This is a genomic window from Arthrobacter sp. 05L421 (assembly GCF_056397785.1).
The window spans coordinates 1-55,224 of record NZ_JBFTOC010000011.1; the positions used below are offsets into that span (position 1 = coordinate 1).

Below are 55,224 nucleotides of genomic sequence, written 5' to 3' on the forward strand. Positions count from 1 at the left end.
TGGAACCTCCAGACGTTCAAATGTGGCTCTACCAGTCCACACCCCGCACCAGATTGCGGAACAGACCGTGGACCGGCAACCCACGAACCTCTTTGAACCCGGGGTTCCAGTCCTACGTCAGGCGATCACCACACTTCATATCGTCTAGCAGAGGGGAACACGCTGTTAGTGCGGGCCGGTAGGTCTCGCGTGGGAGATCGGGGCGCGCTGACATCTGGCCGCCCGCCGACATACAGGAAACCGGCTGGGAATCCGCGGCGGGGCGCCCACTAAACTGGGACGCATGACTGCCACCCGTGACTTCGCAGCCGACGCTGCCGCTGCCCGTGCCCGACTGCTGGAACTGATCAAGGAACTGGCCGTCGTCCGCGGCAAGGTCATCCTCTCCAGCGGCGCGGAAGCCGACTACTACATCGACCTGCGCCGCATCACCCTGCACCACGAGGCGTCCACACTGGTGGGACAGGTCATGCTCTCCCTGATGGAAGACGCCGGAATCGATTTCGAGTGCGCCGGCGGGCTCACCATGGGGGCAGACCCGGTGGGCACCGCCGTCATGCATGCCGCCGTCGACGCCGGCCGCCCGGTGGACGCGTTCGTGGTCCGCAAGGCGCAGAAGTCCTACGGCATGGGCCGCCAGGTGGAAGGCCCCTCGGTGGAGGGCCGCAAGGTCCTGGTCCTGGAGGACACCTCCACCACCGGCGGTTCCGCGCTGACCGCCGTCGAAGGCGTCCGCAAGGCCGGCGGCAACGTGGTGGCCGTCGCCGTGATCGTGGACCGCGACACGGGTGCCAAGGAAAAGATTGAAGCCGAAGCCGGTGTCCCGTACCTCTTCGCCTTCGGCAAGGACGAACTGGGCCTCAGCTGAGGCGTTCCCCCTCTGACCTGCGCGGGTGGACGGGGTAGGGGCCGTGACCTATCATTTGCTGGATACCCATCCGTTCCATTATCTGGAGAACACGCGCCATGCTCCCGTCCGAAAAGTTGCTGAACAGCGGTGTGGATCGTGGTCCGAAAGGCCAGGACACCGGGATCTCGGTGGGCACGGTTGACCAGATTCAGAACCTGATCCTGGACAGCGCGGACTTTGAAGCGTTCCTGAACGAACTCGCGCGTTTTTCCGCGCACCAGGTGGCGGGCTCCGGCGACGACGCGCTGTGCGGAATTACGCTGCTGCGGGACCGCAAGGCCGCCACGATCGGCTGGAGCAGTGACTCCGCCCGCGAAGTGGACGAGATCCAGTACTCCCTGTCCCAGGGCCCCTGCCTGACCGCCGCCAAGGAGGAACGGGAGGTCTACGTCCCGGACCTCTTCGACGAGGACCGCTGGGGCCCCGACTACGCCGCCGCCGTCGCCTCGCACGGCCTGCGCTCGGTGCTGTCGGTGCCTTTCCATCTCCAGGGCGACGCCCAGGCGGCGCTGAACCTCTACTCCGATGTCCCGCGCAAGTTCGACGGCGACGTCGCCGTCCGGGCCCGTGGCTACACCCGCGAGATCTCCCAGGCGCTGCGGCTGGCAGTCCGGTTCTCGCTGCACACGGACAGCGCCACCAACCTGCGCGCCACGCTGGAATCCCGGACCACCATCGACATGGCGATCGGGATCGTCATGGCGCAGAACCGCTGTGACCAGGAAACCGCGGTCCGGATCCTCTCCGATGCCTCCAGCAACGGCAACGTCAAGCTGCGCGATATCGCCGCCTCGCTGGTGCAGTCTGTGGGCGGAACGGCTACCCGGACGCACTACGAAGAGCCGGATCGGCGTCAGGCAGGCTGAACTGGCGGCCGCCTATGACTTGTGTGCAACCACAAGCGCGGATACGCTGAATGCGGTTGAGCCGTCGGCCATAGAGACCTTCTTTGGAGTACCTATGGACCAAACGCTGCAAGCCCATGTCAAACTCGACGTCGTTTCCGACGTCGTCCGGATTAGTGTCCGGGGGAGCCTCACGCAAGCCTCCCGCCCCTCCCTGATGCACGTTATCCAGCGGGTTCGCCGCATGGGGATCACCTCGCACATCCGGGTCGACCTCGGCCTGGCCTCCTTCGTGGAGTCATCGGCGCTGGCCGGGCTGCGCAACGACCTCAACGCGATCGACGGCGGAAGCGCCGGCTCGGAGACGGCCGGCATGCCCGCCCCCGGCGGCGTCTCACTGGACTTGACCCCGCACAGCGACGATTGCGCCGCACTGCCCACGCTGGACGTGTCCGGGGAATTCCTGGCCTCCATCGATCCCTCTGGCACCCGTCGGCTGACCCGCTTCTCCGACGACGAACTCCTCGCCGCGAGCGACTCCGTGTTCGGCCTGCTCGACGACCCCGCTGGCACGGCCCGTTCGGAACTGCTGGCGACCTACGACGCGATCAGCATGGAGATCACCCGCCGCGAGGTAGGCCGCGAGCCCGAGCCTGTGTAGTCGGCCAGCGGCGCCGCCGGCGCTCCCGGCTGCCCTTCCGTCTTCCGGATTAGTCCGGTTTCTCATCCCCGGCGGACCGTGGATACGGTAGTGATGTGCCGGCCGAGGTGGAACCGAACCATCCGCGAGGCCCCGGTACTGCCGAGGCCCGCATGCTCCGCCGCGCCGTCGAGCTTAGACGGGTTTCCCGGCGCACTTTCCTGATCGGCGCCGGGTCCGCTTCTGTGCTGGCGGCGGACATGCTGTTCACGCGGCGCGTGCAGGACGATCGGCGTGTCACCCGGATCCTCGAAGTGCCCGATGACTTCGCCGAACGGTATTACCCCCACGCCAGCTGGATCCTGTTCCCCGGCTACAAGACGGGCTGGGAAGAAGCCCTGTGGATCCTGAACGCCCTGCGCGGCTCCCTCAACAAGAGGGGCCGGCTCGCCGCCGTCGGGTATTCCAACGAGGGGCTGGACATCGACGAGGTGGTCATTGCGGTGATCGAGCACGTCCGCGCCCACAATCTCACCACCCTCTACTTCTACGGCCACAGTTTCGGCGGCATGGTGGCAACCCAGGTGGCCGCCCGGCTGCGCGAGCTGCACGGCGTCGAAGTGGCGTTCATCCTCCTCGACTCCAGTCCCGCGAGCCGGCACGACGTCCTGGACCAGAGCTGGTTTGAGGGCGTGGTGCTGTTGTACGAAAGCGGTTTCCGCTTCCCCACAGTGCTGCGCGGCGGCTACGAGCTCGGCGAGAGGATGCTGCACAAGAATGAACGCAGTTGGGGGCAAGTGGTGGACCAGACCCTGGAACAGCTCTCCCCGATCGCGCCGTCTAGCGTGCTGATCCAGTCCGAATCCGCCTACATCTACCACTTTGAGCCCAGCCGATTCGTCGGGAAGCTCGGCGGAACAAAGATGGCGTTCATCGGCAACCCCGCGGACAAGACCGTGGACTACGAGACCGCCCGGGATACCTGGTCACTAACCTATAAGGCGAATATGGCCTCGGATGACCTGCGCACTGACGGGGCGAGGCCGGAGCACGCGAGCCCGGGCTGGAGCCCGTTCGTCTACCGGCCCATCATCGACAAGCTCCAGGACGACCTCTTCCCGCTGCCGGGCGGCGGCGGGAAGATGACCGCGTTCTGAGGTCCTCCTCAGATCTGGTTCTTGAGGTCTGCCACGGAGTTCAGGATCTGGTTCGGCCGGAACGGGTACGCAGCGATGTCGTCCCGGTGGGTGATGCCGCTGAGCACCAGCACCGTGTGCAGGCCCGCTTCCATGCCGGCGATGATGTCGGTGTCCATGCGGTCGCCGATCATGGCCGTGGTTTCCGAGTGCGCGTCGATCTGGTTCATCGCCGAACGGAACATCATGGGGTTGGGCTTGCCCACAATGTACGGTTCCCGGCCTGTGGCCTTGGTGATGAGGGCCGCGATGGCGCCGGTGGCGGGCATGGGCCCGTCCTTCGAGGGCCCGGTGGCGTCCGGGTTGGTGGCGATGAAACGCGCGCCGGCCAGGATCAGGCGGATGGCCATGGTGATGGCTTCAAACGAGTAGGTGCGGGTCTCGCCGAGCACCACGAAGTCGGGGTTCTGGTCGGTGAGGATGAAGCCTGCCTCGTGGAGCGCCGTCGTGAGTCCTGCTTCGCCGATCGTGTAGGCGCGGTTCCCCGATTCCGAGCCGCGGACCTGGTCCTTGAGGAACTGGGCAGTGGCCAGGGCCGAGGTCCAGATGTTCTCCTCCGGGATTTCCAGTCCGGAGGAACTCAGCCTGGCCGCGAGGTCCCGGGGGGTGAAGATCGAGTTGTTGGTGAGCACGAGGAACCGCTTGGAAGTATCCACCCAGCGCTGGATCAGTTCCGATGCGCCCGGGATGGGCTGGTTCTCGTGGACCAGCACGCCGTCCATGTCCGTGAGCCAGCACTCGATTTCCTGGCCGCTGCGGTACACGGATGCCGATGAACGTACTTCGTCTGACTCGGTCGCCTGCTTCTCGCGCTGGTCTGCCATGGTGTCCTCCGCCGTAAGTGTGCCGCTACCTGCCACCCAGTCTAGTGTTGAAGGCGTGACTGAACCCGAAATCCCCGGCACTGCCGGCGTAGAGCCAGTGCCAGAGACTTCAGCGGCGGCAGGGGCAGAGGCAGAGGCCGCGCCCAAGGCGGAGGTCGGCGTCGGGCCCTGGGAAGGCGACCTTCCACAGGGCGAGCACTGGGACCCGGACCTCCTGGCGGACGGCGACCGGCGCAACGTGGTGGACAAATACCGCTACTGGAGGCACGAGGCGATCGTGGCAGACCTGGACTCCAAGCGCCACAACTTCCACATCGCGATCGAGAACTGGCAGCACGACCTCAACATCGGCACCGTGGTCCGGACCGCCAACGCGTTCCTCGCCAAAGAAGTCCACATCATCGGGCGACGCCGGTGGAACCGCCGCGGGGCCATGGTCACGGACCGCTACCAGCACGTCCGCCACCACCCCACCGTTGGGGACTTCGTGGCCTGGGCGCAGGCGGAGGGGCTGGCGATCATCGGGATCGACATCTTCCCGGACTCCGTCCCGCTGGAAACCTACGAACTGCCCAAGGACTGCGTCCTGGTCTTCGGCCAGGAGGGCCCGGGCCTGACTCCTGAGGTCCACGACGCGGCGCTGGACACCTTGTCGATCGAGCAGTTCGGCTCGACCCGCTCCATCAACGCAGCCTCCGCCGCCGCGATCGCGATGCACGCCTGGATCCGCCGCCACGTGTTCGGCCAGCTCCCGGGATAGGGGCTTCTTCGCTCAAACGCTGCGCGAGAAGGCACTTCACGGCAGTGTTTGCGCCTCACATTGCCGTGAAATGCCTTCTCAACGGCGTCTGCGGGCGTCACCTGTGGAAAACGCTCCCGGCGCACGGCGGAAACGGTCACAATGGGCCATGCGCCGGGCACCACTTCCCCTCCATCTGACCACCGGCTCCTTCTCGCTGCGCGCCGCCGACAACGCCGGTGTCACCCGCACCCGCACCGAAGCTCAGGATCTCGTCACGGTGTCGCGCGGGATCCGGGTGCCCGTGGACTCGGCGTCCTCAGGCGCGGCTGCCCTCCGGGCCTACACCGAGCTGGATGACGAGTCCATCCTCAGCCTCGTATCCGCGGCGCGGCTTTGGGCGGCACCTCTGCCGGGCTGTCTGGAGGAGGATTGGCGCATCCACCTTGCCCGGCGGCGGGGCCTCAGCAGGCCCCGCCGGGTCAACGTTGTAGGGCACGTGTTGACGCTCTTCCCCGACGAGGTGATGGAGCTCGACGGCGTCCGACTCACCTCGCCGGCCCGCACGTGGTTGGACCTGTCCTCAGTGCTGGGAGTGGATGATCTGGCTGTGGTCGGAGACTTCCTGGTCTGCGGGCACGGCCCGGAGTTTCCCGTCCCCCGTGACGCCTTGTGCAGCGTTGCGGAGCTGCGGACCATGGTGGCGCGGCATCCTGGCAACAGGGGCGTGAGAAAAGCCCGCGCCGCCGTCGAACTCATTCGTGTTGGCGCTGACTCGCCGCCCGAAACGCGGCTGCGTCTGGCGCTCATCCGCGGCGGCCTGCCCGAGCCGGCCCTGAACGAGGTGGTCTGGGGTGCAGCGGGCGCCCCGGTGCTCTGGCCGGATGCCGCCTACCCCGAGTGGCGTATCGCGCTCCAGTACGAGGGCGCACACCACAATGGGCAAGACCAGTACCTGCGCGACATCCGGCGGGCGGACACTGCAGCGATCTCCGGATGGCTTGAGGTGCGGGTGTCCCGGCTGGACCTTGCGGGCGAGCATCCCACGGCGGTCAGCAAGGTCCGGGCCGCGCTGGAGAGCCGCGGCTGGCGCGCGAGATGACACTTCGCGGCAATGTTTTCGCCCAACACTGCCGCGATCTGCCTTCTGGGCGGGCGCAAGCGGATTCACGTGAGGGATAGGGCGGAGCCGCCGGGGCGCGAGTATTACACGGGCGCAGTGACCGGAGACACGGCCCCGGCGCAGGAATGACTAGGATGGTTCGTAGCCGACGAGGTTCCCTCCAGGATCACCAGCCCGTAGACGAAATTCACTTTAGGAGTCAGCATGCCCATTGCAACCCCAGAGATCTACTCCGAGATGATCGACCGCGCAAAGACGGGTGGCTTCGCCTTCCCCGCGGTCAACGTCACGTCCTCCCAGACCCTGAACGCCGCCATGCGCGGCTTCGCCGAGGCTGAGTCCGACGGCATCGTCCAGGTCTCCACCGGCGGCGCGGCTTACTGGTCCGGCGCCTCCACCAAGGACATGGTTGCCGGCTCCCTGGGCTTCGCGGCATTCGCCCGCGAGGTGGCCAAGAACTACGGCGTCAACATCGCCCTGCACACGGACCACTGCCCCAAGGACAAGCTGGACGGCTTCGTGCTCCCGCTGCTCGCTGCTTCCGAGGCCGAGGTCAAGGCCGGCCGCAACCCCTTCTTCAACTCGCACATGTGGGACGGCTCCGCCGAGACCCTGCAGGAAAACCTGCGGATCGCCCGGGAACTGCTCGAGCGCACCGCGGCCGCCAAGATGATCCTCGAAGTTGAGATCGGTACCGTAGGCGGCGAGGAAGACGGCGTCGAGAACGCCATCAATGACAAGCTCTACACCACGGTCGAGGACGCGCTGGCCACGATCGACGCGCTCGGTTCCGGCGAAAACGGCCGCTACATCACGGCGCTGACCTTCGGCAACGTGCACGGCGTGTACAAGCCGGGCGGCGTCAAGCTCCGCCCGGAGATCCTCAAGGATATCCAGGAGCAGGTGGGCGCCAAGATCGGCAAGGCCAACCCGTTCGACCTCGTGTTCCACGGCGGCTCCGGCTCCTCGGACAAGGAAATCGCGGACGCCGTCTCCTACGGCGTCATCAAGATGAACATCGACACCGACACCCAGTACGCCTACACCCGCCCGGTGGTGGACCACATGTTCCGCAACTACGACGGCGTGCTGAAGGTCGACGGCGAGGTCGGCAGCAAGAAGCTCTACGATCCCCGCGTCTGGGGCGCCTCCGCCGAGGCCGGCCTGGCCGCCCGTGTGGTCGAGGCCGCCCAGCAGCTCGGCTCCACCGGCAAGACCTTCTAGCCATGTCCGACGAGTTCCGCAAGAACCTGATGGGTCCCGAGCCCACGCTCCTGCCTGCCGAGACTGAGATCTACCAGCACCTCGCGCTTGGCCAGGAAGCCTTGGACCTCGTGGCGAAGCACCCCACGTCCTCGCTCCTGTGGGCCATCCTGGCCGAGGAGGCCTGGAACGAAGGCCGCACCATCGATTCCTACGCGTACTCGCGGGTGGGCTACCACCGCGGCCTGGATTCGCTGCGCCGCAACGGCTGGCGGGGCGTCGGGCCGATCCCGTGGGAGCACGAACCCAACCGCGGCTTCCTGCGCTCGCTCTACTCGCTGGGCCGTGCGTCCGCGGCGATCGGCGAGGCCGAGGAGCCGGAGCGGATCGAAAAGTTCCTCAAGGATTCCGATCCCGTCGCGAGGGCCGCGATCGAGTCCGAGGGCTGACCCAGGCAGCACACGACCAGGCAGCACACCCCAACGCGGGGTCACTTACAGCCCATTCCACCCCCGTGGACGGGCCGTAAGTGACCCCGCGTTGGGGTTTAACGTGCGTTGGGGTTAGCGAGCGACGGCGGGCTCCCACCTTGGGGTGGGAGCCCGCCGTCGTCAAGTGTTCAGGGCCGGGACTAGCTGGCTTTGGCCAGTCCCGTCCGGGCCATGGCATCCGCGTACGCGGTGTGCATCTCGGCCAGGTACTCTTCCTGCCGGGCCGGGGTGCCGGCGAATGCCCGGCCGCTGAGCGAGCGGACCTTGTAGGTCTTCAGGCCGCGGCGCCAGATCATGGGCACCTCGGTCTTGAGCAGCAGGTTGGCGAGGCGGTTGGCCTCGGTGCCGTGCGCCACGATCACGGACGCACGCGGGACCAGGGCGAGGAACTTCAGCAGCGGTTTGAGTCCGGCCGAGATCTGGTCCGGGGTGAACTTGCCGTTGGGCTCGTCGCCCACGTGCCACGGGTGGACGTTCCACGGCATGACGAATTCAGGACGCAGGCCCAGCTTCCACTGGATGCCCAGCATGCGGGTGGCCGCCTCGTCATCGCCGGCGGTGATGAAGCCTGACGCATCCGCCGTGCCGATGTTGGAGTACAGGCTGATGATGCGGCACTCATCGACGTCGTGCATGGGGTCCACGTAGGGGACAGCGGTGCCAGCCTTGGTTGCCTGGAGGGCATCAAGGAGCTCGTTGACGGGGGCGACGCTAGGTTCGTACCGGCGGCTCAGAAGCTCTTCGCGGAAATTTTCGGTGGCCAGGGCTGTCATATGGTGCTGGGTCTCCTGCGGGATTGGCAAAGCAGCCACGCCGGTTGCGGGCACGCCAAATATTGGGCATGCGGAGCAATGGTGTGGTGTGAAAATGTGGTGTGGACCGATTCCTGGTCGATCCCTATCAGTCTATCAAGCCCCGCGAAATGCAGTGCCGGCCCCGCCTTTGCCGCCCGGTGCTGCTACCAGAGCCGCTTGGTGGCGCGGCGTGCCCCTTCGCCGAGGGCCTCCAGCTTGGCGTACGCAATTTGCGGATGCACCCGGCCGCCCAGCCCGCAATCCGTGGACGCAATGACATTCTGGCGCCCCACGAGGTCTGCGAAGCGCACGATCCGGTCGGCCACGAGGTCAGGGTGCTCCACGACGTTGGTGGCGTGCGAGACGACCCCGGGGATGATGACTTTCCCCTCGGGCAGCTTGGTGTCCTCCCAGACCCGCCATTCGTGCTCGTGCCGGACATTGGCCGCCTCGAACGAGTAGCCGCCGGCATTGATCTGCAGGACTGAGTCGACGATGTCCGCGAAGGGGATGTCCGTGGTGTGCGGGCCGTGCCAGGAACCCCAACAGACATGCAGCCGGATCTGCTCCTGCGGAAGATCACGCAGCGCCCAGTTCGTTGCCTCGACCCGGAGCTGGATGAACTTCAGGTAGTCGGCCAGGCTCGGCTCGGGGTTGATCTGGTCCCAGCTCTCCGCCAGGGAGGGGTCGTCGAGCTGGACCGTCAGGCCGGCGTCGATGATCGCTTTGTATTCCTCGCGCATCGCGTCGGCGCAGGCATAGAGGAGTTCCTCATCGCTCCGGTAGTACTCATTGGCCACGCGGGCGCATGACCCGGGGGAGAGGGAGGCGACAAATCCTTCGGTGAGGCCGGCCGCGGCCAGGCCGGTCTTCAAATTGGCGATGTCCGAGGCCACGAGATCCTGGCCCGTGTAGGTCAGCGGCCCGGCGATCTTCGGCTGCGTGACGGCCTTGCGGTGGGCCAAAATCCCGGAGGTGGGGTCGTTGTACGCTTCGTCGAACGTCAGCCGGTCCCGCCGGTCGGGGAAGGAGGTCAGGACGATGTGACCCGGGGAAGAACGGTGCACCTTCGCGTCGGCCCAGCGGTCGACGTCGGTCGGCTCCAGTCCGCCGAGCCGGGAGAAGGAGTAATTCCACCAGGCACCGTAGTCCACGGAGCTGGACATCGTGTGCCCGTACTCGCCGTCATTGGGGATGTCGATACCCAGCTCCTTCTGGCGCTGGATGACGTCCACGACAGAAGTTTCGAGCAGGTCGAGGAACTCGGGCGTGATGCCGTCGGTTTCCTTGGCCTCGTTCGCGGCGATCAGCTCGATTGTGCGCGGCAAAGAGCCGGCGTGGGTCACGCGGATGTGGTCGGTGTTCTGCGACATGGCGCGGTTTCCTTTCCATCGGTCCTGGCGGTAGCAGCCTGGCCGGCCATGGCGGCCGCGGTAAGCCGCTCGGGATGCTCACTCCCACTCAATTCCACTCCGGGTGGTCCCGCAAGTGGTGCCCGCTATGTGTCGAGCCTGGCCTGGTGGATGATGCAGCTATGACGAACGCCATGAAGAAGAAAGAATCGTCCGCTGCCGCCGTCGACGCCTTCGAGGGCGTGGCCGCAGACCTCGCCGGCGCGGGCGTCGCGCTGGGCCAGACCTTTGGCTCCCGGGCCCTAATGGTCAACCGCAAGGCGATGGCCTGCCTCAACGTGGATGCGATGGCCTTCAAGCTGGGCCGGAATTCGCCCCACCTCGTCCGCGCCCTGGAACTCCCCGGCGCGCAGCTCTTTGACCCGTCCGGGATGGGGCGCCCCTTCAAGGACTGGGTGGAAGTGCCTGCGGCCGCCGCGGACGCGTGGCCCTCACTCGCGGAAGCCGCCCTGGCGTTCACCACGAGCTAGCTGCCACGTCCAAACAAGGACCCAAAGCGATGCCGGTGACCGTTTTCGGCTAAACTTGGGTGGTAAGAGCCCCGGAACTCTGGCGTTGGGCAAGTGCACAGCGGTAGATTCGGGGCATTCTCATGAACGGCGCTGAGCTGCCGTGACCACCTGGTCATAAAATGTAGTTCGGCCCGAACGAATGGGGGAGGATCCCATGCCAGCAATCGTGATCGTCGGAGCCCAATGGGGCGACGAAGGCAAAGGTAAGGCCACTGACCTGCTTGGTGGCCGCGTCGACTACGTCGTCAAGCCCAATGGCGGCAACAACGCCGGGCACACCGTCGTCGTAGGCGGTGAGAAGTATGAGCTCAAGCTCCTTCCGGCCGGCATCCTGAGCCCGAACGCGATTCCGATCATCGGCAACGGCTGCGTGGTGAACCTGGAAGCCCTGTTCCAGGAGATCGACGGACTGGAGGCCCGCGGCGCGGACACCTCCAAGCTGCGTGTCTCCGCCAATGCGCACCTCGTGGCGCCCTACCACCAGGTGCTGGACAAGGTCACCGAGCGTTTCCTCGGCAGCCGCGCCATCGGCACCACCGGCCGCGGCATCGGCCCGGCCTACATGGACAAGGTGGCCCGCCTCGGCATCCGCGTCCAGGACGTCTTTGACGCCTCCATCCTGCGCCAGAAGGTCGAAGGCTCGCTGCGCCAGAAGAACGAACTCCTGGTCAAGGTCTACAACCGCCGCGACATCGAGGTGGACGAGATCGTGGAGTACTTCCTGTCCTTCGCCGAGCGCCTGCGCCCGCTGGTCATCGACAGCACCTATGTCCTGAACACTGCACTGGACGAAGGCAAGGTGGTCCTCATGGAGGGCGGCCAGGCCACGTTCCTGGACGTTGACCACGGCACGTACCCCTTCGTGACGTCCTCGAACCCGACCGCGGGCGGTGCCTCCGTGGGCTCGGGCATCGGCCCCACCCGGATCTCGCGGTCCATCGGCATCATCAAGGCCTACACCACCCGCGTGGGCGCAGGACCGTTCCCCACCGAACTGTTCGATGAGATGGGCATGTACCTGCAAAAAACCGGCGGCGAGTTCGGCGTCAACACCGGCCGTCCCCGCCGCTGCGGCTGGTACGACGCCGTGTTGGCCCGCCACGCCTCCCGCGTCAACGGTTTCACGGACTACTTCGTCACCAAGCTGGACGTCCTGACGGGCATCGAGCAGATCCCGGTCTGCGTGGCCTACGACGTCGACGGCGTGCGGCACGACGAAATGCCCATGACCCAGACCGAGTTCCACCACGCCAAGCCGATTTTCGAGTACTTCGAGGGCTGGACCGAGGACATCACGGGCGCCCGCACCCTGGAGGACCTGCCGGAAAACGCCCGGAACTACGTGCTGGCCCTGGAGAAGCTCTCCGGCACGCGGTTCTCCGCGATCGGCGTCGGCCCGGACCGCGACCAGACGATCGTGGTCAACGACCTCATCAACGACTGACGCCACTGACTCACTGACGCTTCACAAACTGGCGCTTCACAAACTGGCGCACGACGGCGGCGGGCCACCCTGGAATGGGCGGCTCGCCGCCGTCGCCGTTTAAGCTCCGGTAGCGCCTGCCCCCGCGTCGCCCGGCCACCTGCTGCGTGCTGAGGGTTGACGCCTACCGGTGTCCGACCATGCAATGTATTGCATCTTTGTTGTTCACCCAGCCGTTTCCCACCGCGAGCGAAGGACCGACGATGGCCATCAACGATTTTGAGCGCTACCCCCTGATGTTTGGACCGAGTCCCATCCACCCGCTGCCTCGGCTCAGCGCGCATCTGGGCGGGGCGCAGATCTGGGCGAAACGGGAGGACGTCAACAGCGGCCTCGCCTTTGGCGGGAACAAGACGCGCAAGCTCGAATACTTCGTTCCGGATGCCTTGGCGCAGGGCGCCGACACCCTCGTCTCGATTGGCGGATACCAGTCCAACCACACCCGCCAGGTCGCGGCGGTGGCCGCGAAACTCGGCCTCAAGGCCCGCCTGGTTCAGGAAAACTGGGTCGACTGGCCGGATCCCCTGTCCGACCGCGTGGGCAACATCCTGCTCTCGCGCATCATGGGCGCCGACGTCCGGCTGGAGACCGCGGGCTTTGATATCGGCATCCGCAGCAGTTGGGAGAACGCGATCGAAGAGGTCAAGGCGGCCGGCGGCAAGCCGTACGCGATCCCGGCCGGCGCGTCCGATCACAGGCTGGGCGGGCTGGGCTTCGCCAACTGGGCCTACGAGGTGGAAGAGCAGGAACGGGAACTCGGCATCTTCTTCGAAACGATCATCGTCTGCACCGTCACGGGCTCCACCCACGCCGGGATGATCGCGGGTTTCGCCGGCCAGGACAAGCCACGCCGCGTGATCGGCATCGATGCTTCGGCCACCCTGACGAAAACCCGCAACCAGGTTGAACGCATCGCCCGGAACACCGCCGAGCTGATCGGCCTGGGCAGGGAACTGCGTGACGACGAAATCAACGTCATGGAGGGTTGGGCCGGGGACCGCTACGGAATTCCCGTCGACTCCACCCTGGAAGCCATCCGCTTGGGCGCCTCGCTCGAGGCCATGATCACCGACCCCGTCTACGAAGGCAAGTCCCTGGCCGGGCTGATCGACCTCGTGAAAAGCCGGGAGATTCCGGCCGGGAGCAACGTTCTCTACGCCCACCTGGGCGGACAGCTCGCCCTCAACGCCTACAGCGGGCTCTTCCGGTCCTAGAGGCTGTTGCGCTATCACCTTGGGTCGCTCTGAGCTCTGAGAACCACCCTAAGTGACAGCGCAACGGGTCGGATGGCAATGGGTGGGATGGCTGCGGGTTCCCTGGGGGCCCCCCGTCGTTAAGTCCCGGCACCGCCGGCCCCAAAAAAGAAATCAAGAAAATTCCGATTGGTGCGTAACCTTTCCGGCCCGCCCAGCGATTACCCCTTTGTAAGCGCCGCCGGAGTTCGGACCCCCCACCAGACCCCGGCTGGCCTTCCACCGTAAGTGCCGACCGGCGCCTTCCCCCCATTTGGTCTCCGGTCGGCCCTTTACCGCAAGCGCCGGCCGGCGCCTGCCCCCATGGGCGCCGGCCAGCCTTTTCTGGACGAGAGTGGGCTGTCGACTGCCCCCAACGAGGCCTCAGCCCGCCTTCCACCAAAAAAACAAAGGATGTATGTCTGTAATGAAGAGTGTTAGCAAGACCACCAAGATTGCTGTCGGCGCCGCCATCCTGGCAGTCGGAGGTTTCTCCGGCATCGGACTGGCCAACGCGGCCCAGATGTCCGGCACCGAGCAGGCTGAAGTGAACCACGCTACGCCCGCCACGCCAGCTGTCCCGGCCGTTCCGGCCACACCTACGCTCCCGGCAAAGCCCGCCGCGCCGGCTGTCCCCGCAGTTCCGGCGACCCCGTCGACTGATGGCTCGCCCAAAGGCCACACTAACGCCGACGCCGACGTTGACGGCACCGAGGCTGCCGGCGAAGGCTCCGTCGACGGTTCCGTTGACTCAAAGGCCGGCCCCACCGTCAAGGGCGACGCCCGCGTCAAGGGTGCTGCCGGCGAGGCACGCGCCAACGCCAACGTCAAGTCCGCAGTTCCGGCCACCCCGGCCGTCCCCGGCGCCAAGGGCGTCCCGGCAACCCCGGCTGTGCCGGCAACCCCGGCCCAGCCGTCCGTCGAACTGCCCCAGCACGACAAGTAATTTCCGGCTGTTTAGCCTCGACCCGGCACGGGTCTGACAGCAAGGAATGTGCCCTGACTCTGAAGGGCTCCGGGGTGCGGCCGCTAGACTTGCCGGGGCCGCACCCCAGCAGTAACGGAAGGACAGCCTCTTGGCACAGCAGCTAAGCGACGACGAATTGTCAGCCGCTTTAGCTGGTGACCCATCAGGTTTCAGCGCCGTGTACACGGTGATTTCCCCGGCCGTGCTGGGATACTTCCGGGCCCGGGGCGTGGACGACGCCGAGGCCCTGACCCAAGACGTGTTCGTGGACGTCCTGCCGAAACTGGTCGGCGTCAGCGGCGGCCACACGGGTCTGCGGACATTCATTTTCTCCGTCGCCCACGCCCGGCTGGTCGACTACAGGCGGCGGGCGGAACGCATGCCCCACCTGGCCGAATACGACCCCCTGAACGACGCGCGCTACTCGGCATCAGCCGAGGACGAGGTGCTCGGATCCCTGGGCGGTATCTCGGACACTCTCGCGATGCTCAATGAGGAGCAACGGGAAGTTCTGGTCCTGCGGATCGTCGCGGACCTTTCCATCGAACAGGTGGCCGGCATCATGGACAAGACGCCGGGTGCCATCAAGCAGCTTCAGCGCCGCGGGCTCAGTGCCCTGCGCGAACTCGTAACCGAAAAGGACCACGCAGCATCATGACCGGCACCCGCGACCCCCAGCAGGATGGCAGCATCCAGGCGATGCTGAGCGACTCCGGCCTCGAAGCCGCAACCGAGCTCCGGAGCGCGCTCGAACTGCTCCGTGCCGTGGCCCCGGACGCGGCTCCCGCGCCCCGCGCCGACCTCGCGGCACTGCTCGCCGCTGGATCAACTCGTTCCAATGCCCCTGTCCTAGCCACGACGATGGCGCTGCCCACGGTCGCGACGACGGCGCTGCCCGTGGTCGCGTCCGCGGAGGCTGCCGCCGATGAATCGCTGCCGGCCGGGGTCACCAGCCTCGCCGAGCGCCGCGGCCGGAAGCGTCGGCTGGCAATCGTCGGTGGCGCCGTCGTGGCTGCCATGACCCTTGGTGCCGGCGCTGTGGCGGCATCCAGCGAGGACTTCCGGCACAGCGTCAGCCAGAACGTCAGCGTCATTTTCCAGCCCGCGGGGCCCGGTACGCCGGACCCTGAGCATGTCCGGCCGTCGCCGTCCTCGGCCCCGGCCTTCCCTGCGCCTGCCGCGACGTCCCCTGCCGGCACCCCGGAGCCGGCACCATCCAGGGCCCCGCGGTCGGCACCCACTCGTGCGGCAAAGGACGGCGACGAGGACCCGGACAAGCAGTCCGGACGCAGGCCGCGCACCACGCCGCCGGCTTTCGGGCGGGGCGGTATCCTGCCGTCGCCAGGCCAACGGCCAGGGCTGCCCGCGCCCGGCCTCCCCGGCAACGGCAACGGTAACGGCAACGGCGATGACAACGAGGACATGCCCCGCGGTCCCGGCTGGACCATGCCAACCCTGCCCGGCGTCGTTCCGACCAAGGCCCCCTTCCACCCATAACCGCCCTTTTTAACCCTGTTGCGCTATCACTTAGGGCTGTTCTGAGCGCTCAGAACAGCCCTAATTGATAGCGCAACTGGTGGGGTGTTAGGCCAGGACCTGCCGTTTGGAGGAGATGACGCCGGTGTCGAAGCCGGCCAGGTGCAGGCCGCCGTGGAACCGGGCATGCTCAATCTTCACGCAGCGGTCCATCACGACGTCGAGCCCGGCGGCTTCGGCCTCCTTGGCCACGTCCTCATGCCACGAACCCAATTGCAGCCAGAGGGTTTTGGCGCCGACGGCGATGGCCTCGTCCAGGACGCCCGGCAGGTCACCATGCTTGCGGAACACGTCCACAATGTCCGGGCTTTCCGGCAGATCCGCCAGCGACGCGTACGTCGGCTGCCCCAGGATTTCCTTCACAACCGGGTTCACGAAGTAGATCTTGTACCGGGTGGAGGACTGCAGGTAGGTGGCCACGAAATAGCTCGCGCGCGACGGCTTGTCCGAGGCGCCCACAATCGCGATCGACTTCGCCTGCCGCAGCAGGTTCAGCCGCTCCGGCGCCGACGGCCCGGTCCAGGTCCTGGCTTCTTCTGCGCTCATGCGTTCGCTCCGATCGTGCAGGCTGCTGCTTCATCCGCTCCGGCAGGCAGCGCGTCCGCGTGCGGCTCGGCGGTCTGCTGGGACGCGGCGTCGAGCGCCTGGTCCAGGTCCCAGAGGATGTCCTCGATGTCTTCGAGCCCGATCGAGATCCGGACCAGGTCTTCGGGGACCCCGGCGGACTCGAGCTGTTCGGGGCTGAGCTGCTGGTGGGTGGTGGAGCCGGGGTGGATGACCAGGGTCCGGGAGTCGCCCACATTGGCCAGGTGCGAGGCCAGTTGCAGGGCCTCGATGAACTTTTGGCCCGCGGCCCGGCCGCCCTTGACGCCAAAGGAGAAGACCGAGCCGGGGCCCAGTGGCAGGTACTTCTTGGCCCGTTCGAAGTGCGGGTGTGAGGGCAGGCCGGAGAAGTTCACGTAGGCCACGCGCTCATCCGCCTCAAGCCACTCGGCCACAGCCTGCGCGTTCTTCAGGTGCTCGTCGAGGCGTTGGGGGAGCGTTTCCACGCCCTGCAGCAGCTGGAAGGCCGACTGCGGGGACAGCGCCGGGCCGATGTCTCGCAACTGTTCGCAGCGCAGCTTGGTCAGGAACCCGTACTCGCCGAAGTTGCCCCACCAGGACACGTTTCCGTAGGACGCTACGGGCTCGGTCATCGTGGGGAATTTGCCGTTGCCCCAGTCGAAGCGGCCGCTTTCCACGATCACGCCGCCCAGGGTAGTGCCGTGGCCGCCGAGGAACTTGGTGGCGGAGTGGATCACGATGTCCGCCCCGTGCTCGATCGGCCGCACGAGATACGGCGTGCTCAGGGTGGCGTCGACGACCAGCGGGACGCCAGCGTCGTGCGCCACCTGCGCGAGGGCCGCAAGGTCCTGGACCTCCGAGGACGGGTTGGCCACCACCTCGACAAAGATCGCTTTGGTGTTTTCCCGGACTGCCGCGGCGTAGTCCGCCGGGTCGGTGCCTGGGACGAACGTGGTGTCCACGCCGAAGCGGCGCAGCGTGACGTCCAGCTGGGTCACCGTGCCGCCGTAGAGCTGGGACGCGGCGACGATGTGGTCCCCGGCCTGGGTCAGCGCGGCGAAGGTGATGAACTCCGCCGCCATGCCCGAGGACGTCGCCACGGCGCCGATGCCGCCCTCCAGCGAGGCGATGCGCTCCTCGAACGCGGCCACGGTGGGGTTGCCGATCCGGGAGTAGATGTTGCCGTATTTCTGCAGCGCGAAGAGGTTTGCGGCGTCCTGGGTGTCCTTGAACACGAAGGAGGTGGTCTGGTAGATGGGGACGGCGCGGGCGCCGTGCTCGGCGTCGGGGGTGCCGCCGGCGTGCAGCGCGCGGGTGCGGAAACCGAACTTGCGGTCAGCCATTACGCAGCCACCTCAACGTTTGCCACCGGGGTCTGGGACAGGTCCAGCTCGACGCCGTTCTTGCGGGCCAGGTCCGCCTCGAGTTCGCGGACGATCGGCAGGATGTCCTGACCGAACGCGGCCACTTCCTCCTGGAAGTGCAGGTAGCAGGTCAGCATCAGGTTCACGCCGATCTTCTTGTACTCCACGATCCGTTCGGCGATTTGCTCCGGGGTGCCGATCAGCTGGGTCTTGAAACCGTCGTTGTACTGGATGAGGTCCTCGAAGGAGGAGTCCGACCACATGCCCTTGCCGTCCTTGGTGGACGCTCCGGCTTCCTGGACTGCGTCGCGGAAACCCTCGACCGCCGGTTTGTGCGCCTTCGCCACGATCTCCCGGAGGGTCTCGCGGGCTTCCTTCTCGGAATCCCGCGCGATGACGAAGCCGTTGAGGCCGAACTTCGGGGCGGCCAGGCCCGAGGCAGTCCCGCGCCCGGCCTCGCCTGCGGCAGCGACAACGCCGGCGATGTTCTCCTTGAACCCCTCGAGGTCCTTGCCGTTGGAGAAGTACCAGTCGGCCACGCGGCCGGCGGTGGCCTGCGCGGCTGTGGAGTTGCCGCCGAAGAAGATTTCCGGGTGGGGCCGTCCCGGCACGTCCACCGGGGCCGGGTTCAGGGTGAAGTCGGTGATGTTGTAGTACTTGCCGGACTGGCTGTATTCCTGCTCGGTCCAGAGCCCGCGGAGGACCTTGATGAATTCCTCGGTGCGGACGTAGCGCTCGTCGTGTTCGAGCCATTCGAGGCCGAAGTTCTCGAACTCCGCCTTGAGCCAGCCCGAGACGATGTTCACGGCGGCGCGGCCGTTGGAGATATGGTCCGCGGTGATGATGAACTTCGCCAGCACACCGGGGTGCCACATACCGGGGTGCACGGCTGCAATGACTTTCAGCCGCTCGGTTGCGGCCAGCAGCGCCAGGCTGAAGGACGTTGCCTCGTGCTGCTTGTCCGCGCCATATGAGGCGGCGTAACGCGTCTGGGACAGTGCGTACTCGAAGCCGGAGTTCTCGGCGATCCGGGCCAGCTTCTTGTTGTACTCGAAGTCCCAGCCGGTGCGCTGTTCGATGGTGGAGACCACCAGGCCGCCGGAGACATTGGGAACCCAGTAGGCGAACTTGAGGGGTTCGGAAAGTCGGGCGACGTTGCTGATTTCACTCATGAGTGTTCCTTTGCTTCCGGGGTATTTCGGGTGCGCAGCACATCCTGGATGTCCGCGATGGATGGTTCGTTCTGGAGCGACGTGGTGTCCCCGAGCGTGGTTCCGTCGAACAGTTGGGTCAGCAGCCGGCGCATGATCTTGCCGCTGCGGGTCTTGGGCACATCGGGAACGACGACGACGTCGCGCGGCTTCGCGATCGGCCCGATCGCCCTCGCGACGTGGGCCTTCAATGCGGACGCGATGTCCCCGGTGGCTGCCGAATCCTTCAGCACCACAAACGCGACGATCGCGTGGCCGGTCTTGGGGTCCGCGACCGGGCAGACGCCGGCCTCCACTACGTCCGGGTGGGAGACGAGCGCCGACTCGATCTCGATGGTGGAAAGCAGGTGTCCCGAGACATTGAGGGTGTCATCCACCCGCCCGAGGATCCAGATGTCGCCGTCGTCGTCGTACTTGGCGCCGTCACCGGCGAGGAACCAGCCCTGTTCGGCGTATTGGCGCCAGTACGAATCAAAGTAGCGGCGCGGGTTCCCCCAGACCGTCCGGGCGATCGCCGGGCCAGGGGAGTCCACCACGATGAAACCCTGGACGCCCGGCGGAACCATATTGCCGGCGTCGTCCACGATGCGCGTGCTGACGCCGGGCAGGGGGCGGGCCGCGCAGCCGGGCTTGAACGCGGCGTCCGTCTGGGCGGGGGAAAGGATGGTGGCGCCGGTTTCGGACTGCCACCACGTGTCCACCACCGGGGCGGTGCCGGCGCCGATGTTGGCCCGAAACCAGCGCCAGGCCTCGGGGTTGATGGCCTCGCCAACCGTGCCGAGCAGACGGATGGAGGAGAGGTTATACGTGTCCGGGACGCCGTCCGGGAACCAGCCCATAAGGGAGCGGACCAGGGTGGGCGCGGTGTAGTACTGCGTGACCCCGTAGCGTTCGATGATCTCAAAGTGCCGGCCCGGGTGCGGGGTGTTGGGGGTGCCCTCGAAGATGACCTGCGTGGCGCCGTTGGAGAGCGGGCCGTAGAGCTCGTAGGTGTGCGCGGTGACCCAGGCGAGGTCCGCCGTGCACCAGTGCACGTCCTGGTCCCGCAGCGCGGCGTCGGGGTTGCTGAACAGGTGCTCGAAGCTCCAGGACGCCTGCGTGAGGTAGCCGCCGGAGGTGTGGACCAGGCCCTTCGGCTTGCCGGTGGTGCCGGAAGTGTACATGATGAACAGCGGCGTCTCGGCGTCGAACGCCTCCGCTTCGTGGACGTCGGAGGCGGTCCCGACGGCGTCGTGCCACCACACGTCTCGGCCCGCTGTCATTGGGACGGTCCCGAGCTCCTCCGCCGGAGTGGTCCGGTTGACCACCAGGACGTGCTTGATCGCGTTGTCGCCGGAGACGGCGGCATCGGCGTTGTCCTTGACCGGCACGGCGGTGCCGCGGCGGAACTGGCCGTCGGTGGTGACCAGGAGTTTGGCGCCGGTGTCCTCCACCCGGAACCTCAAGGCTTCGGCGGAGAAACCGCCGAAGACCAGGGAATGGATGGCGCCGATGCGGGCCACGGCGAGGGTGATGATCACGGTTTCGGGGATGACCGGGAGGTAGATGACCACACGGTCGCCCTTGGTGATGCCCAGGTCCAGGAGGGCATTGGCGGCCTTGGACACCTCGCGCTGGAGTTCGGCGTAGGTCACTGCACGGCGGTCACCGGGCTCGCCCTCGAAGTGCAGGGCCACCTTGTCCCCGCGCCCCGCCGCTACATGGCGGTCGACGCAGTTGTAGGCGACATTGAGCCTGCCGCCTTCGAACCAGGTGATCTGAGGACCGGTCCCGGCCCCGACGTCGGCCGGGACGCGGCGGTGCGCGGTGTGCCAAGGCTTGCCGCCGTCCGGGGAGCCGGCGGGCAGGCCCGCCCAGTCAAGGCGGAGGGCCTGGGCTTCCCAGAACGCAACCGTCTCTGCCTGGAGGGTCCCTGCGGTGGCTGTGCCGCTGTGCCGGGGGGTGGTGCTGCGGTGACGCGCCGGTCCGTCGGTGGGGGCGCCGTGCACTGCGCCGTCCGTGGGCTCGGTCAGGGACCATCCCGACGAGCCGCGAGAGGAGCCGGGCGCGTCACGCAGCCCTGCTTCGATCGCCGTCGCGTCCGAAGTGGTTTGTGGGGATGCCTCGGACGCAGTCCGGGCAAAAGTGGGCAGGGTGGAAGAATTCTCTGGGGTCATTGCAGCACTCCATCGGTCCTGGCAGTAGCACCCTTGGTTCCTCCCGTTCCCTCGAATTGCACCGAAGGAGGGCGGAACAGTTCCGTGGGAATGGTCGTCTCACGTCACCGGGGGTTGCTGCGGCTTCATCGATCCAGGTCTCTCGGCCGCTCGGGATGGTCACTACCTACTAGAACCGAAATGCAGGATTCCACAAAATCCGAGGCTTCCGCACTGTAATATTCGTTCACGGCGCCGCACGGACGGTTCGAATCATTCATTTATTCGACGATTGTCCAGAAAGGGCGCAGGAGTAAGGTTGATGCATGGCCCACGTTAACGATCCGGCAGTCATTGACCGCCTCATGCGAACCAAAGGCACATGGGCAGTGGTCGGCTTGACCACCAACCAGTGGCGCTCGGCGTACGAGGTCTCCCTGTACGTCCGGGACCGGATGGGCATGGAAATCATTCCGGTCAACCTGCCCGGCGACGACGTCCACGGCGAGAAGGGGTACCGCTCCCTGGCGGAGATTCCCGCAGCGAAACACCCGATCGACGTCGTGGACTGCTTCGTCAACTCCCAGAAGGTGGGGGCCGTCATCGACGAGGCCATCGCCGTAGGCGCCAAGGCCGTCTGGCTGCAGCTGGGCGTCTTCGATGACGCCGCGGTGGAGCGCGCCAAGGCCGCCGGGCTGGACGTCGTCGTCAACGAGTGCCCCGCCCGCGAAGGCTGGCGCGTGGGCCTCTAGCGGCCCAGCAAACACGATCAACCGGTTTGAAAGAGTCGGTTACAAAATGTGACCGGCTTTTTCCGTATCCGCCACCTTGCCGTGCGAGATGGGCTCATATCATCCCGAGCGGCTGAGAGATCTGGCTCCGTGACGCCGCAGGCGGGGACTGGCTGCTGTACGGCAGGAAGTACTACACCACCGACACCATTTTCGCCGAGTCCGTCGTGCCGGACGCCACCATCATCCGGCGCTCGGAATCCACCACGCACCAGCCGGCCTTCTTTCAGCTGGTCCAGCTCGCCGTCCTGGCGGTCATCGGCCGGGCGGCGCTGACCGACGCAACGCCCGGACCGCGGCCACCCACAACCCGGCCGTGTTCAAGGCCCGCACCGTGGGCGACTACGAAATCAACGGCACCACCCCGGAGGGGCTGCACAGCATCGGCGATGCCCACGCTGCCGGGTAGGCCGCAGCCGGATAGGCTCGTGCCATGGACGTTGCCACCCTCCGCGAGATCTGCCTGAGCTTCCCCGGCGCCTTCGAGGACTTTCCGTTCGGCCCGGAAACATCCGTGTTCAAGGTGCGGGCCGCCGTGGCAGGAGGGTCGCGGCAGGACGCCAAGATGTTCGCGGCGTCCGCCATGGACCCGGCGGACTGGTCCGTGAGCCTCAAATGCGAGCCGGCCCTGGCCGAACAGCTCCGGGCCATCCATCCGGAAATCACCGGTGCGTGGCACATGAACAAGACGCACTGGAACGGGGTCCGGCTGGACGGATCGCTGCCGGACGACATGATCCGGGACATGGTGGAGGATTCCTATGACCTGGTGGTCGCGTCCTTCAGTCGAAAGCAGCGGGAGCAGCTGGGCTGGGCCGGACTCGCGAGGGGCGAGGACACATGAGCGGCGACCCTGACGCTGGCCGCCTCGCGCCCGGCGGCCTGAACTATCCGGGCGTTGGCTCCACCGAGCACGGGCAGGCTCCGGAAGGCTTTTCCTGCGTGGTGTCCCAGGCTCACCTCGGCGACGGCCCTGCCCTGTACCGGCGGGTGGCGCAGGGGATCCTGACCTGGCAGCTGCAGAAACGCTCCGGGCTGCGCGTCCGTACCGACTCCGACGCCGTAGTGCCCGGCGCGCGCGTGGTGAGCGGATTCGGCGTCGGGCCCTTCCGGATCAACGCGCCCTGCGAGGTGGTGTGGGTGCGCAGGCCGGTGCCCGGCGACGGGCCGCAACGGGCAGGGTTCGGGTACGGCACACTCCCGGGTCATCCCGTGCGGGGCGAGGAGTCCTTCGAAGTGGAGATTGACGCCGCGGGGCGGGTGTTCCTCAAGATTACGGCCTTCAGCAGGCCGTCCAACTGGTTTTACGCGGCCGGCAGTGCCCTCGCGGGACGCGCACAAAGGCATGTCACTTCCCGATACATTGGGAGTGCACACGAACTGGCCGCAGGTGAAAACTGAGCAGGAGCAGGTGGATGCTGGAACAGAAAACCCTTGACCAATTGTGGAATTTTGACGACCCCGCCGGATCCGAAGCCCTTTTCCGGGCGGCCGCCGCCGATGAAAGCTACGACGACGACGAACGCGCCGAACTCACCACCCAGCTGGGCCGGGCCATCGGGCTGCAGGGCCGCTATGAGGAAGCCGATGCCCTGCTGGATTCGGTCGATGCCGATGAGCCCACCGTCGCGGTCCGGGTGCTGCTGGAACGCGGCCGGGTGCTCAATTCCAGCGGCCACCCCGGGATGGCCGTGCCGCTCTTTGAGCAGGCCGCCGAACTCGCGGACCACTTGGGCGAGGAATTCCTGGCCGTGGACGCGCTGCACATGCTCGCCATTGCCGACTCCGCCCACGCCGAGACCTGGACCCGGAGCGCGCTGGAGTATGCCTCCACGGTCCACGATGACCGGACCAAACGGTGGATAGTCTCGCTGCACAACAACCTCGGTTGGACGCTGCACGACGCCGGCCGCTGCACCGAGGCCATGGTGGAGTTCCAGCTCGCCGAGCAGTGGGCCGACCGGATCGGCACCCCGCACCAGCAGGAACTGGCCCACGAGGCCATCAAGGCCTGCTGACCGCCTACCTCCAACTGGAACGCGGGGTCATTTACGGCCCGTAAATGCCCCCGGAACGGGCCGGATGTGACCCCGCGTTGTCTGGTTGCAAGAATGAAAGCCCGATGTACCCACACCGAAAGGCGCAGCCGTGATCTTCATCGTCGTTAAATTCAAGGTCAAGCCGGACTGGTCCGAGCGCTGGCTGGGACTCGTGGACGGTTTCACCCAGGCCACCCGCCAGGAGCCCGGGAACCTGTGGTTCGACTGGTCCCGCAGCGTGGAGGACCCCAACGAGTTCGTCCTCGTTGAGGCCTTCAAGGACGACGCCGCCGGAGACCATGTGAACAGCGCCCACTTCAAGCAGGCCATGACGGACATGCCGCAGGCGCTGGCCGAAACTCCCCGGATCATCAGCCGCCAGCTCGACGGCGAAGGCTGGGACCGGATGGGCGAACTCACCATCTAACCCCGTCGATAGGCTTAGGGCATGTGGATCGGATGGATCGAATTCGACATCCTTCTGGGCGACGTTCACAGCCTCAAGGAGAAGCGCTCGGTGGTGCGGCCGCTGCTGGCGGAGCTGAAGCGGCGCTTTGATGTCTCCGCGGCCGAGGTCGGGGACCACGAACAGTACCGGCGCACGCAGTTGGGCGCCGGCCTGGTGGCAGCCGACCGGGCGCACCTCGTGGACGTGCTCACCGCCGTCGAACGCTTCGTGGCGGCCCGGCCCGAACTCGACCTCCTCAGCGCCCGGCAGCGGGAGCTCCGCAGCGACGACTGACCCCAGTCGATTGCTCCCCTAACCCCCGTCGCGCAGTTAACGAACGATTGCTCCATAGGTGCCTTTTTGAGGCCTCATAACGGCACTTATGGAGCAATCGATGGGCGTTGTGGATAACTTCTGCGACGTCGGCGCCGAACTGGTCTGATGAAGCAATGAAAACCGCGCGCCCGCTGCCCGGCGAACTCCGGGGACGCCCCTTCACCGTCGCCGAAGCGGCAGAGGCCGGAGTGTCGCCGAAACGGCTCCGGCACCGCTCCCTCGCGGCGCTGGGCCGGGGAATCCGCGTGCAAAGCGCGACGCCGGGGCTTCCCTTGAGCGTGCGCGTGCGGCCTTTCATTGAGGTCAATGAGCGATGCGCCGCGTCGCACCTCACCGCGGCGGAGCTTGTTTCGCTTCCGGCGCGGCAACAAAAGGAGGCACCGCCGATGTACCACGTGATCAGGCCCGAGGGCGCGGCCCATCTCAACCGGCCACATGTCATCGTTCACCGGATGAAGCTCTACGACGACGAAATCACCCTGCTGGACGGAATTCCTATCACCACCCCGGAGCGAACCTGGCTGGACCTGGCCGAAATGCTGACCGTAGACGAACTCGTTGTGGCCGGCGACAGTTGCGTCCGGGTGCCCAGACTTGAGTTCGAGGGCCGAGACATGCCGCTCTGCAGTCTCCAGGACCTGCAGCGGATGATCGACCGGCACAAGGGAAAGCGCGGACTGCGCAAGGCGAAGGAGGCCATCACACTCATCCGGGTGGGCTCGGATTCGCCGCAGGAGTGCTTGCTGCGGCTAGCCATAGTCCGGGCCGGTCTCCCGGAACCGGAGCTGAACGTGCCGATCATCGACGACGCCGGAACGCGGCACTACGAACCCGACTTGTCCTATCGGGAGCACAGAATCGGCATCGAGTACGAGGGCGAACACCACGGCGACGAGGTTCAGATCGTTCGGGACATCGCCCGTTCGGAGAAGTACACGGCCCTCGGCTGGACCGAGGTCCGGATCTCCAAGCGGCACATGAACCGTGATGCCAAGGCCGCCGTGGCCAAGGTCCGCGCCGCACTCCTGCAGGCGGGCTGGCGGCCCCGCCGTTAACGAGCGATTGCTCCGCAACTGCCGTTTTGAGGGTTCAAACTGGCAGTTGCGGAGCAATCGATGGGACTGGTTAGCCGAAGTACTTCGGCAGGGTCGCCTCGTGGGCTTCGCGGAGTGCGTCGAGGCTCATGGTCTCGACCCCGTTGATCTCCAGCGTGCCGCCCTCGGCATCCACCACACCGATCCGGACGTGCGCGAAGCCGCGGGCGGTGCACATGTCCGTGAAGCGGATCTCCTCCGAACGGGGCACCGCGACGACGGCGCGGCCCTGGGTTTCGGAGAACAGCGCCGTGAACAGGTCCACGCCGTCGCGGTCCAGGACGTCCTGCAGCGCGATCCGGGCGCCGACGCCGTAGCGCAGGGACGACTCCACGAGGGCCGCGGCGAGGCCGCCTTCGGAGAGGTCGTGGGCGGAATCCACCATGCCGTCGCGGGAGGCGTTGATCAGGATCTGCCCCAGTTCGCGCTCGGCTTCCAGGTCAACCTTGGGCGGCAGGCCGCCGAGGTGTCCGCGCATGTTGGACCATTCCGAACCGTCCAGCTCTGCCGCCGTCGTGCCCAGCAGGTAGATGGCCTGGCCGTCTTCCTTCCAGCCAGACGGCGTGCGGCGGGCGACGTCGTCGAACTTGCCCAGCACCGCCACCACGGGGGAGGGGTGGATGGGCGTGGTCCCGGTCTGGTTGTACAGCGAGACGTTGCCGCCGGTGACCGGGATGCCCAGCACCATGCAGGCGTCGGACAGGCCGCGAATAGCTTCGGCCAGCTGCCACATGACGTCGGGATCCTCGGGGGAGCCGAAGTTCAGGCAGTCGCTGACGGCCATCGGCACGGCGCCGGAGGTGGCGACGTTGCGGTAGGCCTCGGCCAGCGCCAGCTGCGCGCCGTGGTACGGGTCGAGGTAGGTGTAGCGGCCGTTGGCGTCGGTGGCCAGGGCCACGCCCAGGCCAGTTTCCTCGTCCACCCGGACCACGCCGGCGTCGTCCGGGAACGCCATGGCCGTGTTGCCGCCGACGTAGCGGTCGTACTGCTTGGTGATCCAGGACTTGTCGCACATGTTCGGCGAGGCGACGAGTTCGGTGATGGCGGCGGCCAGGTCCGCGGGGGCGGAGGGGCGGCCGGTGTCCTGCACGGACCCGGTGAAGGAGTCGGCCTGGACGGCGTCCTGCCATCCGGGGCGGGCGTGCGGCCGGTCGTAGACCGGACCGTCGTGCGCCACGGTGCGCGGGTCGACGTCGACAATCACGTCGCCTTCCCACGTGATGATCAGTCGGCCGGTGTCGGTCACCTCGCCCAGCCAGGAGTACTCCACGGCCCACTTGTCCATGACCGCTTCAAACGCGGCGATGTTCTCGGGGGTGACCACCGCCATCATGCGTTCCTGCGACTCGGACATCAGGATTTCGCCCGGGGTCAGAGTGGGGTCGCGCAGCAGGACAGAGGTCAGCTCAACCTCCATGCCGCCGTCGCCGTTGGAGGCGAGCTCGGACGTGGCGCAGGAAATGCCTGCGGCGCCCAGGTCCTGGATGCCCTCAACCAGGGAACCCTTGAACAGCTCGAGGCAGCACTCGATCAGGACCTTCTCGGCGAACGGGTCGCCCACCTGGACCGCGGGGCGCTTGGACGGCTTGGTGTCATCGAAGGACTCCGAAGCCAGCACGGAGGCGCCGCCGATGCCGTCGCCGCCGGTGCGGGCACCGAACAGCACCACCTTGTTGCCCTTGCCGGAGGCGTTGGCGAGACGGATGTCCTCGTGGCGCATCACGCCGACGGCGAGTGCGTTGACCAGCGGGTTGCCCTGGTACACAGAGTCGAAGACCATTTCGCCGCCGATGTTGGGCAGGCCCAGCGAGTTGCCGTAGCCGCCGATCCCGGCCACGGCGCCGTGCATGACGCGGGCGGTGTCCGGGTGGTCAATGGCACCGAAGCGCAGCGGATCCATCACCGCTACCGGGCGGGCGCCCATGGAGATGATGTCGCGGACAATCCCGCCGATGCCGGTGGCGGCGCCCTGGTAGGGCTCCACGAACGACGGCGAGTTGTGGGACTCGATCTTGAACGTCACGGCCCAGCCGTCACCCAGGTTGGTGACACCGGCGTTTTCGCCGATGCCAACGAGCATGTCCTTCTTCATTTCCTCGGTCACCTTGTCGCCGAACTGGCGAAGGTGGTTCTTCGAGGACTTGTAGGAGCAGTGTTCGCTCCACATCACCGAGTACATGGCGAGTTCCGCACCGGTGGGGCGGCGGCCCAGGACCTTCACTACCTCGTCGAACTCGTTCTGCTTCAGGCCAAGTTCGGCCCAGGGGAGCTCGGTGTCCGGCGTCTTAGCCGCGTGCTCGACCGTGTCGATGTTGAACTTCCGCGCGGTCTCCGCGGGCGCCGCCACTGCGGGTGTCTCCGTCATTTGTTGTCTCCCACGATTTTGTTCAGGACAGAGGTGAAGAACCCGAGACCCTCGGTGCCGGAGCCGAGTTCGGGGCCGAAACCGGCTTCCACAGCGTGCTCGGGGTGCGGCATGAGGCCCACCACGTTGCCTGCGGCGTTGGAGATGCCGGCGATGTCGCGGCGGGAGCCGTTCGGGTTGAAGCCGACATAACGGAACACGACGCGGCCTTCCGCCTCGAGCGCATCCAGCGTCTTCTCGTCGGCGATGTACTGGCCGTCCTGGTTCTTCAGCGGCACAGTGATTTCCTGGCCGGCGTCGTAGTCCCCGGTCCAGTCCGTCGTGTTGTTCTCCACGCGCAGGACCTGGTCGCGGCACATGAACTTCAGGTGGTCGTTCTTGATCATGGAACCGGGCAGCAGGTGCGACTCGGTCAGGATCTGGAAACCGTTGCAGATGCCCAGCACGGGCAGCCTGGCATCGGAATTGGCGGCGTCGATGATCTTGGACATCAGCGGCGCGAAGCGGGCGATGGCCCCGGCACGGAGGTAATCGCCGTAGGAGAAACCGCCGGGAATCACGACGGCGTCAACGTCGCCCAAGGTGGTGCCGGCGTGCCAGAGCTCCACCGGGGTGGCGCCGGCCAGCCGGACCGCACGGGCGGCGTCGCGGTCGTCCAGGGTGCCGGGGAAGGTGACGACGCCGATCTTCGCACCGGCGAGCCGGGGGTGCGCGGCGACGGCAACAGCCTCGCCGATCAGGGGGAGTTCAGTCATCTCAGGCCTCAACGACCTCGACGTTGACGACGTCCTCGATCACCGGGTTGGACAGCAGGGTCTCCGCGGCGTCGCGGGCCTGGGCCAGGATCTCCTCGGTCACCTCGCCGTCGACCGTGAGTTCAAAGCGCTTGCCCTGGCGGACAGAGCTGAAAGCGGTGAAGCCCAGCCGGGGCAGAGCACCGACGATGGCCTTCCCCTGCGGGTCCAGAATCTCGGGCTTGGGCATGACGTCGACAACGATCCGGGGCATCCGGTAACTCCTGTGCGTGAGCGTTGGGTAAGGGCGCAGCGGAGTGGTGCCGTCTCACGCCGATCCGCTGTGTGTTGAGGACTGCTTGGTGAACACAACGTGAAAGGGCGCTCCGCGAGCTTGCATGCCCATTCTACCGGCCCCGGTGCGTCCGGCCGTATTCGGCCTGGGAGTGTGAACCCGGCCGCACGGGCAGGTCCTTGAACTGGACAAATGGCGTTGCCGGGGCGGCTGCGGCCTATGGTCCGGGCTGCCGCGGGTCAGTAGGATGTGCGCATGGCTGAGAAACCGAAATCCGTGGTGTTGTCTGTTGTGGCTGTCGCAGTGTTCGCCGGGCTGGGCCGGATGGTGCTGCAGAAGATCAAGGCCGACCGTGAGGCGAGGACGAGCAAGGTGGCCGGTCCCCTGGATGAGAAGACCCGTGCATGGATCAGCGACGTCGTCCGGACCCCGCGAAAGTAGGCCGGCGGTAGCCGCCAGCTGGCCAGCGGCGGCCCCGGGGGCGGTTCGGGGGCCGGTCCTTCCGCGCGGGGGCGCCGCCTGGGGCATCGAAGGGGCGCGCGCCGGCGGCCCCAATTGACGCAGTTCAGCGGCGTAGCCGTCGCATCATGTCGTGTCGCATGACAATTCTAAAAACGTTCTTGTGGTCTATGTCATATCTCGCTCTCAGTCTGTACTGTATGAATCGGCTGGTATCCGTCGGGGCGAGCCGGGCGACCGCCCAGTGAGTTCCCGCCAGTCCGCTGGGCCCGGCATTGAACCGGGCCGTTCCTTTACGAAAGGTTCGAACACTCGTGACATCACCAGGAAAGAGCTTCCTTCGAAGCGGGGGACTCCGGAGGGCCGCGGCACTGACCCTGGGCCTGCCGGTTCTTCTGTCCAGCATCGCGATCGCCCCCGCCAACGCGGCCCCGGCGCAAGGTCCGGCCGTAGCCGGCGTCGCACAGAAGAATGTTGATCCGAACAACTACAAGGACGGCCGCTACATTGTGGTCCTGGCGGAAAAGCCGTCCGCAACGTACGACGGCGGGACGGCAGGCTTGGCGGCCACCAAGCCTGCGGCCGGCAAGAAGCTGGATGCCAACAGGGCCGAAGTCAAGCAGTACAAGGCGCACCTGGAACAGAAGCAGGCCCAGGTAGCCGGTCAGCAGGGCGTCAAGATGCAGCGCCAGTTCACGGCAGCCCTCAACGGCTTCAGCGCCAAGCTGACGGCGGACCAGGCCGTGAAGCTGGCCAAGAACCCCTCGGTTCTGCTGGTCGCGCCGGACACGCAGAACGCACCCGACTACTCCAGCACCGACTTCCTCAAGCTCAGCGGGCCCAACGGCACGTGGAACACCAAGTTCGGGGGCAAAGACGCTGCCGGCAAGGGTGTGGTGGTCGGTGTTATCGACACCGGGTACACCCCGTCCAGCGCCTACTTCGCCGGCCAGGCGGTCAAGCCGCTCACCGGAGATCCCGTTGTTGGCGTGCCTTACCGCAACGCGGACGGCAAGATCCAGATGCTTAAGGCCGACGGCGAACTCTTCACGGGTGAGTGCCAGACCGGTACCGACTTCGACGGCACCGCCTGCAACTCCAAGGTCCTGAGCGCCCGCTACTTCGGCGACGCCTTCGCGGACAGTGTCCCGCCGGGAGACTGGGCCCCGGGCGAACGGCTGTCTCCCGTGGACGCTGCCAGCCACGGAACCCACACGGCCAGCACGGCTGCCGGAAACGCCGACGTCGAAGCCATGGTTGACGGCCGGAGCTTTGGAAAGACCAGCGGCATCGCGCCGGCCGCGAAGCTGTCCGTCTACAAGATCTGCTGGGAAGACAAGGATCCCAACACCGGCGGCTGCTACTCATCGGCGGCCATCGAGGCCATCAACCAGGCCATCATGGACGGGGTGGACGTCCTGAACTACTCCATCTCCGGCTCCACGGACACCACCACGGACCCGGTCTCCATGGCGTTCCTTTCCGCCGCCTCGGCCGGGATCTTCGTCGCCGTCTCCGCCGGCAACTCCGGCCCGACCGCCGGCACCGTCAACCACGGCGCACCCTGGCTGACCACGGTCGCCGCCACCAGCTTCTCGCAGGAACTGCAGGGAACGGTCGAGTTCTCCGACGGCAGCAAATACCGCGGCGCCAGCATCATGAACAGCCAGGTAACCAATGCCGGCGTTGTGCTGGCAGCCAACGCGGCAGCCGCCGGGAGCACCAGCCCGGCCCTGTGCGGCGACGGCTCGCTGGATCCGGCCAAGATCGCCGGCAAGGTTGTGGTCTGCGACCGCGGCGTCGTTGACCGAGTCGCAAAGAGCGCCGAGGTCAAGCGCGGCGGCGGCGTCGGCATGATCCTCGTCAACCTGACCAACTCCTCGCTGGACACGGACAAGCACTCGGTCCCCACCGTCCACGTGAACCCGCCCGCCACCGAGGCCATCAAGGCCAAGGTCGCCGCCAACCCGGCCATCACGGTTTCCCTGGTCAATAAGGACACCACCGGCCTGCCTCTCGAGGCGCAGCCGCAGATCGCCGGGTTCTCCTCCCGCGGCCCGCTGCTGGCCGCCGGCTCCGACCTGCTCAAGCCCGACGTTGCGGCCCCCGGCGTGGCCGTGCTGGCCGGCGTTTCGCCGATCGGCACCGGCGGAGACAGCTTCGGTTTCCTCTCCGGCACCTCCATGGCGTCCCCGCACGTGGCCGGCTTTGGCGCGCTGATCCTGGCCAAGAAGCCCATGTGGTCTCCGGCGACGGTCAAGTCCGCGATGATGACCACCACGAGCGATGTCAAGAACGCTGACGGTTCCAAGAACACCGATGTCTTTGCCACCGGTGCGGGCCAGGTGGACCCGGCCCGCGTGCTGGACCCGGGCCTGGTCTACGACGCGACCACGGAAGACTACCTGGCGTTCGCCCGGGGCACGGGTTTCGACGTGAGGATCCCGGGGATCGGCATCATCAAGCCGCGGGACATGAACCTTCCGTCCTTCGCCCTGGGCAACCTGACCGGGAAAATCGAGGTCACCCGCACACTGACCGCCCTGACCCCGGGGGTCTACAAGGCCAAGTTCAACGTTCCCGGCATCAAGGTCAGCGTGACCCCGGCTGTTCTGAATTTCAGCGCCGCCGGTGAAAAGCGGTCGTTCAAGGTCTCTTTTGAGAACCAGGGCGCACCTCTGGGCAAGTTCGCGACCGGTTCGCTGACGTGGCAGGGCGCCGACAAGAACGTGGCGTCGCCGATCACGGTCCGTCCGCAGTCGGCTGTGGCCTTGTCCGATGTCGCTTTCACCTCCCAGGGCGGCAGCGGTTCCGGCGCCATCAAGGTGGTCTCCGGCACCAACTCGCCCATCAACATGACCCTGGACGGTCTCTCGAAGGCCGACTCCACGGCCGTCGAACTTGTCCCGGGCCCGTTCACTGGGGGGCAGGATGCCTCGAACGTCGTCAAGAGCGTCCAGGTCGAGGCCGGGGCTCCGCTGGCCAAGTTCTCGGTCATTTCCGCGGATCCTAACGCTGACTTCGACATGTACGTCATGACCCCGGAAGGCCCGCTGACGGTCGCGACGTCCTCGGCGAGCGAATCGGTGTCCATCCCCAACCCGACTCCGGGCAAATACACGATCTACGCCAACCTGTACGCCAGCCCGAACAACCAGCCCACCAAGGCCTCGGTCGACGCTGCCGTGCTGGGCAAGGTTGTGGGCAAGTCCTCGCTGAACCCGAACCCGCTGCGGCTCACCAACGGCAAGGCCGGCACGGTCATGCTGAACTGGGCAGGTCTGGAGACGGGGTCGTACATCGGCCGGGTCACCTTCGCCGGTGCCAGCGATCCCACGTTCGTCTCGGTCCTGGTGAGTCCGGCCGGCGCCGTAGTGGTACCGCCGACCTCGGAGGACCAGGACTCCAACGACGGTCCGGGTGACAACGCCGACGGCGACACCGGTCACAAGGACAAGAAGGACAAGGGCAAGAAGGTGAAGCAGGAGCAGGGCAAGATCCAGAATAGCGATCAGACCTTTACCCCGAACAACGCCATCTAGTGGACGCCAGTTAGGCAGAATCACCAAGAAACGGCAACGGCCGGCGGCTCACACCGCCGGCCGTTGCCGTTTAATCCGCCGGGGCCCTTAAGTCTGCCGCGAACGTGCGGCCCTTGCCCGGAAGCGTCAGATGGCGCCCGTGGATCCGGCTACACCGCCGAGCAGCGGCGCCATGGCGCGCCAGCGGGCGATCTCGCAGCCGTCGGTCCGGCTGAAGCGGCTATCGACCTCGCGTCCGAGGTACCAGCCGGTCACGACGGCGGTCTGCGGGCCGCCGTACTGCTGCGTGCACAGCCTGGGAGGCCCCGGCTTGGGAAAGAAGATGGCCTCGCCGTGGCGCCGGACGGCTTCGAGCGCGGCGGCCGGATCGGGCAGGGTGGATGCGGCGGAGGGGGAACCGTCGCCGGCTTCCAGTCTGAAGGTGTATTCCGGGGCGCCGGGGGCCTCGGTGAGGCGGATGGTCAGATCGACGTCGTTAGGGTCGTGCCGGGCGTTTTGGGGGCTGGCTGGGTCTGTCATGACGGTCCCTTCAGGCTGGTGTCCGGCTCCGGGTGCGGGCCTCCGGTAGTGGGGGCTGTCGCGGCCGCGGCGTTGAGCAGCGGCGTCAGCTCGTGCAGGAGCCGCTCGCGGAGCTGCTGCGACTCGGCTGCGAACGCCCGTTGATAGTCGACGTACTCGGCTTTGCCGTCCGGAGTCTCGATCCGGATGGCCGGGTACCCCCAGTCGGCGAGGTCATAGGGCGACGCCCGCATGTCCATGGCCCGGATCCGCCACGACAGTTCGAAACAGTCCATGACCAGCTCGCTGGGCAGCAGCGGGGAAAGCTTGTAGGCCCACTTGTAGAGGTCCATGTTGGCGTGCAGGCAGCCCGGCTGCTCCATGGCCCGCTGGTTCTCCCTGCTGGGAACCATGCTGTTCAGCGGGACGGCGTCCGGTGTATAGAAGCGGAAGGCGTCGAAGTGCGAACACCGGATCCGGTTCTCCTCCACCACCTCGTCGGTTCGTCCGGACCCCAGCCGCAACTGCAGGTACTCGTGCCGGAGGTCGAATTTGTCCTGCCGGTAGACCATGGCCCACTCGTGCAGCCCGAAGCAGCCGAACTGGGCCGGCCGCGCGGCAGTCCCGGCGAGGATGATCCCGGCGAACTGCAGCGCCTCCCGTCGGTCCCTGAGGAAGGCGCCGACGTCGACAGTCACCGCATGCGACTGCGCCGGCAGCCCGGCGGCGGCGAGTTCGGCGGCGTCGGCCGCGCGGTAATACTTCCACCCGGTCCGGGCCGCTGCCTCGGGGCCGGAGAGCACGACGCCGGCACCCGGGTGCCAGCGCAGCAGCTGGCCGGGTTTTTGCGTGTAGTAGGTGAAGAGGAAGTCCTCCACCGGGTGTTTCCGGCCGGCGGAGCGCCGCTCGAGGTAGGGATCCGCATAGCGGCGGACGCGTTGCTGGTGGGCGGCCTGGCGTGGCAGCCACTCTTCCTGCTGGAGGTGCAAGGGCCTAACTCGCCCCGCCAGATGAACCCAGAACGTCCTTGGCGGCGTTCCAGGCGGCGATTTCACAGCCGTCCTTTTGGCTGTAGGTCGCCTGGACCTGGTGTCCGTCCACGACGCCGGTGACGGTTGCCACCTGTGGGCCGCCGTAGATTGCCGGCTGCCCGGTGGCCTGCTGCACGGTCGCCTGCTGGGTGCAGATCTGGCCCTTGCCGGCCGGAGCCGGGCTGAGGATGGCCGGGTTGTTCTTGATGGCGATGCACGCTGCGGCGGCGTTGGGGTGCTGGCTCTCGGCCGCGGGAACCCCGTTTTGGCAGACGAGCGTGAAGTTGGTCGCGGTGCCGGTTACCGTCGGCTTGATCATGATGGCGAGTTCGGCGTTGCCTTGTCCCGGGCCGGACGGCAGCGGAACAGCGGAGGGTGACGGTGCCGGGGATGTCGTCTCTGTGTCCGGCGAAGGGGAGCCGGACGGGGCTGTGGGCGCCGGGCTGGTGGGAGTGCCCGTCGTCGTGCTGGGGGAGGGGGAAGGGGTGGGCCCGCCGTTTGGCGTGCAAGCGGCCAGTGCGGCGGTGGCCATCAGGACGGCCGCCAGGGCAAGTGCCGGGCGGCCCGATTGCGTGCGCATCAGCAGTCCTCCTCTTTTTTGCCCAGTCTACCGCCGGGGCGCGTCGTCCGGGCCTGGCCGTGTGGCAACGATCAGTTCCATCATGGACGCGTGCAGCTGGCCGACCTGCTCACGCGTCAACTTCAGCCGGGCCATCATGATGCCCGGGACCTCGGTGGCTTGCTCTCGAAGGGCGGCTCCGCGCGGCGTCAGCCGGACATCTAGGGTGCGTTCGTTGCCCTCCATCCGCTGGCGGGTGATGAAACCGGCAGTCTCGAGGCGGCGCAGCAGCGGCGAGATGGTTGCCGGCTCCTGGGCCAGCGCGTCACTGATGTCGCGGACAGACCGTGGGCTCGCTTCCCAAAGGCACAGCATGACGAGGTACTGCGGGTGCGTCAGGCCGAGCTTGTCCAGGACGGGCTTGTAGGCGCCCACCACGCTTCGGGAGGCCACCGTCAGGGCGAAGCAGAGCTGTTGTTCCAGGAGGAGGTCGTCCTGGGCTGCCCGGGCGTCCTGCGTTTTTTGGGAGCTCTGCTGGGCGGGAGCGGCATCCTTTGCCTGGATTGCTGGGGTTCCTTCGGTCACACCGACTCCTTCAAATGATTAGTGCACTAATGATTAGCGTACACTGGGAGCATTGACTTGTTCCCAGGAAAGGATAGCCATGGCCAAGGAAAACGCCGTCGAGAGATTCATGCGGGCCACCGGGAAGTTCCGTGCAGTGTTCGGGCCGGCCAACCGCAGTTCACTCGGCCACGAGATGACCGAGCAGAACAGGCGGCTGCTGGCAATGCGCCAAGCCGAGACCCAGCAGTGGGAGACCGTGCACCGCCCCGACGGCAGCACCTACGTGGTGCCCCGCAACCCCGACGACAAATCCCTGCGTTAGGTCCCTTTTAGCGGCATCCCACCCGGGCCATTTCCCGCCGTCGGGCGTAAAATGAGGGCACTGACACACCGCTGTGCAGGACACTGAACCACCTGGGACGAGGAAAGGGGGTGGAACTAGTGACACGTGCGGTCAGAGCATTCATGGAAAAGACCGACAAGCTGAAGCTCCTGTTCGGACCCGCAAATCGGGGCGATATCGCGGCGCCGGTAGTTCACCAGCATGACGACTTCGAGCACGCCTCGGAAGACGACCTGGCAGGCTTCGAAGTCGAGACGGATGACATGGGACACCACTACGCCGTCCGTAAAACGGATCTCGGGAAAGAAGAGATCTGACGAGGACTGTTGCGCCCATCCCACTCGTGCCGGAGGAACCTGGGTGCGGGGCATCCGGGCGGCGGCGTTCCACGCGGTGGCGTGGAACGCGGCGCCAACATGCGGATGCGGCCGAAAACGGGGAACGCGGACACAGGCAGGCGGAGATGGGAAGGGAGCGGCAGGCGCCGCTCCCTTCCCATCTCTATGCGTCCGGGTTTCTGCCCGGGTGCGGCTAGCGGCCCGTGCCGCCGTAGACCGTGGCTTCGTCCTCGCTGTCGAGGTCAAACGCCCTGTGGATGGCGCGGACAGCGTCGTCCAGCAGGTCCGCGTGGGTGACCACGGAGATGCGGATCTCCGAGGTGGAGATCATGTTGATGTTGATTCCGGCCTCGGAAAGGGCCGCGAAGAAGCGCGCGGACACTCCCGGGTGCGAGCGCATGCCGGCACCGATCAGCGAGAGCTTGCCGATTTTCTCGTTGTATTCGATGCTCTCGAAGCCGATCCGTTCCTGCGCGGCGTGTAGTGCGGCCAGGGCTTCAGCGCCCTCGACGATCGGGAGCGTGAAGGAGATGTCGGTCCGGCCCGTGCCATGGGTGGAGACGTTCTGGACGATCATGTCGATGTTCGAGTGGGCGTCCGCGATGACCTGGAAGATCGCCGCCGCCTTGCCGGGGATATCCGGTACGCCGACCACCGTGACCTTGGCTTCGGAACGATCGTGTGCAACGCCGGAGATGATTGGCTGCTCCAAGGCAACTCCCTCTTGAGTCGTGATCTTGTCGTCGGCGCCTGGCAGGACCCAGGTGCCTTCGTTCTGGCTGAATGAGGATCGGACGTGCAACGGTACGCCGAAGCGGCGGGCATATTCGACGCAACGCAGGTGCAGGATCTTAGCGCCGGATGCGGCCAGTTCCAGCATTTCCTCGCTGGAGATGCGGTCGATCTTCTTGGCGGACGCGACGACGCGCGGGTCGGCCGTGTAGACGCCGTCGACGTCCGTGAAGATCTCGCACACATCGGCGTCGAGCGCCGCGGCAAGGGCCACCGCCGTCGTGTCCGAACCGCCGCGGCCGAGCGTCGTGATCTCGTTCGTTGTGTGGCTCATGCCCTGGAATCCGGCCACAATCGCGATGTGCCCCTTGTCCAGGGCGGTGCGGATGCGGTGCGGATCGACGTCGATGATCCGGGCCTTGCCGTGGATGCCGTCGGTGATCATGCCGGCCTGGGATCCGGTGAAGGACTGGGCCGAGGCGCCGAACTTGTTGATGGCCATGGCCAGCAGCGCCATGGAGATGCGTTCTCCGGCGGAAAGGAGCATGTCCATTTCGCGGGCCGGTGCGGAATCCGTCACCTGGCCGGCGAGGTCAAGGAGCTCATCGGTGGTGTCGCCCATGGCGGAGACCACCACTACGACCTCGTCGCCGGCGTTATGGGCGTCCACGACCCTCCGGGCGACGCGCTTGATGCCCGCCGCGTCCGCCACCGAGGAACCGCCAAATTTCTTCACGACAAGGTGCTTCGTGGCGGCGGCCGAGACGGGCAGCGTCTGCGATCCGGGCTGGATTTCGGTAGTGGGCAAACTCATTCGCGCACCCTCACTGGAGCATCGGGGTTCTGAGCCAGGCAACCAAACGGCGCGACGGCGTAACTTCTCACCCCAGTTTATCGCCGTGCCGCCCGCGCCGTTGAATTGTGACCGAATGGCAGACACGCCGGGCCTGTCTGCACTGGACATGCCCCTTGGCGGCTCCTAGGAGTGGACATGAGGTGAGAGGGCGCGGCGCGGTGCGGGCAGCCAAGGCCTTCGTGGGGGCATGCTCGACGCTGCCGGTCAGGAGTGGACATGCTCTCCCGTTTTAGCGGGACATGCTCAATCTTGGCGGGCAGGAGTGGGCACTACGGCAGTATGTCCATTCCTGGATGCAGGCACGGGACATGTCCTCTGGTGGAGCAGGTGAGTGCGTGCGGGAGTACCCGCAGCCAAGGCCTTCGCGGGGCATGCTCGACTCTGCCGGCTAGGAATGGACATGCTCTCCCGTTCCGCGGGACATACTCATTCTTGGTGGGCAGGAGTGAGCATGAGGGCAGTATGTCCATTCCTGGTTGCGGGCGCGGGGCATGTCCGGTGGGCTCTCAAGCGGGCGCAGGTGGCAGGTTCATTCGTGGGCGTGGGCGTGGGCGTGGGCGTGGGACATGTCCATTTTTGGGCGCTGGCGCGGGGCATGTCCACGGGTGGGGTGGGGTGTGGTGGGGTGCGGGGTGGTGGAACCACGACGCCGGACTGCGGCACTGCCGCCCGTGCCGGCAGCCGGTCGGAGAACGCTAGCCGCGGTCCAGCCGGTAGCGCCAGGACGGCAGCTGCTTTCCCGCCGTGTCCTCGGCGAGGGGGAAGAAATGGTCCTTCCGGAAGCCCAGGCCTTCCAGCAGCCTGCGCGAGGGAAGATTGGGCTCGTAGATCCCCGCGAAAATGGTCTCGCTGCCGCGGGCGCTGAAAAGCCATTCGACCAAGGCGCCGGCGGCCTCCCGGCCGAGGCCGAGCCCGTGGTGGTCCGGGTGCAGCACGTAGCCCAGACTGGCTGCCTCTGCCGGAATCCGGCCGGGCGCCGGTGGCTCCTCCGTGTTCCATGTCCGGCCGTCCCCAACTACTTCACCGGTGGCCCGGAGCTCGATCGCCCAACCGAAGTGAAACCACTCGGCAGTGGAAGCTGCCGCGGCGGTCAGCGCCTGCTCGAGCCGGGCGCGGTTCTGCGCCCGGGTGAGCGGACCGTGCGATAGGTAGCGCGTCGCCGCAGGATGGGCGCGGAATCGGAGGAGAGCGCGGGCGTCGTCCGCTGTCAACGGACGCAACCGCAAACGCTCGGTGAGGATCGGTGCCGGAGTGTCACTGCCGGTCGCTGCCACGAGTCAGCTCAGCGCGTTGCGGCGGCCCTCGAAGGCCCTGCCGAGCGTGACTTCGTCGGCGTATTCCAGATCCCCGCCCACGGGCAGGCCCGAAGCGAGCCGGGTGACAGCGATGCCGATCGACTTGAGCATCCGGGCAAGATACGTCGCGGTGGCCTCGCCCTCCAGGTTGGGATCGGTGGCGATGATGATTTCCTGGATGGCGCCGTCGTTGAGCCGGGTCAACAGCTCCCGGATCCGGAGCTGTTCCGGACCGATGCCGGCAATGGGATTAATCGCGCCGCCCAGCACGTGGTACCTGCCGCGGAACGACCGCGTGCGCTCCACCGCCAGGACGTCCTTGGATTCCTCGACGACGCAGATCACCGTGGGATCCCGGCGCGGGTCGCGGCAGATGTTGCACAGTTCCTGCTCCGTCACGTTCCCGCACACCGTGCAGAACTTGACCCGCTCCTTCACCGAGGTGATGGCGTCGACGAGCCTTTTCATGTCCTGCGGATCCGCCTCGAGGATGTGGAAGGCCAGCCGCTGGGCAGACTTGGGCCCCACCCCGGGAAGGCGTCCGAGCTCGTCGATCAGCTCTTGAACTGCACCTTCGTACACAATGTCCTCGTTCGGTTGGGGTGGTGCCGGGGCCAGCCGGCAGGGGGTCTGCTAAAAGCGGGGCGGCAGCGGGCTTCCATCCAAGGAGCGCTCCTCCACCAGTTTCCCGCCCAGAATACGCTCGACGGCGGCGCGGCCGAAGACGCCCGATTCCTCGATGGTTTCGTCGTCGGCGCTGGGGATGTCCTGCACGTACACGGTGGTGGCGGCAGCGCGGGCGGGGGCTTTCGCCCGCCCGGCCTCGGCTTCGGGGCTGTTCGACAGCCGCTGGTACAGGCTTTGCCGGCCAGCCGGGGCGTCGGCCTCGGGAGCGGTGGTCACCGCAACAGCCTCCGCGACGGCCGCGGCAGCAGCGGCAGCCACGCGTGGCGCAACGGACTCCGCGACAGCCGGCATCGGAGCCGCTTCGGCGCGGGCAGTGTGTTCGGAAGTCAGTCCGGACGTCGAGGACAGGACGCCCGCGTACTCGGGGATCTGTGCCGCCGCCGGTTCGTAGTGCACCGGTGCCGGCTCGGGCTCGGGGGCAGCGGGCTCGGCATCCGGAGCCGTGTACCGGCCGAGGTTCGAGTCGCTGCCGACCGTCCAGACCCCAGGTGACTGCTCGACGGCGCGGGCCCACGCGTCGGCCGACGGGTCCTGGCCTGCGTCCGGTTTCCCGGCGGGGGATGCCGCGGCCTTGGATATCTTCGAAGCCGGGGATTTGCGGGCTGGAGCCGCTGCCGCGGGCTCGGCGCGGTGCGGCGTAGCGGCGGGTGAGGGGTCCCAGTCCATGGGCGGTTCTTCGTCCAGCGGCGGGGCGTCCTCGTCCCGGGGCGGTCCCCAGTCTTCATCAGGGTCGGCATAGGAACTGGAAGCCTCCGAGGGCCCGCCCGCCTCGACGGCAGGCTCGACCGGCTCGGCCGCGCGAACCTGAGCCTGGGTTGCGGCTGCGGGCGCGGCCGCAGGGGCAAGCGCCTGGAGTTCTGCCGCTGGCTCAGCGGCCGACATGGTTGGCGTCACCGGCGGTGCGGCGGCGGGGACGTAAGGCGGGGCCGGCGCCCCCGCGGCGACGCCCTCTGCGGGTTCGTTGGCCGGAGCTGTGGGGGGCTGGGGAGCGGGGCTCAGGCCCCAGGCGACGTCGGCCGAGGTTGCCGCCGTCGGCGTCGCTGCCGGAGTCTCCGGGCTAGCCAGCGCTTTTGGGTTTGGCTCAGAGCTCGCTGGGCTGTTGCTGCCGCCGGCCACGGCCCGGATCTGGCAATCGATGCCGATCGTCTTGTGGATCGCCTGCCGGAGGTTGTCGGCGTGGTCGGCCCGGCCGAAGGCCCCCGCTAGCCCCGTGGTGGTGAATGCCAGGGTCAGGACGTGGTCCTCGAAATGGCCGACCTGGGCGTTGGGTTCCACCAGTGCCCAGGTGCTGCGTTTGATCTTGGTGAGCGTCTGCAGGACTTCGGGCCACGCGCGGCGCAAGACCTCCACGTCTGCTCCAGGGCCGGCCGCAGGACCGGGAACCGGGCTGGGAACCGCGGCAGGCGCCCGGCCAGCGTCGGCGGGCTCCGGACGCGCAGGGACGGACGGCGCCGGGACGGAGGGTGCAGGGGCGGTCGCGGCAGTCTGGGGCGCGGCTTCCTGTGCGGGCTCGACTGACGGGGCTGCAGCCGGGGCAGTCTCTGCCGGTGGCAGGACGGGCGGAAGCGCGGCGGAGGGAACCGGCGCGGGCCGGCCGGCCGCCGCGGGTTCGTCCACCGGCCAGTCGCTGGTGCTGACCCGCGGTGCCGTCAGCGGTTCCCGCGCAGGCTCGTCGCGCCGGGCGGGTACGGGGGCTGTGGCAGGCGGCGGGGTGGACACGGCAGTGGCGGTTGCGGGCGCCGGGGGCGCGGGCGACGGCGCAACGGGCATCCGTGCAGCGGGCGCCTGGGCGGCAGGCGGCTGGGGAGAAGCCGTCTGTTCAGGGCGCGAGGGCGGAACGGCGGCGGGCGCGGGAGCGCCGGCGAGGGGAGCTCCGACGTCGTTCCCGGCGTAGTTCAACCGCCGCTCGACACGATCGACCCGGGCCGCGATGCCGCGCTCGGTCTGCTCGGAGCTGGGCAGCAGGATGCGGGCGCACAGCAGTTCCAGATGCAGGCGCGGCGAGGTGGCCCCGGTCATGTCCGTGAGCGCGGTGTTGGTGACGTCCGCGGCGCGGGAGAGCTCGGCCGCTCCGAGGTTGTGAGCCTGGTTCTGCAGGCGTGCGATCTGGTCCGCCGGCATGCCGCGGAGGATGGACTGGGCGCTTTCTGGCATTGCCTGGACGATGATGAGGTCGCGGAAGCGTTCCAGCAGGTCTTCGACGAAGCGCCGCGGATCGTGCCCGGTCTGGATGACCCGGTCCACTGCGCGGAACACCGTGGCCGAATCCGACGCGGCGACGGCCTCGACGACATCGTCCAGCAGGGAGGCGTGCGTGTAGCCGAGCAGGGCCACCGCGAGTTCGTAGTCCAGGCCATTGGGTCCGGCACCGGCCATGAGCTGATCCAGCACGGAGAGGGAGTCGCGGACCGAACCCCCGCCCGCGCGGATGACGAGCGAGAGCACACCGGGGGCCACGGGGACGTTCTCCTGGGTGCAGAGCAGCTCAAGATACGCCATGAGCGGCTCCGGCGGCACCAGCCGGAAGGGGTAGTGGTGCGTGCGGGAGCGGATGGTGCCGATGACCTTGTCCGGCTCCGTGGTGGCGAAGATGAACTTGATGTGTTCCGGCGGTTCTTCGACGATCTTGAGCAGGGCGTTGAATCCGGCCGACGTGACCATGTGGGCTTCGTCGATGATGAAGATTTTGTAGCGGTCCCGGACCGGGGCGTAAGTGGCCCGTTCGCGGAGATCGCGGGCGTCGTCCACGCCGCCGTGGCTGGCGGCGTCGATCTCGATGACATCGAGGGAGCCGGAGCCGCCGCGGGCGAGTTCGACACAGCTGGGGCACTTGCCGCAGGGGGTGTCCGTGGGGCCCTCGGCGCAGTTCAGGCAGCGGGCAAGGATGCGGGCCGAGGTGGTTTTACCGCAGCCGCGGGGGCCGGAAAAGAGGTAGGCGTGGTTGACGCGGTTCTTGCGCAGAGCCGTCATCAGCGGCTCGGTGACATGCTCCTGCCCGATAACGTCCGCGAACGAATCGGGGCGGTATCGACGGTAGAGGGCGGTAGTAACAGTCACAGATAAACCCTACCAATCGGCACAGACATAAAAGACCCCTCATGCACCCGCCAGAGCCCGCTTACCCTTGCTACCTTCCGGTCCTGGGGGAGTTCAACAGGATGACGCCACATGAGGGGCCGTCAGCAATATTACCTGACGATTGGGTGTGCCTCGAATTGGCCGGGTCTGGCCCCTCCTCCGCGGCGGGACATGCCCTTTTTTCGGGGGCAGGACTGGGCCATTTGGGATTATGTCCAGTTTTCGAACGGGCCGCGGGGCATGTCCTGTGGCGGGGGTGGGGGAGGGCGGGGCATGCCCATTTTTCGCGGTCAGGACTGGGCCATTTGGGATTATGTCCAGCCCCGGTGCCGGCCGCTGGGCATGTCCTGTGGCGGAGATGGGCAACGTGGGGCATGTCCTTTATTCGCGGTCCAGGATCGCGGAGCCGGAGCGGCGGGCAGTGCTACGGGATTATGTCCAGCCATCGTGCCAGCTGCGGGCATGTCCTGTGGCGGGGGTGGGGCATGCCCCATTTTTCGCGGTCAGGACTGGGCCATTTGGGATTATGTCCAGCCTTCGCATGCGGGAGGGGGCATGCCGCCGGAAAAGCCCCTGCTCCGGGCGGGGAGGGGCCAATTGGGCGAAGCTGGAAAGTTCAGGTATTCTAGTATCTGCTTTTGATTCAGAAGCAACTGGAGAATTCGCCTAGCGGCCTATGGCGCACGCCTGGAACGCGTGTTGGGTTAACGCCCTCGGGGGTTCAAATCCCCCATTCTCCGCGGCTGGCCCCGGTCCTCGGACCGGGGCCTTTTTGCGTCCTCAGGCCTTTGCATCCGGTGAGGATATGGCCAAGAATGCGTCCGCGGCCCGGTCAGTGGCACCGCCAAGGCTTCTCCGACCCGAGCCCACACCAGCGCCCAGGCTCAGGCCCTGTACCCCAGCCGGCGCAGGCGGGCCCGGGCAGCCTGCTCGCTCGGACCCATCCGGCCCAGGGCAAGATGCACCACCCCGAGCGTGACCCGGGTGGCCAGGGATACCGGAAGTGGAATCGGGCCCAGCCGGGCGGTCCGCAGCCCCAGCAGCTCGCGGTACCTGGGTTCTAGGCTCGTCACCGCGGCCGCGAACAGCACCCGGTAGCCAGGCCTGAGCGCGGGGTGGAGGGGCGGGTCGCGAATGAACGCCACCGTTTCGGCGACCCGTTCATCGCAGCGGAGCTCGCCGTCGTCGTACCAGCGGTCCAGCTGCTGCCGCATTTCCGCTTCGCTCAACGGCGGTGCCTCCACGCCCATCAGCCTGCCGGCTTGGGCCCACTCACGAACATAGGCATCAGGTCCGCCAGGAATCGGCCGTCCCCACAGTTTGTGGGCAGAGAGGAAGGCATCGGTGAAGGCAATGTGAACCCAGCGGAGCAATTCGGGATCGTTGGCCGCGTAGCTGCGCCGGATGCCGTGGCCGTCCACAAATTCTCCCCGGACCGTCCGGTGAAGCCGCAGCACCCAGTCCGACGCCGCCCTGGCCGTATCCGTGGAGCCATAGGAGACGGTAAAGATCCAGCGGATTGTGCCCGCCAACCGGCCCAAAGGGTCCTCGCGGAAACGGGAGTGATCGTGGACTCCGGCCAACGCGCCCGGGTGGAGCGCCTGCATCAGCAGTGCCCGGATTCCCGCCACGATGGTTGGCATGTCACCGTGAACGGCCCAGACTGCCGAGCCGGGTAAGTGGTAGCCGGCGTCGTCCCCCTCGGCAAGGCGCGCCACCCACTCGGGCACGGCATCGCGCGTTCCGGTGAACGTCTGTTTGAGCTCGGCCTGCCATTCCCTAAGGACATTGCGCATCCCTTATTCTTACCCGGCTCGGCGGTGCCGGCACCTGTAACTCCCCGGTGGACTACTGGGCCGCCACCGGCCAGCTACTGGGGATATCCGCGGATCTCCGATTCGTACAGCAAAAGGAGTACGCGGACGGTTCACAGACCCGGCCGTGTGTGGTCACATAGGGAGGTGAGTTCGTGAAGATTGGGGTCTTGCGGACAGATTGCGGGAGTCACATCGTGGGAAAACACTGGGGAAACTCATCGAGTGAGCAGTCAGCAAGGTCACGGACCATTGCCGTGCGCTGCGTGTCCGGAGGACTGTGCCTGTCTCTGGCCGTTCTGGCATTCGGTGGCTTTCAGGGGCTGAGCGCGCACGCGCCATATGGGGCGCCCGCCGCCGTGCCCACCGCCGCCATGCCGCCCTCCGGCGCCGTCGGACCTGCACCCCTGGACACGCTGGCCCACTCTGCGGCGACCGCTGCCCCGGGGACTTCGGGCACTGTCACCGCAGACGCCCAGGCGCTCCTGGCCTTCAGCCGGAGCACCGTGGACACGGTCACCAAGCAAGGAGTGCGGGGCGAGCTCAATGTGGCCGAGGCGACCCTCAGCCGGCCCGCGGCCGGTTTCCTCATGTCCCCGCTGGAATCGCTCGTGCCCACGTCCCCGTTCGGGCTGCGAACCAGCCCCCTGACGGGGCACGCGGGCGAGTTCCACTGGGGCCAGGACTTCGCGGCACCCTGCGGCACCCGGGTCTACTCCGCCGACGCCGGTGTGGTGAGGGCCGTGGGGTGGCACCCATGGGGCGGCGGCAACCGCGTGGAAATCGACCACGGCAACGGTCTCATTACCACGTACAACCACCTGGAGGCGATCGCGGTCAAGAAGGGCGACTCCGTGCGGGTGGGGGAGGTCATTGCCCGGGTGGGGACCACCGGATCCTCCACCGGCTGCCACCTTCATTTCGAAACGATCCTCAACGGCTCCCACACCAATCCGCTGGACTGGACGTTGCTCCCCATCAAGCAGGTGGACCAGCTTGGCACGATCGACATGATCAGTTACGCACCCGACGCCGGCAAGGCAACCAACGCGGGGATTGGCTGGGCGATTCCTGTCCGGGAGGACCTGACCCACGTGGTGGCCGGCGGCGCACAGGAACAGCCTGCCGAGGTGGCCGCCCATCCGCCAGCGAGTGCCTCACCTGCAGCTACCGAAGCCGCCGCCGACTCACCCTCGGCAAAGCCTTCCGCCACCCCGACGCCGACGCCGTCCGGCACAGTCCCCACGAAGCCGACGCCGACGCCGTCCGGTACAGTCCCCGCGAAGCCGACCCCGACGCCGTCCGGAACTGTCCCTGCGACCCCGACGCCGTCCGCAACTCCCTCCGCGACGCCAACGCCGTCCGGTACCGCTCCCGCGACGCCGACGCCGACGCCGTCGGGAACTGCCTCCGCGACGCCAACGCCGTCCGGTACCGCTCCCGCGACGCCGACGCCCACCCCAACCCCGACGGCAACAACCCCCGCCAAACCGTCAGTTCCGGTGCCGGTCATGCCGTCGGTACAACCGACGACCTCCGTGCCAGCGACGCCCTCCAAGCCCGCGTCGGCCTCCGCGACCGCGACCGAGGCCACGGGCAGCACAACTCCCGTGGCGCCACCCAGCCGGCCCCTTGCGCCGACCCCGATCACTGTGCGGCCGGGCCCTGTCACGGCGCCGGCCGATAAGCCGAAGCCGACGGCGGTGACGCAGTCGGCCACAACAGCAGTGACAACAAAGGCGTCGCCGACGTCGACGCCCACGCCGAGCCGCTAGCCGCCGGCAAAGCCCGTCCGTGCACGGCGGCGTGCGTGACCGTTGCCCGCGCACGGCGCCCGCGAAGTGCCCGACCGCGACGGCGTACACCAGTGTGCCGGGTCCAGGCCACGGGCCCAGCGGGGGATGCGCACCCATACCCGCACGGCTCGGTGCCGAATAATGGGGGGACCAGTTACCACCTGCTCCGAACCACCGACATCGCGAGGACTCGCCCATGACAGCTCTGCACTCCATTCCCCTGACCCTCATCGACGGGACCGAGACCGATTTTGGACGGTTCAGGGGAGAGGTGGTTCTGGTGGTCAATGTGGCGTCCGAGTGCGGTTTCACGCCCCAATACGCAGGACTCGAGGCGCTGCACAACGAATTCCGCAGCCAAGGCTTCCAGGTCCTCGGCGTCCCCTGCAACCAGTTCGCCGGACAGGAGCCCGGCGGCGACGCCGAGATCGCCGAGTTCTGCCAGCGCAATTTCGGCGTGACCTTCCCGCTGACAGTCAAGGCCAACGTCCGGGGAAAGAACCAGCACCCGCTCTATGCCGAGCTCACCAAGTTCAAGAACGGACTCCTGCCCGGCCTGGTGAAGTGGAACTTCGAGAAGTTCCTCGTGAACCGCGACGGCGAGGTCATCGCCCGCTTTGCGCCCACCGTGGAGCCGGACTCACCGGAGATCATCGAGTCTGTTCAGTCCGCCCTGGACTAAAACAGCCCGCCCGGACATACGCATCCGCGGCCTCTATCCCTCAGCATGCTTACCCCCTAGACTGGCCGAACCCTCCAACGTTCCGGGCACATCCACGGCGCAGTCACCCCTGACAGCCGCCCTTCGGCAGTGCTGCCGAAGTGTCCGTACGGAGGGCGCATCAAACAACTTCGTCTATCACAGCAGGGCCCCGTGCGGGTCCGTGAACGCAGGAGGAATGAGATGACAGGGAACAAGGCCGTTGCCTACAAGGGGCCGGGAAAGGTCGAACTGATAGACATCGACTACCCCACCTTTGAACTCAAGGACGGCCCGGGGGTGAACCCCGCCAATGTCGGCCGGCAGGTGCGCCACGGCGCCATCATCAAGACCGTTGCCACGAACATCTGCGGCTCCGACCAGCACATGGTGCGGGGGCGCACCACGGCCCCCACTGACCTGGTGCTTGGACACGAGATCACCGGCGAAGTGGTGGAAGTGGGCCCGGATGTTGAATTCATCAAAGTGGGGGACATCTGCTCCGTCCCGTTCAACATCGCCTGCGGGCGCTGCCGGAACTGCAAGGAACGCAAGACGGGCATCTGCCTGAACGTTAACCCCGACCGGCCCGGCAGCGCCTACGGCTATGTGGACATGGGCGGCTGGGTTGGCGGCCAGGCCAACTATGTCCTGGTGCCGTACGCCGATTGGAACCTGTTGAAGTTCCCGGACAAGGACCGTGCCCTTGAAAAAATCATGGACCTGGCCATGCTCTCGGACATCTTCCCGACCGGATTCCATGGCGCGGTCACGGCGGGTGTCGGCGTCGGCTCCACCGTCTACATCGCCGGGGCGGGCCCCGTAGGCCTGGCCGCTGCGACCAGCGCCCAACTGCTGGGTGCCGCCGTCGTAATTGTGGGGGACCTGAACGCGGACCGTTTGGCCCAGGCGCGCAGCTTTGGCTGTGAGACCGTCGACTTGAGCAAGGGCGGCCCGGCGGAGCAGATCGAGCAGCTCCTCGGCGTCCCGGAAGTCGATTGCGGCGTTGATGCGGTGGGCTTCGAGGCCAAGGGCCACGGTGTCGGAGCCCAGGAAGCCCCGGCAACCGTCCTGAACTCCCTCATGGAAGTGACCGCCGCCGGCGGCGCCCTGGGCATCCCCGGGCTCTACGTCACCGGTGACCCGGGCGGCGTGGACGAGGCTGCACAGAAGGGCTCGCTGTCGCTCAGCCTCGGAACGGGCTGGGCGAAGTCGCTCAGCTTCACCACGGGACAGTGTCCGGTCATGAAATACAACCGGCAGCTGATGATGGCAATCCTGCACGACAAGGTACACATCGCCAAGAACGTCAACGCGAAGGCCATTACCCTGGAGGACGCGCCGAAGGGGTACGCCGAATTCGACGCCGGCGCGGCGACGAAATTCGTACTCAACCCGAACGGCTACCTGAGCTAGCCCAAAACCCGGACCCGGCGGCACTGCCCGCCCCGCCCCGTTGAGCTGGGGTTTCGGCAGTGCCGCCGGGCGCCCGCGCCCCCGCATATGCCTGCGGGAGCATATGAGGGTAGGCCTCCTGTTAACGCACGATTTTCCAATATGCCTGTCCCAGTTTTTACATTGTTTGCCCAATGTCTGGTTGGATAGTTATTACTGAGAGGGACACTGGAGGCACCGCTTCCACCCAACCAAGAAGGTAGCAATGGAGCGCATCGAGGCCGAGCACCCCCGGCCACGTCATTTCCTACTTCACCTGAGCGACCCCCACTTGCTGGGGGGTCCGCAACCCCTGCACGGCGTCGTGGACAGCGAAGCCCTGCTCCGGCAGCTCTTCGAGGAGGTCCATGCCTCGGGGGCCCGCCCCGAAGCGGTGATCTTCACCGGGGACCTCGCTGATCTCGGGGAACCGGAAGCCTACGCCAAGCTCCGCGCAATCGTGGATCCGGCGTGCAAAGCCCTGGGGGCGAAGGTCATCTGGGCGATGGGCAACCACGACGACCGGGCCAATTTCCGGGCCGGGCTCCTGGACCAGGCCGACAACGACGCGCCGGTGGACTACAGCTACTTCGTCAACGGGCTGCGCATCATCACCCTGGACACCTCCGTGCCCGGCTTCCACCATGGCGAACTAAGCCACGACCAGCTCGATTGGCTTGCTGCTGAACTGGCCACACCGGCCCCGGACGGGACCATCCTGGCCCTGCACCACCCGCCGGTGCCGTCCGTGCTGGACCTGGCCGTGCTCGTGGAGCTTCGGGGCCAGTCTGCGCTGGCCGGTGTCCTGCGCAACTCCGATGTCCGCGCCATCCTGGGCGGCCACCTGCACTACTCGACCACCGCGACATTCGCCGGCATCCCCGTGTCCGTGGCCTCAGCCACCTGCTACACCCAGGATCTGAACGTTGCCGTGGGCGGCACCCGCGGCCGCGACGGCGGGCAGGCGTTCAATCTGGTTCACGTCTACGAACACACGATCGTGCACTCCGTGGCGCTGCTCGGCGACACCCCGGCCGTCGGCGAGCTTGTCTCTCCTGCGGAAGCCCAGCGCCGGCTCGCCGCCGCGGGGATTTCGATCCCGGAGAAGGCCAAGCTCGAGGCCCCCGCCCGGACGGCGGCGCATCCCAAGTTCACCACCCTGAACTGACTCATGCGCCGGCTGGCGCACGCCCCAAACCGGCGCGGCGCCGGCTTTGGTCACGGTTCGTTACTTCTCCCAGGGCGCCTTGATGGGGTAGTACTTCTCCAGGAAGTCCGTGACCAGCTCGGCCCGCTCTTCCGCCGGGACCTCCGGGAAGCTGCCGTCGTTGAGGCAGAAGAAGTCCATGTTCCGCTTGGCCAGGAGCTTGGGAAGGTAATTCAGGCCCGCTCGCGCCGTGGTGTCCACATATCGCACCCTGGCAGCGGTCTGGGTCACGGCCCGGCCCGTGAGCAGCGCATAGTAGTGGTAGAACGAATTGGTCACGGAGATGTTGTCCGCGGCCCGGAACGTGCTCGCGGCGGTCTTGGCAAATTCGGCCGGGAACTCCTGTTCCATCTGCTCCACCACGCTGCGCCGCAGCGGAGCCGCCGTGTGCTCCAGGTGCCGGGTGGTGATGCGGCCAAAGCGGTTCCAGAGCAGCTTGCGGTTCACCCGGGCGGCGTTCTCAAAGCCGCTGCGTTCGGCATCGTTGTCGCCCAGCCCAATCCGGGTCTCGGCCTCGATGAACTTCGTGATGCCGCCGGGGGTGAAGAACATGTCCGGCCCCACGGCGCGGCCGAAGAACATGTCGTCGTTCGAATACAGGAAGTGCTCGGAGAGGCCCTCGATGTGGTGCAGCTGGCACTCCACGGCCTGGGAATTGTGCGTGGGCAGAACCGACGTGTCGGCGAAGAACTCTTCGCTGCGGACGATCGTCACGCCTGGGTGTTCCGCCAGCCATGACGGCGTGGGGGAGTCCGTGGCGATGAAGATCCGGCGGATCCACGGGGCAAACATGTAGATCGAGCGCAGGGCGTACTTCAGCTCATCGATCTGGCGGAAGCGGGCCTCGTGGTCATCTCCCTCGCCCACCACCACGCCGGCCATGCGGGCACGGCGGGCCGCGATGTACTCGGGGGAGCTGCCGTCAACCCATGAGAACACCAGGTCGACGTCGAAGCTGATGTCGCTGGCATGGTCCGCGAACATGTTCTCAATGGTGGGCCACGTGTGACCGTAGCGTTCCACCGTGCCGCGCACCGCGTCCTGCGCCAGCATGGTGCGCCGCGTCAGGGAATTCTCGATCGGCAGGATCAGCTGGTCGCCCTCGAAGCTCCACAGCTCCAGCTGGACGCCGGCGGAAGCGCCGAATTCAAAGCCGCCCTCCGGCTCCACCCTGGGCCGGTACAGCCGGAAGATCCGGGACTGGCGGTTCGGCGACAGCTCGCCGTCGGCCACCAGCACGGCGGACTTCTTCTTGGCGTCCACGCTCATGGAATAGAACGGCTCGTCGCGGCACGCCTCCACGAGGGCGTCGCGGAGTTCCTTGCGGTCCTTCCAGTCGACTGCGATGACCGGGCGGTGGTTGTTGCCGCGGACCAGCAGGTAGTTGAGGCCGGCGTCGGCCAGAACAGCGCGCAGGAACATCAGGTCCTCCACCATGGCCTGGTACGGCGTGCGGTTCTCGTTGATCAGCGCATAGCGGCCGCGGCGACGGACAACATCGGAGCGGGTCCGGAATCTGGCGACGGCGGCCGCCGACGTGATCTCGGCGTGGGCATCCGCGGATGCCTGGCTGCCATAGTAAATCTCGTCTTGGATCGCTGCTTCGGTAATGTCTGAGCTCCCGCTTCTTTGAGTGCGTTGGTGTCTACTTGCATGATAACGCGGGCCTCAAAATTGCCGCGGGAAACCGGCCGGCACCCTGGTGCATGACGACGGAATGTGACGACCGACCGAGACAGTGAAATGTGACGGCGGAACGGGCCTCAGCCAGTGACGACGGCCAGCCAGTGGTGCAGGAAGGCGGCGCCGGCGTCGTCGTGGATGACATCCTCGGCCAGCCCCAGATCGGCAGCTGTGAGAACCTCGTAGGGTTTCACCGGGATGCCGTCCGCGGGCCGGACGTCCACGTGCTTCACAGCGTGATCGTTGTGGTGCAGCCAGTCGGCCATGGCGTAGTCCGTGCGGGAATCGCCCACCGTGCGCCAGGCCTGCGGCGTGATGCCCTGGGCGGCGAGGAACTCCACGGCCCGGCTCGCGCCCAGGTCCTTGCCGAGCCGGACCGATTCGATGTCGGTGGAGATGATGGTCGGATCGACACGGAAGTCGACCTGGTCATCCGAATCGGGGACGTGGTGGTCCAGCCGCACCACGCCGAGCCCGTGCCGGGCCATGAGGCCCATGGCGTCGGCGTCGAAGAGTCCCTGCTCGGCCAGGTAGTCAGAGCTGGCGACGGCAATGTGCTGCTCCACGGAGACCATGGCCCGCTTGGTTTCGTCGTAGAACATGTGGGCGGAGTAGTCCTCGGCGACCAGCCGGCGGACGTCGTCGCCGAAGGCCTCCGGGATGGCGAGCTCACGGTCCACGTGGACCGGACCGGGGCCTTCCGCGGTGTAGCTGAACCAGACGGCGCCCTTCTCGCAAATAGCGTGGATGAGGGTGCCGGCGGGCATGCCGGCAGCGATCATAGGTTCCATGACCTGCTCGCGGATGAAGGCGTCGGACCGTCCCGTGTTGAAGATGACCGGCACACCGGCAGCGGCCAGGGCCACCAGGTCCGCGATGATGCCGGGCTGCACAACGCGGGTGACCGGGCTCGCGACCGGACCGTCGACGTCGAGCAGCAGCGCCAGCAGGGGAGCCGACGGCGACGGAACAGGGGCAGTCTCGGGTGAAGTCATACGGCCATTCTGTCAGCCGCGCGGAGCGTTTGCGTGAACTGTGCAGAAGATCGACGGGCCCGCGCCCGATGTGCGCTGGATGTGACTGGCGGCAGGGCCTCGTGTGACAGATGGTTACTGTTTGGCCACAACCTCTCGCCGCCCGTGGACTTTGATTCCTTCGGGCGTCCAAGTTCCATAGGCTGGCATGGTGATATTCAAAGCTGTGGGCGAGGGACGCCCGTACCCCGACCATGGTTACACCACGCCCAAGGACTGGGCGGCCCTGCCGCCGCGTCCGGTTCGGCTCGATGAGCTGGTGACCACTAAGCGCACCTTGGACCTTGAGGCCCTGCTGGCCGAGGACTCCACGTTTTTCGGAGACCTCTTCCCGCACGTCGTGGAATACCGCGGCGTCCTCTACCTTGAAGACGGTCTGCACCGGGCAGTCCGCACCGCATTGCACCAGCGCACTGCAATCCACGCGCGGGTCCTCGTGATAAATGGCTAGGAAGCCGCGAGACCTCAGAGTTCTGCACGGGCACCGCGTTATCAGTGGCTCCGAACTGCGGGCCACTTTTGTGGAGCAGGAAGATGCGGCAGACAATCCCGTCCGGCTGCGGCGCAGGATCCTGCATGGCGTCGTCCTGGTGATGCTGGTCGGCCTGATCGCGGCGGCGATCGTGGTGGCCCTCGCCATCATGAACGGCCAGATCAAGCTTCCCGCGACGGCGGAGCGGAGCAAGGCGGCAGTATCGGTGTGCCCGAAGGCCACCTACGACTACACTCCGCCGGGTAAGGTCCACGTCAACATCTACAACTCCACCAGCCGGCCAGGGCTGGGCCGGACCGTGGCCGATCAGCTTGCCGCGCGGAAGTTCCTGGTGGGCGCCGTGGGGAACACGACGTCGAGCTACCGCGGGGTGGCGCTGATCGTCTCCGGGGCCGCCGGCCAATCGGCCGCCTTCAGCGTCCAGCGCCACGTGCCCGGCTCGGACTATGTCCAGGACAGACGCACCGACCCGAGCGTGGACGTCATCGTTACCGGCGACTTCAAGGCACTGGCCAAGCCAGAACTCGTGGACCAGACGCCGGGCCAACTCAGCTGTCCTCGCGAGAACCGGCGCATCGTGGATGACTCCACGGTGCCCATCACGCCGAAGGCCACGCCGGCAGCCTCGCCGAAGGCGGCGGGCTAGGGCACGCAGGGCGCCGGAATTAACTGGTTTCGCGGTCCGAGAACCGCAGTTCGGGCGACGCTGCCCGAGCGCAGCTCCGATGCCGCAGCTCAGCTGGTGGCGCGGACCGGCCGGCCGTCGTCGTCGAACCTGGCCCCGGCCCCCAGCTGGATGAACCGCACCGTTCGGGCGAGCCGCGCCTCGGCCTCGGCGTCCTGGCCCGCCCCGTCGCCCCGGGCTGCGCTCGAGGAGAGCGTGCCGTGGATGAGTTGGGCGAGCTGGCCGATGTCCGACTCGGGTAGGTAGCCCTGGGCCATGCCGTCGCGCAGGATGCCCCGGAGGAGCACGCTGAGCTCGCCCACGTGGTCCGCGAGTTTGGCGAACGACGACGGTGAGAGTACCGCCGCCATGGCCGGCCCCGGCGGCAGGTGGCGCCGGCTCAAATCCTCCACCTGGGCCCGGACGTACACGGCAAGCCGCTCCACCGGGTTCTCCAGCGCATCGAGCGATTCGCGCAGGTCCAGCAGGAACCGCTCCGTCTCGTCCAGGGCGTAGGCGATCAGGAGCTCTTCGATGTCCGCGTAGTAGTTGTAAACGGCGGTCCGGCCGATCTGGGCGTGGCGCGCGACGTCCGTCATGGTCAGGCCGGGCAGCCCGTGGGTGAACAGGAGCTCCCCGAAGGCGGTCAGGATGCGTCGCTGGGTCTCGGCACGTTGGGCGGCGTTGCTCGCGGCCGAAATCCTAGGCATACGGACACTTTAGCGCGATCTGTCACTAAAGCGGCCGGGTGGCGGACTGTGACACGGCCGGCGCGGCGGCGGACATTTCCGCTGCTCGCACACAGCCGGCTGAGCATTGCGGCACGCAACCGCAGCCTCCGCCGGGCGGCACGTCGTTCAGGTCGGGCTTCCCGGCAGAGCACCCCACCCTATAGCCGGTGCCATAGGTCGTGGAGGCCGGAACCTGACGCAGGTCGGCGATGCGTTGGGGCGATGCGTTGGATGTGTGGCTGTTGGCGCACTTACGCCGACTGGCGGCCGCCCCGTCGTCGGGATGGCCGCCAGTTTCAATGCTCTGTTGGTGTTAGTGCTCCGCTTCCGCGGCAGCCTTCTTGGCGCTTTTCTCGGCGTCCTTCTCGGCGCGCAGAGCGTCCGTCTCGTGCTGTTCCTC

Annotated in this window: 54 protein-coding genes, 1 tRNA gene and 1 other RNA gene (1 of these 56 only partly in view); 32 read left to right on the forward strand and 24 right to left on the reverse strand. The window is 67.0% G+C overall.

Going from position 1 to position 55,224, the window contains the following annotated elements; genetic code table 11:
- Nucleotides 1-283 precede the first annotated feature (283 nt).
- The 4 genes from pyrE (at nt 284) to AC1DKQ_RS13560 (ending at nt 3,552) form a co-directional block, all read left to right on the forward strand.
- On the forward strand, nt 284-868 hold the full coding sequence (gene pyrE, locus AC1DKQ_RS13545; protein WP_476884414.1) for an orotate phosphoribosyltransferase: 585 nt from the start codon (nt 284-286) through the stop codon (nt 866-868).
- A gap of 98 nt (nt 869-966) precedes the next feature.
- On the forward strand, nt 967-1,776 hold the full coding sequence (locus AC1DKQ_RS13550) for a GAF and ANTAR domain-containing protein (protein ID WP_476884413.1): 810 nt from the start codon (nt 967-969) through the stop codon (nt 1,774-1,776).
- A 94-nt stretch (nt 1,777-1,870) separates the two neighbouring features.
- The gene (locus tag AC1DKQ_RS13555) at nt 1,871-2,416 is read left to right on the forward strand and encodes a hypothetical protein (protein ID WP_476884412.1); all 546 of its coding nucleotides are present in this window, start codon (nt 1,871-1,873) and stop codon (nt 2,414-2,416) included.
- A gap of 95 nt (nt 2,417-2,511) precedes the next feature.
- Entirely contained in the window at nt 2,512-3,552 is a 1,041-nt protein-coding gene (locus AC1DKQ_RS13560) for a thioesterase domain-containing protein (RefSeq protein WP_476884411.1), read from the forward strand.
- Between the two features lie 8 nt (nt 3,553-3,560).
- On the opposite strand, the gene AC1DKQ_RS13565 is transcribed toward AC1DKQ_RS13560, so the two are convergent.
- A complete protein-coding gene (locus AC1DKQ_RS13565; RefSeq protein WP_476884410.1) occupies nt 3,561-4,415 on the reverse strand; it encodes an HAD-IIA family hydrolase in 855 nt (284 codons plus the stop codon).
- A 55-nt stretch (nt 4,416-4,470) separates the two neighbouring features.
- Between AC1DKQ_RS13565 and AC1DKQ_RS13570 the strand changes: the two genes are divergently transcribed.
- From AC1DKQ_RS13570 to AC1DKQ_RS13585, 4 genes are all read left to right on the forward strand, one after another.
- Nucleotides 4,471-5,175 carry a TrmH family RNA methyltransferase gene (locus AC1DKQ_RS13570; protein ID WP_476919258.1) on the forward strand — a complete coding sequence of 235 codons (705 nt, stop codon included), beginning with the start codon at nt 4,471-4,473 and terminating at the stop codon, nt 5,173-5,175.
- A gap of 148 nt (nt 5,176-5,323) precedes the next feature.
- Nucleotides 5,324-6,256: a hypothetical protein gene (locus AC1DKQ_RS13575; RefSeq protein ID WP_476919259.1), complete on the forward strand. Its 933-nt coding sequence runs from the start codon at nt 5,324-5,326 to the stop codon at nt 6,254-6,256.
- A gap of 225 nt (nt 6,257-6,481) precedes the next feature.
- Nucleotides 6,482-7,501 carry a class II fructose-bisphosphate aldolase gene (gene fbaA / locus AC1DKQ_RS13580; RefSeq protein WP_377984658.1) on the forward strand — a complete coding sequence of 340 codons (1,020 nt, stop codon included), beginning with the start codon at nt 6,482-6,484 and terminating at the stop codon, nt 7,499-7,501.
- 2 nt (nt 7,502-7,503) lie between these two features.
- A complete protein-coding gene (locus tag AC1DKQ_RS13585; protein ID WP_476884407.1) occupies nt 7,504-7,929 on the forward strand; it encodes a DUF3151 domain-containing protein in 426 nt (141 codons plus the stop codon).
- 182 nt (nt 7,930-8,111) lie between these two features.
- Here the strand turns inward: AC1DKQ_RS13585 and AC1DKQ_RS13590 are convergent, their stop codons facing one another.
- Nucleotides 8,112-8,744 carry a uracil-DNA glycosylase family protein gene (locus AC1DKQ_RS13590; RefSeq protein WP_476884419.1) on the reverse strand — a complete coding sequence of 211 codons (633 nt, stop codon included), beginning with the start codon at nt 8,742-8,744 and terminating at the stop codon, nt 8,112-8,114.
- A 185-nt stretch (nt 8,745-8,929) separates the two neighbouring features.
- The gene (locus AC1DKQ_RS13595; protein ID WP_476919260.1) at nt 8,930-10,138 is read right to left on the reverse strand and encodes a cobalamin-independent methionine synthase II family protein; all 1,209 of its coding nucleotides are present in this window, start codon (nt 10,136-10,138) and stop codon (nt 8,930-8,932) included.
- Nucleotides 10,139-10,299: 161 nt separating this feature from the next.
- Here AC1DKQ_RS13595 and AC1DKQ_RS13600 point away from each other — a divergent pair, with 161 nt between their 5' ends.
- The 6 genes from AC1DKQ_RS13600 to AC1DKQ_RS13625 all read left to right on the forward strand — a co-directional run bounded on the left by AC1DKQ_RS13600 (nt 10,300) and on the right by AC1DKQ_RS13625 (nt 15,868).
- On the forward strand, nt 10,300-10,647 hold the full coding sequence (locus AC1DKQ_RS13600) for a hypothetical protein (protein ID WP_476919261.1): 348 nt from the start codon (nt 10,300-10,302) through the stop codon (nt 10,645-10,647).
- Nucleotides 10,648-10,843: 196 nt separating this feature from the next.
- Nucleotides 10,844-12,133 (forward strand): adenylosuccinate synthase, encoded by a 1,290-nt coding sequence (locus tag AC1DKQ_RS13605; protein ID WP_018776133.1) that lies wholly within the window; start codon nt 10,844-10,846, stop codon nt 12,131-12,133.
- A 242-nt stretch (nt 12,134-12,375) separates the two neighbouring features.
- Nucleotides 12,376-13,386: a 1-aminocyclopropane-1-carboxylate deaminase gene (locus AC1DKQ_RS13610; RefSeq protein ID WP_476919262.1), complete on the forward strand. Its 1,011-nt coding sequence runs from the start codon at nt 12,376-12,378 to the stop codon at nt 13,384-13,386.
- Between the two features lie 445 nt (nt 13,387-13,831).
- Nucleotides 13,832-14,350: a hypothetical protein gene (locus tag AC1DKQ_RS13615; protein WP_476919263.1), complete on the forward strand. Its 519-nt coding sequence runs from the start codon at nt 13,832-13,834 to the stop codon at nt 14,348-14,350.
- Between the two features lie 130 nt (nt 14,351-14,480).
- Complete coding sequence (locus tag AC1DKQ_RS13620; RefSeq protein WP_476919264.1) at nt 14,481-15,029, forward strand: RNA polymerase sigma factor; 549 nt, start codon at nt 14,481-14,483, stop codon at nt 15,027-15,029.
- Complete coding sequence (locus AC1DKQ_RS13625; RefSeq protein WP_476919265.1) at nt 15,026-15,868, forward strand: hypothetical protein; 843 nt, start codon at nt 15,026-15,028, stop codon at nt 15,866-15,868. The genes AC1DKQ_RS13620 and AC1DKQ_RS13625 overlap by 4 nt, the downstream gene beginning before the upstream one ends.
- Nucleotides 15,869-15,955: 87 nt before the next feature.
- Here the strand turns inward: AC1DKQ_RS13625 and AC1DKQ_RS13630 are convergent, their stop codons facing one another.
- The 4 genes from AC1DKQ_RS13630 to acs are packed head-to-tail and all read right to left on the reverse strand — an operon-like array spanning nt 15,956 to nt 21,202.
- Complete coding sequence (locus tag AC1DKQ_RS13630) at nt 15,956-16,453, reverse strand: CoA-binding protein (protein ID WP_476919266.1); 498 nt, start codon at nt 16,451-16,453, stop codon at nt 15,956-15,958.
- The gene (locus tag AC1DKQ_RS13635) at nt 16,450-17,814 is read right to left on the reverse strand and encodes an O-acetylhomoserine aminocarboxypropyltransferase/cysteine synthase family protein (protein WP_476919267.1); all 1,365 of its coding nucleotides are present in this window, start codon (nt 17,812-17,814) and stop codon (nt 16,450-16,452) included. The genes AC1DKQ_RS13630 and AC1DKQ_RS13635 overlap by 4 nt, the downstream gene beginning before the upstream one ends.
- Nucleotides 17,814-19,007, reverse strand: a complete 1,194-nt coding sequence (sfnG, locus tag AC1DKQ_RS13640; RefSeq protein ID WP_476884399.1) for a dimethylsulfone monooxygenase SfnG — start codon at nt 19,005-19,007, stop codon at nt 17,814-17,816. Before sfnG ends, AC1DKQ_RS13635 begins: the two co-directional genes overlap by 1 nt.
- Nucleotides 19,004-21,202, reverse strand: a complete 2,199-nt coding sequence (gene acs / locus AC1DKQ_RS13645) for an acetate--CoA ligase (RefSeq protein WP_476919268.1) — start codon at nt 21,200-21,202, stop codon at nt 19,004-19,006. The genes sfnG and acs overlap by 4 nt, the downstream gene beginning before the upstream one ends.
- Before the next feature lie 305 nt (nt 21,203-21,507).
- Here acs and AC1DKQ_RS13650 point away from each other — a divergent pair, with 305 nt between their 5' ends.
- The 7 genes from AC1DKQ_RS13650 to AC1DKQ_RS13680 all read left to right on the forward strand — a co-directional run bounded on the left by AC1DKQ_RS13650 (nt 21,508) and on the right by AC1DKQ_RS13680 (nt 25,850).
- The gene (locus AC1DKQ_RS13650; protein ID WP_277528025.1) at nt 21,508-21,933 is read left to right on the forward strand and encodes a CoA-binding protein; all 426 of its coding nucleotides are present in this window, start codon (nt 21,508-21,510) and stop codon (nt 21,931-21,933) included.
- Nucleotides 21,934-22,405: 472 nt separating this feature from the next.
- Complete coding sequence (locus AC1DKQ_RS13655; protein WP_476884397.1) at nt 22,406-22,816, forward strand: MmcQ/YjbR family DNA-binding protein; 411 nt, start codon at nt 22,406-22,408, stop codon at nt 22,814-22,816.
- Complete coding sequence (locus tag AC1DKQ_RS13660) at nt 22,813-23,373, forward strand: DUF1990 family protein (RefSeq protein ID WP_476884396.1); 561 nt, start codon at nt 22,813-22,815, stop codon at nt 23,371-23,373. The genes AC1DKQ_RS13655 and AC1DKQ_RS13660 overlap by 4 nt, the downstream gene beginning before the upstream one ends.
- 14 nt (nt 23,374-23,387) lie before the next feature.
- On the forward strand, nt 23,388-23,990 hold the full coding sequence (locus AC1DKQ_RS13665; RefSeq protein ID WP_476919269.1) for a hypothetical protein: 603 nt from the start codon (nt 23,388-23,390) through the stop codon (nt 23,988-23,990).
- 130 nt (nt 23,991-24,120) lie between these two features.
- Entirely contained in the window at nt 24,121-24,438 is a 318-nt protein-coding gene (locus AC1DKQ_RS13670; RefSeq protein WP_476884394.1) for a putative quinol monooxygenase, read from the forward strand.
- A 21-nt stretch (nt 24,439-24,459) separates the two neighbouring features.
- Entirely contained in the window at nt 24,460-24,753 is a 294-nt protein-coding gene (locus AC1DKQ_RS13675) for a DUF503 domain-containing protein (protein ID WP_476884393.1), read from the forward strand.
- Between the two features lie 155 nt (nt 24,754-24,908).
- Nucleotides 24,909-25,850, forward strand: a complete 942-nt coding sequence (locus AC1DKQ_RS13680; RefSeq protein WP_476919270.1) for a hypothetical protein — start codon at nt 24,909-24,911, stop codon at nt 25,848-25,850.
- Nucleotides 25,851-25,920: 70 nt separating this feature from the next.
- Here AC1DKQ_RS13680 and purL read toward each other — a convergent pair whose 3' ends face one another.
- Genes purL through purS form a run of 3 tightly spaced genes read right to left on the reverse strand, consistent with a single transcriptional unit; the run spans nt 25,921 to nt 29,262 of the window.
- Nucleotides 25,921-28,254: a phosphoribosylformylglycinamidine synthase subunit PurL gene (gene purL / locus AC1DKQ_RS13685; protein ID WP_476919271.1), complete on the reverse strand. Its 2,334-nt coding sequence runs from the start codon at nt 28,252-28,254 to the stop codon at nt 25,921-25,923.
- The gene (gene purQ, locus AC1DKQ_RS13690; protein WP_476884390.1) at nt 28,251-29,009 is read right to left on the reverse strand and encodes a phosphoribosylformylglycinamidine synthase subunit PurQ; all 759 of its coding nucleotides are present in this window, start codon (nt 29,007-29,009) and stop codon (nt 28,251-28,253) included. The genes purL and purQ overlap by 4 nt, the downstream gene beginning before the upstream one ends.
- Nucleotide 29,010: 1 nt before the next feature.
- On the reverse strand, nt 29,011-29,262 hold the full coding sequence (purS, locus tag AC1DKQ_RS13695) for a phosphoribosylformylglycinamidine synthase subunit PurS (protein ID WP_018776110.1): 252 nt from the start codon (nt 29,260-29,262) through the stop codon (nt 29,011-29,013).
- Nucleotides 29,263-29,538: 276 nt separating this feature from the next.
- On the opposite strand from purS, the gene AC1DKQ_RS13700 reads away from it, so the two are divergent.
- The gene (locus tag AC1DKQ_RS13700; protein WP_476919272.1) at nt 29,539-29,724 is read left to right on the forward strand and encodes a hypothetical protein; all 186 of its coding nucleotides are present in this window, start codon (nt 29,539-29,541) and stop codon (nt 29,722-29,724) included.
- Nucleotides 29,725-30,056: 332 nt separating this feature from the next.
- Nucleotides 30,057-33,284, forward strand: coding sequence for a S8 family peptidase (locus AC1DKQ_RS13705; protein WP_476919273.1), 3,228 nt, complete (start codon nt 30,057-30,059; stop codon nt 33,282-33,284).
- A gap of 126 nt (nt 33,285-33,410) precedes the next feature.
- Here AC1DKQ_RS13705 and AC1DKQ_RS13710 read toward each other — a convergent pair whose 3' ends face one another.
- Genes AC1DKQ_RS13710 through AC1DKQ_RS13725 form a run of 4 tightly spaced genes read right to left on the reverse strand, consistent with a single transcriptional unit; the run spans nt 33,411 to nt 35,855 of the window.
- Nucleotides 33,411-33,803: a serine protease inhibitor gene (locus tag AC1DKQ_RS13710; RefSeq protein ID WP_476884387.1), complete on the reverse strand. Its 393-nt coding sequence runs from the start codon at nt 33,801-33,803 to the stop codon at nt 33,411-33,413.
- On the reverse strand, nt 33,800-34,771 hold the full coding sequence (locus AC1DKQ_RS13715) for a 3-methyladenine DNA glycosylase (RefSeq protein ID WP_476919274.1): 972 nt from the start codon (nt 34,769-34,771) through the stop codon (nt 33,800-33,802). The genes AC1DKQ_RS13710 and AC1DKQ_RS13715 overlap by 4 nt, the downstream gene beginning before the upstream one ends.
- 4 nt (nt 34,772-34,775) lie before the next feature.
- Nucleotides 34,776-35,393, reverse strand: a complete 618-nt coding sequence (locus AC1DKQ_RS13720; RefSeq protein ID WP_476919275.1) for a serine protease inhibitor — start codon at nt 35,391-35,393, stop codon at nt 34,776-34,778.
- A gap of 27 nt (nt 35,394-35,420) precedes the next feature.
- Nucleotides 35,421-35,855, reverse strand: a complete 435-nt coding sequence (locus AC1DKQ_RS13725) for a MarR family winged helix-turn-helix transcriptional regulator (RefSeq protein ID WP_476919357.1) — start codon at nt 35,853-35,855, stop codon at nt 35,421-35,423.
- Between the two features lie 181 nt (nt 35,856-36,036).
- Here AC1DKQ_RS13725 and AC1DKQ_RS13730 point away from each other — a divergent pair, with 181 nt between their 5' ends.
- Nucleotides 36,037-36,261: a hypothetical protein gene (locus AC1DKQ_RS13730; RefSeq protein WP_476884384.1), complete on the forward strand. Its 225-nt coding sequence runs from the start codon at nt 36,037-36,039 to the stop codon at nt 36,259-36,261.
- A gap of 143 nt (nt 36,262-36,404) precedes the next feature.
- The gene (locus AC1DKQ_RS13735; protein ID WP_476919276.1) at nt 36,405-36,599 is read left to right on the forward strand and encodes a hypothetical protein; all 195 of its coding nucleotides are present in this window, start codon (nt 36,405-36,407) and stop codon (nt 36,597-36,599) included.
- A 214-nt stretch (nt 36,600-36,813) separates the two neighbouring features.
- Here AC1DKQ_RS13735 and AC1DKQ_RS13740 read toward each other — a convergent pair whose 3' ends face one another.
- From AC1DKQ_RS13740 to ffs, 5 genes are all read right to left on the reverse strand, one after another.
- The gene (locus AC1DKQ_RS13740; protein ID WP_476884382.1) at nt 36,814-38,166 is read right to left on the reverse strand and encodes an aspartate kinase; all 1,353 of its coding nucleotides are present in this window, start codon (nt 38,164-38,166) and stop codon (nt 36,814-36,816) included.
- A 737-nt stretch (nt 38,167-38,903) separates the two neighbouring features.
- Complete coding sequence (locus tag AC1DKQ_RS13745) at nt 38,904-39,428, reverse strand: GNAT family N-acetyltransferase (RefSeq protein ID WP_476919277.1); 525 nt, start codon at nt 39,426-39,428, stop codon at nt 38,904-38,906.
- Nucleotides 39,429-39,485: 57 nt separating this feature from the next.
- Nucleotides 39,486-40,085, reverse strand: a complete 600-nt coding sequence (gene recR, locus AC1DKQ_RS13750; protein ID WP_476884380.1) for a recombination mediator RecR — start codon at nt 40,083-40,085, stop codon at nt 39,486-39,488.
- Nucleotides 40,086-40,136: 51 nt separating this feature from the next.
- The gene (locus AC1DKQ_RS13755) at nt 40,137-43,247 is read right to left on the reverse strand and encodes a DNA polymerase III subunit gamma and tau (protein WP_476919278.1); all 3,111 of its coding nucleotides are present in this window, start codon (nt 43,245-43,247) and stop codon (nt 40,137-40,139) included.
- A gap of 27 nt (nt 43,248-43,274) precedes the next feature.
- Nucleotides 43,275-43,371, reverse strand: an RNA gene (ffs, locus tag AC1DKQ_RS13760) — signal recognition particle sRNA small type.
- 552 nt (nt 43,372-43,923) lie between these two features.
- On the opposite strand from ffs, the gene AC1DKQ_RS13765 reads away from it, so the two are divergent.
- Nucleotides 43,924-44,008: transfer RNA gene (locus AC1DKQ_RS13765), tRNA-Ser, on the forward strand.
- 144 nt (nt 44,009-44,152) lie between these two features.
- Here AC1DKQ_RS13765 and AC1DKQ_RS13770 read toward each other — a convergent pair.
- Nucleotides 44,153-45,064 carry an oxygenase MpaB family protein gene (locus tag AC1DKQ_RS13770; protein WP_476919279.1) on the reverse strand — a complete coding sequence of 304 codons (912 nt, stop codon included), beginning with the start codon at nt 45,062-45,064 and terminating at the stop codon, nt 44,153-44,155.
- 377 nt (nt 45,065-45,441) lie between these two features.
- Here AC1DKQ_RS13770 and AC1DKQ_RS13775 point away from each other — a divergent pair, with 377 nt between their 5' ends.
- The 4 genes from AC1DKQ_RS13775 (at nt 45,442) to AC1DKQ_RS13790 (ending at nt 50,180) form a co-directional block, all read left to right on the forward strand.
- The gene (locus tag AC1DKQ_RS13775) at nt 45,442-46,857 is read left to right on the forward strand and encodes a M23 family metallopeptidase (RefSeq protein WP_476919280.1); all 1,416 of its coding nucleotides are present in this window, start codon (nt 45,442-45,444) and stop codon (nt 46,855-46,857) included.
- A 217-nt stretch (nt 46,858-47,074) separates the two neighbouring features.
- Nucleotides 47,075-47,560 (forward strand): glutathione peroxidase, encoded by a 486-nt coding sequence (locus tag AC1DKQ_RS13780; protein ID WP_476919281.1) that lies wholly within the window; start codon nt 47,075-47,077, stop codon nt 47,558-47,560.
- A gap of 222 nt (nt 47,561-47,782) precedes the next feature.
- Nucleotides 47,783-48,994, forward strand: coding sequence for a formaldehyde dehydrogenase, glutathione-independent (gene fdhA / locus AC1DKQ_RS13785; protein WP_476884375.1), 1,212 nt, complete (start codon nt 47,783-47,785; stop codon nt 48,992-48,994).
- A 244-nt stretch (nt 48,995-49,238) separates the two neighbouring features.
- A complete protein-coding gene (locus AC1DKQ_RS13790; RefSeq protein ID WP_476884374.1) occupies nt 49,239-50,180 on the forward strand; it encodes a phosphodiesterase in 942 nt (313 codons plus the stop codon).
- A gap of 60 nt (nt 50,181-50,240) precedes the next feature.
- On the opposite strand, the gene AC1DKQ_RS13795 is transcribed toward AC1DKQ_RS13790, so the two are convergent.
- Nucleotides 50,241-51,656, reverse strand: coding sequence for a stealth family protein (locus tag AC1DKQ_RS13795; protein WP_476919282.1), 1,416 nt, complete (start codon nt 51,654-51,656; stop codon nt 50,241-50,243).
- 326 nt (nt 51,657-51,982) lie between these two features.
- Nucleotides 51,983-52,897, reverse strand: coding sequence for a Cof-type HAD-IIB family hydrolase (locus AC1DKQ_RS13800; protein ID WP_476884372.1), 915 nt, complete (start codon nt 52,895-52,897; stop codon nt 51,983-51,985).
- A 190-nt stretch (nt 52,898-53,087) separates the two neighbouring features.
- Here AC1DKQ_RS13800 and AC1DKQ_RS13805 point away from each other — a divergent pair, with 190 nt between their 5' ends.
- Nucleotides 53,088-53,387 carry a type II toxin-antitoxin system VapB family antitoxin gene (locus AC1DKQ_RS13805; RefSeq protein ID WP_026266597.1) on the forward strand — a complete coding sequence of 100 codons (300 nt, stop codon included), beginning with the start codon at nt 53,088-53,090 and terminating at the stop codon, nt 53,385-53,387.
- Nucleotides 53,380-54,075 carry a LytR C-terminal domain-containing protein gene (locus AC1DKQ_RS13810; protein WP_476884371.1) on the forward strand — a complete coding sequence of 232 codons (696 nt, stop codon included), beginning with the start codon at nt 53,380-53,382 and terminating at the stop codon, nt 54,073-54,075. The genes AC1DKQ_RS13805 and AC1DKQ_RS13810 overlap by 8 nt, the downstream gene beginning before the upstream one ends.
- An 89-nt stretch (nt 54,076-54,164) precedes the next feature.
- Here the strand turns inward: AC1DKQ_RS13810 and AC1DKQ_RS13815 are convergent, their stop codons facing one another.
- Together AC1DKQ_RS13815 and AC1DKQ_RS13820 are read right to left on the reverse strand one after the other, a co-directional pair.
- Nucleotides 54,165-54,803: a TetR/AcrR family transcriptional regulator gene (locus AC1DKQ_RS13815; protein WP_476884370.1), complete on the reverse strand. Its 639-nt coding sequence runs from the start codon at nt 54,801-54,803 to the stop codon at nt 54,165-54,167.
- A gap of 334 nt (nt 54,804-55,137) precedes the next feature.
- Nucleotides 55,138-55,224, reverse strand: partial view of a type 1 glutamine amidotransferase domain-containing protein gene (locus AC1DKQ_RS13820; RefSeq protein ID WP_476919283.1) — the end only. Its footprint extends 690 nt past the window's final position; 87 of the gene's 777 nt are visible here — the last part of the coding sequence; its start codon lies beyond the right edge, outside the window; the stop codon is at nt 55,138-55,140.

What these genes read in the sequence shown, in the direction of transcription:
- pyrE (WP_476884414.1), top strand. Translation starts at nt 284, where the DNA reads ATGACTGCCACCCGTGACTTCGCAGCCGACGCTGCCGCTGCCCGTGCC.
- AC1DKQ_RS13550 (WP_476884413.1), top strand. Translation starts at nt 967, where the DNA reads ATGCTCCCGTCCGAAAAGTTGCTGAACAGCGGTGTGGATCGTGGTCCG.
- AC1DKQ_RS13555 (WP_476884412.1), top strand. Translation starts at nt 1,871, where the DNA reads ATGGACCAAACGCTGCAAGCCCATGTCAAACTCGACGTCGTTTCCGAC.
- AC1DKQ_RS13565 (WP_476884410.1), bottom strand. Translation starts at nt 4,415, where the DNA reads ATGGCAGACCAGCGCGAGAAGCAGGCGACCGAGTCAGACGAAGTACGT.
- AC1DKQ_RS13575 (WP_476919259.1), top strand. Translation starts at nt 5,324, where the DNA reads ATGCGCCGGGCACCACTTCCCCTCCATCTGACCACCGGCTCCTTCTCG.
- fbaA (WP_377984658.1), top strand. Translation starts at nt 6,482, where the DNA reads ATGCCCATTGCAACCCCAGAGATCTACTCCGAGATGATCGACCGCGCA.
- AC1DKQ_RS13585 (WP_476884407.1), top strand. Translation starts at nt 7,504, where the DNA reads ATGTCCGACGAGTTCCGCAAGAACCTGATGGGTCCCGAGCCCACGCTC.
- AC1DKQ_RS13590 (WP_476884419.1), bottom strand. Translation starts at nt 8,744, where the DNA reads ATGACAGCCCTGGCCACCGAAAATTTCCGCGAAGAGCTTCTGAGCCGC.
- AC1DKQ_RS13595 (WP_476919260.1), bottom strand. Translation starts at nt 10,138, where the DNA reads ATGTCGCAGAACACCGACCACATCCGCGTGACCCACGCCGGCTCTTTG.
- AC1DKQ_RS13600 (WP_476919261.1), top strand. Translation starts at nt 10,300, where the DNA reads ATGACGAACGCCATGAAGAAGAAAGAATCGTCCGCTGCCGCCGTCGAC.
- AC1DKQ_RS13605 (WP_018776133.1), top strand. Translation starts at nt 10,844, where the DNA reads ATGCCAGCAATCGTGATCGTCGGAGCCCAATGGGGCGACGAAGGCAAA.
- AC1DKQ_RS13610 (WP_476919262.1), top strand. Translation starts at nt 12,376, where the DNA reads ATGGCCATCAACGATTTTGAGCGCTACCCCCTGATGTTTGGACCGAGT.
- AC1DKQ_RS13615 (WP_476919263.1), top strand. Translation starts at nt 13,832, where the DNA reads ATGAAGAGTGTTAGCAAGACCACCAAGATTGCTGTCGGCGCCGCCATC.
- AC1DKQ_RS13625 (WP_476919265.1), top strand. Translation starts at nt 15,026, where the DNA reads ATGACCGGCACCCGCGACCCCCAGCAGGATGGCAGCATCCAGGCGATG.
- AC1DKQ_RS13630 (WP_476919266.1), bottom strand. Translation starts at nt 16,453, where the DNA reads ATGAGCGCAGAAGAAGCCAGGACCTGGACCGGGCCGTCGGCGCCGGAG.
- AC1DKQ_RS13635 (WP_476919267.1), bottom strand. Translation starts at nt 17,814, where the DNA reads ATGGCTGACCGCAAGTTCGGTTTCCGCACCCGCGCGCTGCACGCCGGC.
- sfnG (WP_476884399.1), bottom strand. Translation starts at nt 19,007, where the DNA reads ATGAGTGAAATCAGCAACGTCGCCCGACTTTCCGAACCCCTCAAGTTC.
- acs (WP_476919268.1), bottom strand. Translation starts at nt 21,202, where the DNA reads ATGACCCCAGAGAATTCTTCCACCCTGCCCACTTTTGCCCGGACTGCG.
- AC1DKQ_RS13650 (WP_277528025.1), top strand. Translation starts at nt 21,508, where the DNA reads ATGGCCCACGTTAACGATCCGGCAGTCATTGACCGCCTCATGCGAACC.
- AC1DKQ_RS13655 (WP_476884397.1), top strand. Translation starts at nt 22,406, where the DNA reads ATGGACGTTGCCACCCTCCGCGAGATCTGCCTGAGCTTCCCCGGCGCC.
- AC1DKQ_RS13660 (WP_476884396.1), top strand. Translation starts at nt 22,813, where the DNA reads ATGAGCGGCGACCCTGACGCTGGCCGCCTCGCGCCCGGCGGCCTGAAC.
- AC1DKQ_RS13665 (WP_476919269.1), top strand. Translation starts at nt 23,388, where the DNA reads ATGCTGGAACAGAAAACCCTTGACCAATTGTGGAATTTTGACGACCCC.
- AC1DKQ_RS13675 (WP_476884393.1), top strand. Translation starts at nt 24,460, where the DNA reads ATGTGGATCGGATGGATCGAATTCGACATCCTTCTGGGCGACGTTCAC.
- AC1DKQ_RS13680 (WP_476919270.1), top strand. Translation starts at nt 24,909, where the DNA reads ATGAAAACCGCGCGCCCGCTGCCCGGCGAACTCCGGGGACGCCCCTTC.
- purL (WP_476919271.1), bottom strand. Translation starts at nt 28,254, where the DNA reads ATGACGGAGACACCCGCAGTGGCGGCGCCCGCGGAGACCGCGCGGAAG.
- purQ (WP_476884390.1), bottom strand. Translation starts at nt 29,009, where the DNA reads ATGACTGAACTCCCCCTGATCGGCGAGGCTGTTGCCGTCGCCGCGCAC.
- purS (WP_018776110.1), bottom strand. Translation starts at nt 29,262, where the DNA reads ATGCCCCGGATCGTTGTCGACGTCATGCCCAAGCCCGAGATTCTGGAC.
- AC1DKQ_RS13700 (WP_476919272.1), top strand. Translation starts at nt 29,539, where the DNA reads ATGGCTGAGAAACCGAAATCCGTGGTGTTGTCTGTTGTGGCTGTCGCA.
- AC1DKQ_RS13710 (WP_476884387.1), bottom strand. Translation starts at nt 33,803, where the DNA reads ATGACAGACCCAGCCAGCCCCCAAAACGCCCGGCACGACCCTAACGAC.
- AC1DKQ_RS13720 (WP_476919275.1), bottom strand. Translation starts at nt 35,393, where the DNA reads ATGCGCACGCAATCGGGCCGCCCGGCACTTGCCCTGGCGGCCGTCCTG.
- AC1DKQ_RS13730 (WP_476884384.1), top strand. Translation starts at nt 36,037, where the DNA reads ATGGCCAAGGAAAACGCCGTCGAGAGATTCATGCGGGCCACCGGGAAG.
- AC1DKQ_RS13735 (WP_476919276.1), top strand. Translation starts at nt 36,405, where the DNA reads ATGGAAAAGACCGACAAGCTGAAGCTCCTGTTCGGACCCGCAAATCGG.
- AC1DKQ_RS13740 (WP_476884382.1), bottom strand. Translation starts at nt 38,166, where the DNA reads ATGAGTTTGCCCACTACCGAAATCCAGCCCGGATCGCAGACGCTGCCC.
- AC1DKQ_RS13770 (WP_476919279.1), bottom strand. Translation starts at nt 45,064, where the DNA reads ATGCGCAATGTCCTTAGGGAATGGCAGGCCGAGCTCAAACAGACGTTC.
- AC1DKQ_RS13780 (WP_476919281.1), top strand. Translation starts at nt 47,075, where the DNA reads ATGACAGCTCTGCACTCCATTCCCCTGACCCTCATCGACGGGACCGAG.
- fdhA (WP_476884375.1), top strand. Translation starts at nt 47,783, where the DNA reads ATGACAGGGAACAAGGCCGTTGCCTACAAGGGGCCGGGAAAGGTCGAA.
- AC1DKQ_RS13790 (WP_476884374.1), top strand. Translation starts at nt 49,239, where the DNA reads ATGGAGCGCATCGAGGCCGAGCACCCCCGGCCACGTCATTTCCTACTT.
- AC1DKQ_RS13795 (WP_476919282.1), bottom strand. Translation starts at nt 51,656, where the DNA reads ATGGTGGAGGACCTGATGTTCCTGCGCGCTGTTCTGGCCGACGCCGGC.
- AC1DKQ_RS13800 (WP_476884372.1), bottom strand. Translation starts at nt 52,897, where the DNA reads ATGACTTCACCCGAGACTGCCCCTGTTCCGTCGCCGTCGGCTCCCCTG.
- AC1DKQ_RS13810 (WP_476884371.1), top strand. Translation starts at nt 53,380, where the DNA reads ATGGCTAGGAAGCCGCGAGACCTCAGAGTTCTGCACGGGCACCGCGTT.
- AC1DKQ_RS13815 (WP_476884370.1), bottom strand. Translation starts at nt 54,803, where the DNA reads ATGCCTAGGATTTCGGCCGCGAGCAACGCCGCCCAACGTGCCGAGACC.